Annotated in this window: 52 protein-coding genes, 1 tRNA gene and 1 other RNA gene (2 of these 54 running past the window's edge); 6 read left to right on the top strand and 48 right to left on the bottom strand. The window is 43.2% G+C overall.

What is annotated here, in order from left to right; translation table 11 throughout:
* The 11 genes from BMZ22_RS09495 to secG form a co-directional block, all read right to left on the bottom strand.
* Nucleotides 1-206, bottom strand: the beginning of a protein-coding gene (locus BMZ22_RS09495) for a PspA/IM30 family protein (RefSeq protein ID WP_090084836.1). Its footprint begins 424 nt before the window's first position; only the first 206 of its 630 coding nucleotides appear in the window; the start codon lies at nt 204-206; the stop codon falls past the left edge of the window.
* Between the two features lie 17 nt (nt 207-223).
* Complete coding sequence (locus BMZ22_RS09500; RefSeq protein ID WP_090084839.1) at nt 224-574, bottom strand: lmo0954 family membrane protein; 351 nt, start codon at nt 572-574, stop codon at nt 224-226.
* 218 nt (nt 575-792) lie between these two features.
* Entirely contained in the window at nt 793-1797 is a 1005-nt protein-coding gene (locus BMZ22_RS09505; RefSeq protein WP_090084841.1) for an LLM class flavin-dependent oxidoreductase, read from the bottom strand.
* Between the two features lie 167 nt (nt 1798-1964).
* Nucleotides 1965-3017: a M42 family metallopeptidase gene (locus tag BMZ22_RS09510; protein ID WP_090084843.1), complete on the bottom strand. Its 1053-nt coding sequence runs from the start codon at nt 3015-3017 to the stop codon at nt 1965-1967.
* Between the two features lie 504 nt (nt 3018-3521).
* Nucleotides 3522-3887, bottom strand: a transfer-messenger RNA (tmRNA) gene (gene ssrA, locus BMZ22_RS09515).
* A gap of 186 nt (nt 3888-4073) precedes the next feature.
* The gene (locus BMZ22_RS09520) at nt 4074-6122 is read right to left on the bottom strand and encodes a catalase (protein WP_090084845.1); all 2049 of its coding nucleotides are present in this window, start codon (nt 6120-6122) and stop codon (nt 4074-4076) included.
* Nucleotides 6123-6244: 122 nt separating this feature from the next.
* Nucleotides 6245-6712 carry an SsrA-binding protein SmpB gene (smpB, locus tag BMZ22_RS09525; protein WP_090084847.1) on the bottom strand — a complete coding sequence of 156 codons (468 nt, stop codon included), beginning with the start codon at nt 6710-6712 and terminating at the stop codon, nt 6245-6247.
* 130 nt (nt 6713-6842) lie between these two features.
* Nucleotides 6843-7652, bottom strand: a complete 810-nt coding sequence (zupT, locus tag BMZ22_RS09530) for a zinc transporter ZupT (protein ID WP_090084849.1) — start codon at nt 7650-7652, stop codon at nt 6843-6845.
* 243 nt (nt 7653-7895) lie between these two features.
* Nucleotides 7896-10091 (bottom strand): ribonuclease R, encoded by a 2196-nt coding sequence (rnr, locus tag BMZ22_RS09535; RefSeq protein ID WP_090084851.1) that lies wholly within the window; start codon nt 10089-10091, stop codon nt 7896-7898.
* A 50-nt stretch (nt 10092-10141) separates the two neighbouring features.
* Nucleotides 10142-10888, bottom strand: coding sequence for an alpha/beta hydrolase (locus tag BMZ22_RS09540; RefSeq protein ID WP_090085065.1), 747 nt, complete (start codon nt 10886-10888; stop codon nt 10142-10144).
* Nucleotides 10889-11541: 653 nt separating this feature from the next.
* Complete coding sequence (gene secG / locus BMZ22_RS09550) at nt 11542-11775, bottom strand: preprotein translocase subunit SecG (RefSeq protein ID WP_090084855.1); 234 nt, start codon at nt 11773-11775, stop codon at nt 11542-11544.
* 157 nt (nt 11776-11932) lie between these two features.
* On the opposite strand from secG, the gene BMZ22_RS09555 reads away from it, so the two are divergent.
* Together BMZ22_RS09555 and ptsP are read left to right on the top strand one after the other, a co-directional pair.
* Nucleotides 11933-12865 carry an alpha/beta hydrolase gene (locus BMZ22_RS09555; protein WP_090084857.1) on the top strand — a complete coding sequence of 311 codons (933 nt, stop codon included), beginning with the start codon at nt 11933-11935 and terminating at the stop codon, nt 12863-12865.
* A gap of 68 nt (nt 12866-12933) precedes the next feature.
* Complete coding sequence (ptsP, locus tag BMZ22_RS09560; RefSeq protein ID WP_090085066.1) at nt 12934-14640, top strand: phosphoenolpyruvate--protein phosphotransferase; 1707 nt, start codon at nt 12934-12936, stop codon at nt 14638-14640.
* A 332-nt stretch (nt 14641-14972) separates the two neighbouring features.
* Here ptsP and BMZ22_RS09565 read toward each other — a convergent pair whose 3' ends face one another.
* The 10 genes from BMZ22_RS09565 to rpoN all read right to left on the bottom strand — a co-directional run bounded on the left by BMZ22_RS09565 (nt 14973) and on the right by rpoN (nt 25670).
* Entirely contained in the window at nt 14973-15560 is a 588-nt protein-coding gene (locus BMZ22_RS09565) for a nitroreductase family protein (RefSeq protein ID WP_090084860.1), read from the bottom strand.
* Nucleotides 15561-15592: 32 nt separating this feature from the next.
* Nucleotides 15593-16561 (bottom strand): nucleoside hydrolase, encoded by a 969-nt coding sequence (locus tag BMZ22_RS09570; protein WP_090084862.1) that lies wholly within the window; start codon nt 16559-16561, stop codon nt 15593-15595.
* Between the two features lie 124 nt (nt 16562-16685).
* Nucleotides 16686-17972, bottom strand: coding sequence for a phosphopyruvate hydratase (eno, locus tag BMZ22_RS09575; protein WP_090084864.1), 1287 nt, complete (start codon nt 17970-17972; stop codon nt 16686-16688).
* Nucleotides 17973-18307: 335 nt separating this feature from the next.
* Nucleotides 18308-19846, bottom strand: coding sequence for a 2,3-bisphosphoglycerate-independent phosphoglycerate mutase (gene gpmI, locus BMZ22_RS09580; protein WP_090084866.1), 1539 nt, complete (start codon nt 19844-19846; stop codon nt 18308-18310).
* Nucleotides 19843-20601: a triose-phosphate isomerase gene (gene tpiA, locus BMZ22_RS09585; RefSeq protein ID WP_090084868.1), complete on the bottom strand. Its 759-nt coding sequence runs from the start codon at nt 20599-20601 to the stop codon at nt 19843-19845. Before tpiA ends, gpmI begins: the two co-directional genes overlap by 4 nt.
* 18 nt (nt 20602-20619) lie before the next feature.
* The gene (locus tag BMZ22_RS09590; RefSeq protein ID WP_090084870.1) at nt 20620-21801 is read right to left on the bottom strand and encodes a phosphoglycerate kinase; all 1182 of its coding nucleotides are present in this window, start codon (nt 21799-21801) and stop codon (nt 20620-20622) included.
* A 117-nt stretch (nt 21802-21918) separates the two neighbouring features.
* A complete protein-coding gene (gene gap / locus BMZ22_RS09595; protein WP_090084873.1) occupies nt 21919-22929 on the bottom strand; it encodes a type I glyceraldehyde-3-phosphate dehydrogenase in 1011 nt (336 codons plus the stop codon).
* 39 nt (nt 22930-22968) lie between these two features.
* Nucleotides 22969-24000: a sugar-binding transcriptional regulator gene (locus BMZ22_RS09600; protein WP_090084876.1), complete on the bottom strand. Its 1032-nt coding sequence runs from the start codon at nt 23998-24000 to the stop codon at nt 22969-22971.
* A gap of 135 nt (nt 24001-24135) precedes the next feature.
* On the bottom strand, nt 24136-24384 hold the full coding sequence (locus BMZ22_RS09605; RefSeq protein ID WP_245745312.1) for a glutaredoxin family protein: 249 nt from the start codon (nt 24382-24384) through the stop codon (nt 24136-24138).
* Between the two features lie 14 nt (nt 24385-24398).
* Nucleotides 24399-25670 carry an RNA polymerase factor sigma-54 gene (rpoN, locus tag BMZ22_RS09610; RefSeq protein WP_090084879.1) on the bottom strand — a complete coding sequence of 424 codons (1272 nt, stop codon included), beginning with the start codon at nt 25668-25670 and terminating at the stop codon, nt 24399-24401.
* A 146-nt stretch (nt 25671-25816) separates the two neighbouring features.
* Here rpoN and BMZ22_RS09615 point away from each other — a divergent pair, with 146 nt between their 5' ends.
* Both BMZ22_RS09615 and BMZ22_RS09620 read left to right on the top strand, forming a co-directional pair.
* The gene (locus BMZ22_RS09615) at nt 25817-26314 is read left to right on the top strand and encodes a V-type ATP synthase subunit I domain-containing protein (protein WP_090084882.1); all 498 of its coding nucleotides are present in this window, start codon (nt 25817-25819) and stop codon (nt 26312-26314) included.
* A 60-nt stretch (nt 26315-26374) separates the two neighbouring features.
* A complete protein-coding gene (locus BMZ22_RS09620) occupies nt 26375-27283 on the top strand; it encodes a prenyltransferase (RefSeq protein WP_090084885.1) in 909 nt (302 codons plus the stop codon).
* Nucleotides 27284-27292: 9 nt separating this feature from the next.
* Here BMZ22_RS09620 and BMZ22_RS09625 read toward each other — a convergent pair whose 3' ends face one another.
* On the bottom strand, nt 27293-28408 hold the full coding sequence (locus BMZ22_RS09625; RefSeq protein ID WP_090084887.1) for an NAD(P)/FAD-dependent oxidoreductase: 1116 nt from the start codon (nt 28406-28408) through the stop codon (nt 27293-27295).
* 229 nt (nt 28409-28637) lie between these two features.
* On the opposite strand from BMZ22_RS09625, the gene BMZ22_RS09630 reads away from it, so the two are divergent.
* Nucleotides 28638-29555, top strand: coding sequence for an RluA family pseudouridine synthase (locus BMZ22_RS09630; RefSeq protein ID WP_090085071.1), 918 nt, complete (start codon nt 28638-28640; stop codon nt 29553-29555).
* Nucleotides 29556-29755: 200 nt separating this feature from the next.
* Here BMZ22_RS09630 and BMZ22_RS09635 read toward each other — a convergent pair.
* The 6 genes from BMZ22_RS09635 to BMZ22_RS09660 form a co-directional block, all read right to left on the bottom strand.
* Nucleotides 29756-29829, bottom strand: a tRNA-Arg gene (locus BMZ22_RS09635).
* A 167-nt stretch (nt 29830-29996) separates the two neighbouring features.
* A complete protein-coding gene (locus BMZ22_RS09640; protein WP_090084889.1) occupies nt 29997-30929 on the bottom strand; it encodes an ABC transporter permease in 933 nt (310 codons plus the stop codon).
* 10 nt (nt 30930-30939) lie between these two features.
* Complete coding sequence (locus BMZ22_RS09645; protein WP_090084891.1) at nt 30940-31941, bottom strand: ABC transporter permease; 1002 nt, start codon at nt 31939-31941, stop codon at nt 30940-30942.
* A gap of 307 nt (nt 31942-32248) precedes the next feature.
* Complete coding sequence (locus BMZ22_RS09650) at nt 32249-33919, bottom strand: ABC transporter substrate-binding protein (protein ID WP_090084893.1); 1671 nt, start codon at nt 33917-33919, stop codon at nt 32249-32251.
* Nucleotides 33920-33953: 34 nt separating this feature from the next.
* Nucleotides 33954-34937 carry an ABC transporter ATP-binding protein gene (locus BMZ22_RS09655; protein ID WP_090084895.1) on the bottom strand — a complete coding sequence of 328 codons (984 nt, stop codon included), beginning with the start codon at nt 34935-34937 and terminating at the stop codon, nt 33954-33956.
* Nucleotides 34912-35931, bottom strand: coding sequence for an ABC transporter ATP-binding protein (locus BMZ22_RS09660; RefSeq protein WP_090084897.1), 1020 nt, complete (start codon nt 35929-35931; stop codon nt 34912-34914). The genes BMZ22_RS09655 and BMZ22_RS09660 overlap by 26 nt, the downstream gene beginning before the upstream one ends.
* 375 nt (nt 35932-36306) lie before the next feature.
* Here BMZ22_RS09660 and clpP point away from each other — a divergent pair, with 375 nt between their 5' ends.
* Nucleotides 36307-36900, top strand: coding sequence for an ATP-dependent Clp endopeptidase proteolytic subunit ClpP (gene clpP, locus BMZ22_RS09665; protein WP_090084899.1), 594 nt, complete (start codon nt 36307-36309; stop codon nt 36898-36900).
* Between the two features lie 80 nt (nt 36901-36980).
* Here the strand turns inward: clpP and BMZ22_RS09670 are convergent, their stop codons facing one another.
* The 20 genes from BMZ22_RS09670 to uvrA form a co-directional block, all read right to left on the bottom strand.
* Nucleotides 36981-37232: an HPr family phosphocarrier protein gene (locus tag BMZ22_RS09670; protein ID WP_090084902.1), complete on the bottom strand. Its 252-nt coding sequence runs from the start codon at nt 37230-37232 to the stop codon at nt 36981-36983.
* A 206-nt stretch (nt 37233-37438) separates the two neighbouring features.
* A complete protein-coding gene (gene whiA, locus BMZ22_RS09675; protein WP_090084903.1) occupies nt 37439-38392 on the bottom strand; it encodes a DNA-binding protein WhiA in 954 nt (317 codons plus the stop codon).
* 72 nt (nt 38393-38464) lie between these two features.
* Nucleotides 38465-39430, bottom strand: a complete 966-nt coding sequence (locus tag BMZ22_RS09680) for a gluconeogenesis factor YvcK family protein (protein WP_090084905.1) — start codon at nt 39428-39430, stop codon at nt 38465-38467.
* A 1-nt stretch (nt 39431) separates the two neighbouring features.
* Nucleotides 39432-40316 (bottom strand): RNase adapter RapZ, encoded by an 885-nt coding sequence (gene rapZ, locus BMZ22_RS09685; RefSeq protein WP_090084906.1) that lies wholly within the window; start codon nt 40314-40316, stop codon nt 39432-39434.
* Nucleotides 40317-40331: 15 nt separating this feature from the next.
* Nucleotides 40332-40796 (bottom strand): NUDIX hydrolase, encoded by a 465-nt coding sequence (locus BMZ22_RS09690; protein ID WP_090084908.1) that lies wholly within the window; start codon nt 40794-40796, stop codon nt 40332-40334.
* Between the two features lie 326 nt (nt 40797-41122).
* Complete coding sequence (trxB, locus tag BMZ22_RS09695; protein WP_090085073.1) at nt 41123-42076, bottom strand: thioredoxin-disulfide reductase; 954 nt, start codon at nt 42074-42076, stop codon at nt 41123-41125.
* A gap of 99 nt (nt 42077-42175) precedes the next feature.
* Nucleotides 42176-43186 carry a tetratricopeptide repeat protein gene (locus BMZ22_RS09700; RefSeq protein ID WP_090084910.1) on the bottom strand — a complete coding sequence of 337 codons (1011 nt, stop codon included), beginning with the start codon at nt 43184-43186 and terminating at the stop codon, nt 42176-42178.
* Between the two features lie 318 nt (nt 43187-43504).
* Nucleotides 43505-45166, bottom strand: a complete 1662-nt coding sequence (locus tag BMZ22_RS09705) for a glycerol-3-phosphate dehydrogenase/oxidase (RefSeq protein WP_090084913.1) — start codon at nt 45164-45166, stop codon at nt 43505-43507.
* 80 nt (nt 45167-45246) lie between these two features.
* Nucleotides 45247-46740 (bottom strand): glycerol kinase GlpK, encoded by a 1494-nt coding sequence (gene glpK, locus BMZ22_RS09710; protein WP_090084914.1) that lies wholly within the window; start codon nt 46738-46740, stop codon nt 45247-45249.
* Between the two features lie 200 nt (nt 46741-46940).
* Nucleotides 46941-48380, bottom strand: a complete 1440-nt coding sequence (locus BMZ22_RS09715) for a nicotinate phosphoribosyltransferase (RefSeq protein ID WP_090084916.1) — start codon at nt 48378-48380, stop codon at nt 46941-46943.
* A 121-nt stretch (nt 48381-48501) separates the two neighbouring features.
* Nucleotides 48502-49020: an acyltransferase gene (locus tag BMZ22_RS09720; protein ID WP_090084917.1), complete on the bottom strand. Its 519-nt coding sequence runs from the start codon at nt 49018-49020 to the stop codon at nt 48502-48504.
* A 3-nt stretch (nt 49021-49023) separates the two neighbouring features.
* Nucleotides 49024-49659, bottom strand: a complete 636-nt coding sequence (ppaX, locus tag BMZ22_RS09725) for a pyrophosphatase PpaX (RefSeq protein WP_090084928.1) — start codon at nt 49657-49659, stop codon at nt 49024-49026.
* On the bottom strand, nt 49634-50593 hold the full coding sequence (locus BMZ22_RS09730) for a nucleoside recognition domain-containing protein (RefSeq protein ID WP_090084931.1): 960 nt from the start codon (nt 50591-50593) through the stop codon (nt 49634-49636). The genes ppaX and BMZ22_RS09730 overlap by 26 nt, the downstream gene beginning before the upstream one ends.
* Nucleotides 50594-50616: 23 nt before the next feature.
* Nucleotides 50617-51468 (bottom strand): prolipoprotein diacylglyceryl transferase, encoded by an 852-nt coding sequence (gene lgt, locus BMZ22_RS09735; protein WP_090084934.1) that lies wholly within the window; start codon nt 51466-51468, stop codon nt 50617-50619.
* Between the two features lie 11 nt (nt 51469-51479).
* A complete protein-coding gene (gene hprK, locus BMZ22_RS09740; RefSeq protein ID WP_090084936.1) occupies nt 51480-52412 on the bottom strand; it encodes an HPr(Ser) kinase/phosphatase in 933 nt (310 codons plus the stop codon).
* Between the two features lie 354 nt (nt 52413-52766).
* On the bottom strand, nt 52767-53126 hold the full coding sequence (locus BMZ22_RS09745; protein ID WP_090084938.1) for a phage holin family protein: 360 nt from the start codon (nt 53124-53126) through the stop codon (nt 52767-52769).
* On the bottom strand, nt 53126-53320 hold the full coding sequence (locus BMZ22_RS09750; RefSeq protein WP_090084940.1) for a PspC domain-containing protein: 195 nt from the start codon (nt 53318-53320) through the stop codon (nt 53126-53128). The genes BMZ22_RS09745 and BMZ22_RS09750 overlap by 1 nt, the downstream gene beginning before the upstream one ends.
* Before the next feature lie 24 nt (nt 53321-53344).
* On the bottom strand, nt 53345-54013 hold the full coding sequence (gene bshB2, locus BMZ22_RS09755; protein WP_090084942.1) for a bacillithiol biosynthesis deacetylase BshB2: 669 nt from the start codon (nt 54011-54013) through the stop codon (nt 53345-53347).
* 262 nt (nt 54014-54275) lie between these two features.
* On the bottom strand, nt 54276-54626 hold the full coding sequence (locus tag BMZ22_RS09760) for a YojF family protein (protein ID WP_090084944.1): 351 nt from the start codon (nt 54624-54626) through the stop codon (nt 54276-54278).
* Between the two features lie 205 nt (nt 54627-54831).
* A protein-coding gene (gene uvrA, locus BMZ22_RS09765; protein WP_090084946.1) for an excinuclease ABC subunit UvrA crosses the window boundary here: on the bottom strand, nt 54832-57671 show its 3' portion. It continues 40 nt past the right edge of the window; the window shows 2840 of its 2880 coding nt (coding positions 41-2880); its start codon lies beyond the right edge, outside the window; the stop codon is at nt 54832-54834.

A 57671-nucleotide genomic window follows, 5' to 3' on the forward strand; every position in this document is an offset into this window, starting at 1 on the left:
TCCTGAGCCTTTTGATACTCCCTTGTAAACTCATCTTTCAATCTGTATTGACGTTCGACAAGCTTCCGTACTTTTTCTTTTTCCTGCTCACTCTGACGCAAATATTGATTGAGTGATGCAAGTGGGTTTTTTTGCTCTTTTTGATCCAGCATATTATGAAGATCCGCTGAAACAGTATCTTTCATTCGAGTCCAAATATTTGACATCTAAAACACTCCTTCTGTTATAATCGATTAATTTCTGCCCACTGACGCTCAAAGTTTTGAAATGGATCATTATCTTCCTTCAACGGCCCTACTGGATCGTCATTTCGCCAACTTTTATAAATGAGGTATAACGCGTATGCCGCTGCAACACCAAGCACTGCATAAAGGTTGGATAATCCAATTCCTATGACAATCAATCCGGCAATGACCCAGCCAATTTTGCCTAGAGTGGAATCGGTTTTGATAAACTGTTTAAAGATCACATACAGGAGCCAAATACTTAGTCCCAGCACTATCATCGGGCCAAGATTTGCCAGTAAAATGAAAAACGCCAGTAACCCTCCAATAAATAGCAAAAACTTCTTCATACATCTCACCTCCTTTCTTACATTTATCATATCGAGTTATTGGTTCCACGATAATGAACCAGCGCCATATTTTTAACTAAGCCTTCAGGCGTATGGCATAAAGTCGGACATTTATGAGCAGTTTGCTGCCGTTTTTTTATGAATCTTGACATTTAAAAAAGGTATCCCTGAAAGAATGGGATACCTTCGATAATTCGGTTATACATTATTAAACATGTCTAGTCCGTTTTCAGCATTTCTTTTGCCAGCAATTCATACGAATTTTTTCGTGCTTCATAACTATGTGTAATCGTGACGATCATCCATTCATCCACATCGTATGACAGTTGTAATTGTTCAAGCTGCTTTTTTACTTCATGCGGATTTCCCACGATCAGTTTATTTGTCATATGTCGAAGCTTTTCTTTTTCTTCATCCGAGTAATTATAATTTTTCGCTTCCGAAACGGTCGGAACCTTTCCGTCCCCTTCTCCTTTATCGCGTTGAATAGACCACAATTGATTACTTAAGGCCAAATCCCGTGCTTCTTCGGTCGTTTCAGCACATATAACCGAAACGGCAGCAATTTTTTCGGGCGTTTTATCGGGATATTGCGCAGCAAATTTCTCGGTATATGTTCTCATAATAGCCGGCCCTTTCTGATCACTCATGAAATAGCCAAATGTATACGGAAGCCCTTTCTCAGCAGCAGCAATCGCGCTCTTCTCACTTGTCCCAAGCATCCATGGCTGTGGTGAGAAATCAGGAACAGGCGTCGGACTGATTTTTGCATACATGTCATTTTCTTTAAAATCACGTTGCAAAAAACGTATTAATTCATCCAGTTTGTCCGGCATTTTGCGCACATTTTGCAGGTAATTGCCGGACAATGCAATCGAAGCTTCAGCCGAACCTCCAGGGGCCCGTCCAATCCCTAAATCAACCCGTCCTGGATACAATGTTGCCAGTAAATTATAGGTTTCAGCGACTCTATAAGGTTTGTAGTGCGGCAGCAAAACTGCGCCTGCCCCAATTCGGATCCGCTCAGTCGCGGCTCCGATAATTCCTAGCATGACATCCGGATTAGGACAGGCGAGACCGGTGAAATCATGGTGCTCGGCAATCCAATACCGTGTGTAGCCCAGTTCGTCACCCACTCTTGCGAGTTCAACCGAAGCATTTAACGCCTCCCTCGGTGTTTTTCCACTGGAGACAGGCGACTGATCTAATATACTAAGTCTCATTTAAAACATGCCCTCTTTCCAAAAAATGCTGTTGTTGTACCCCATTATAGTTGGTCGTGACGAAAAAAAGAATTTATCCGCTCGCATTCTGTTACCTGTAAATGACATTTATAAAATTAAAAAAGGAGCATACAATTCTGTTTCACAAAACTGCATGCTCCTTTTCACTAACTGACCATATCTGAAAGCACGTAATGATATAGCAGCTTTTCGGTGTTTTCCAATGATGTTTCGTGTGTCCGTTCATATGCATGCGACGAGTCAATGCCCGGACCAATCAATCCATGCACGATATCGTTCCCGGCTCTAATAGCAGCTGATGCATCAGAGCCGTAGTATGGGTATATGTCCAACTTATAGCCAATGCCGTTTGACTTTGCCAGTTCCACAAGGTTTTGGCGAAGTGCATAATGATATGGCCCGCTGGCATCTTTCACACAAATGGACACCGTATATTCGTCAGTCGTCTGGCCATCACCCATCGCACCCATGTCTACAGCTAAATATTCAACCGTCTCAGGTGTTATGTTGGAATTCCCCCCATAGCCGATTTCTTCATTATTGGAAATAAGAAAGTGCGTTGTATATGGAAGCTGTTTGTTTTCTTTCTTAAGTCTTTTTATAAGCTGTAATAAAATACCAACACTTGCCTTATCATCCAAATGGCGGGATTTAATAAACCCATTGCCTGTCATTTGAACACGCGGATCAAATGAAACAAAGTCACCCACTTCAATTCCGAGTTCATAAACATCTTCAGCATTATTAACTTTGGCGTCAATTCTTATTTCCATATTCTCCTGATTGCGCTTAGCATCGCCTGCATCTTTATAAACGTGTACGGATGTCTGGTGCATCAAAATCGTGCCGGTGAAAACGTGTCCGTCAGACGTATGTATGTCACAATATTCGCCTTCAATCGCGTTATACTTAAAGCCGCCGATCAAATCAAGACGGAGACGCCCATTGCTCTTGACTTCTTTAACCATTGCACCAAGCGTGTCAACATGCGCAGTCAGCATCCGGTGGGCATTGTCATTTTCACCGGGCAGCGTTGCAATCAGTCCGCCTTTATTGTTCCGTTTTGTATCAACCTGCAACGTTTTAAGCTGATCTTCAACAAATTTAATGGCTTTTTCGGTAAAGCCCGATGGACTCGGAATTGTGACAATGTTCTTTATCAGTTCTTTAGTTTCGGTGGTGTTTGGGTAGCCAGTCATGATTATTCGCCCCTTTATTATAGATTTTAATAATCTTAACATACCTCAGAATCCAAATCATAAAGTGTATCACACTCAATTAATGATATTGTTGGCAAATAAAAAGTAAAAATATGTTATAATGAATGGACAATAGATTGGCTTCGCATGAGGGGTTAGGCGCCTTCCTTTAGGGAGTTTTCCCAAAAAGGAGGTGATGCCTATGGCTGTGGAGACTGTATTGACGCTAATGATATCCTTTGGGATGTTAATAGCGTTTATTATGTCAGACAACCATAAAAAATAATCCCTCATTCGCTAATTAGCCAAGCACTGAGGGATTATGTTTCCTAATGTGCCAAACCCCTCTTGTCGGGGTTGGTCTATTGGAAACCGTCTCATGCGCATACATGAGGCGGTTTTTAAATATGCTATGTCTTTCTGACTTTATTATACCACAATTTGCTTATTTGTACACCGAATACGATGTCATAAAGTGCACAAAAAAACCACCAACATATGTATTGGTGGAGACGGTGGGAATCGAACCCACGTCCAGAGATATCGCCACTCAGACATCTACACGCATAGTTGACATATTGTCATTCGCATACCGTTCAGCCTGCCAACAGGCTTACCGGCAGCTAGTCTGATTAGGTTCTGCCGTCATCCTCAGACGGTGGATGGCGGAATAGCCCGCTTCATTTGAGACCCTTCAATCTGCCACACGGGCGATAGCAGGAAGGATCGCTTTAGTCAGTGCTTAGGCAGCTGCTAAAGCAGGAGTTTGTTCTTTTTCGCCGTTTATATTTAGCGAGTAACGTTTTACGAGCCGTAACCTCGACGCGCAGTCTGAGCTCGATCTATCCCTGTCGAATCCGTAACGTCCCCATAAAATGATGGAGAATACGCTCGGTCAGATCAAGCTCAATCAATTCAATTATCTGTCCTCACGACATATTTTATTATAACAAAAAAGCTGTAAAAGTCAAGGGCTGCATAAATGCACACCGTTACGAAAAGTGACCTATCCAATAGACGGAGAGCTGCATTCAACAGCTCTCCGGTTTCCTGCTATTAAACCTGACGATCCCAATGCCGGTGAGCTGCAACAGCATCAACAAAGGATGGTAGGAAGTTTTCCGGAATGTCATCCTGCACAACACCTGGTTCACCGCTGACATTTGCGCTTTCCAGCAGCTTTCTGCCAGTGCCGGTCGCACCAATTGGTTTATAATGGTTGAACATTTCGTGTACCATATAGCCTGCCTGGCGCTTAAAGGCATTATCCATTTCTGAGCCGCCGACGACATACAAGGCATCAAACAGAACCGGATCACCTGTGTCAAATGTTGCTGTTGCTTCAATTTCGGTGCCGTCTGCTCCTTTCAGTCGGCCGAGGGATTTGCTGACAATAACAGGATAAGTGTGGTTATCTTTTAAGCCCTCCAGCGTTTTTTTCACGGCATCACCATCAAACCCTTCATCAAGCACAACAGCAATTTTCAGTGTATCGGCTTTGTGGGTGGTGTTTTCCTGACTGAGAGCAGGCGAAATCTTTTTATAATCATTTCCGCCCTCTGCAGGCGCATCAACACCAATATTTTCGGCTACTGCTTGAGACAGGGACAAATCGATATTAGACACCATGTCCACAACCTGTTGTCTGATATCTTTGTCCTCAACCATTCCGAGTTCAAAACTGAACGCTTCTTCGATATGCTTCTTTTCCGGGTCGCTCATGCTGTTATAAAACATGGCTGCTTGCGAAAAATGATCCTTAAAGCTTTCACTTCTGGCCTGCACCTTACGCCCTTCAACTTTCTCCTGGTAATGCACATAGCCGCCTTCTTCTTCAGACGCCGGTCTTGGGTGATTTTTTGCAAGCGAGTTTTTATGATAGCTGGTTTTTCCGACATTGATCGTTTGTCTTCCATAGCCATCACGCTGATTATTATGGAACGGGCAAACCGGCCGGTTAATCGGAAGTTCATGAAAGTTAGGTCCGCCCAATCGTATCAGCTGAGTATCTGTATAAGAGAACAAACGCCCTTGCAGCAACGGATCGTTTGTGAAATCAATTCCCGGTACGACATGGCCTGGATGAAATGCCACTTGTTCAGTTTCTGCAAATACATTGTCCACATTTCGGTTCAACGTCATCTTTCCAATAATTTCTACCGGCACATCCTCTTCTGGCCAGATTTTGGTTGGATCAAGCACATCAAAATCAAATTTAAATTCATCTTCTTCGGGAACAATCTGGACACCGAGCTCCCATTCCGGGTAGTCGCCATTTTCAATTGATTCATGTATATCCCTGCGAGTGAAATCAGGGTCTTTGCCGTTTATTTTCTGTGCTTCATCCCAAACAGTTGAATGAACGCCAAGCGTTGGTTTCCAATGGAATTTCACAAAATGTGCCTTTCCTTCTTCATTCACGAAACGGAACGTGTGGACACCGAAACCTTCCATCATTCTTAGATTCCTCGGTATTGCCCGTGGCGACATAAGCCACATCATCATGTGTGCTGACTCCTGGTTGTTCGCAATAAAATCCCAGAATGTGTCATGGGCCGATGCTGCCTGGGGGTAGCCAGTATCCGGCTCAGGTTTCACGGCATGAATCAGATCAGGAAATTTAATGCCGTCCTGGATGAAAAAGACTGGCATATTATTACCGACCAGGTCAAAGTTCCCTTCATCCGTGTAAAATTTGGTTGCAAATCCGCGCACGTCCCGCGGGATATCCGGTGATCCTTTCGAGCCGGCAACCGTTGAAAACCTGACAAATACAGGAACTTTTGAGCCAGGCTCCTGTAAAAAGTTTGCTTTTGTGTAAGGTTTCATCGATTTGTAGAGCTCAAACTCCCCATGAGCACCATAGCCCCGAGCGTGGACGACTCTTTCGGGGATGCGTTCATGATCAAAATGAGTCATTTTCTCCCGGAAATGAAAATCCTCCATTAACGTGGGGCCGCGTTCACCTGCTTTTAATGAAAACTCATCCTCGGAAACTTTCAACCCCTGGTTCGTCGTCATATGTTTATCGCGTTCATCGCTGCGAAACTTCTCAAGCTGTTCATCCTTGCTTTTGCCGCCGTTGACTTTATGTTCATCAGACATAACAGAGAATCCTCCTTGAATGATAATGTTTAAAAGCTTCTCAAAGCTCTACCCGCCAGACAGGGGCGGCAAACATTATCCAAGGAGGATTCACCATGACTATTTCACTTATTACATTGCCATTACTGCAAACTTTCTTTGACAGCACGATCAGCATCACGCTTCATTTGTTTTCGTTTCAGATCTTCACGTTTGTCATATTTCTTTTTCCCTTTACCGACACCAATCAGTACTTTCGCAACGCCGTTTTTAATGTAAACTTTTAACGGCACTAACGAGTAGCCTTGTTGCTGAATCAGACCAATCAACTTATCAATCTCTTTTCGATGGAGCAACAGCTTTCGTGACCGCGTCGGATCATGATTGAACCGGTTCCCTTGCTCATACGGCGCAATATGCATATTAACAAGCTGCATTTCGCCTTTATGATCAATACGGGCGTGTGAATCCTTTAAATTGATACGACCAGCACGAATTGATTTAATTTCGGTGCCCTGGAGTACAATCCCAGCTTCATACGTTTCTTCTATAAAAAAATCATGTCTTGCTTTTTTATTTTGAGCAATTGTTTTTCCGTTACCTCTTGGCATACGAACTTCCTCCCACAGCTTGCGTGAAATTCATTTTAACAGAAAAAAAACATTATGCCAATTACGATGGGCTTTGTGACCAAAATTTAGATCGCGAATTTGCCGCATATCTTTTCGTTAACAAACAAAATTATATAAACAACAAAAGACTTAACGCCATGACAGCCATACCACCTATAAGCCCATAAATTGACAGATGAGCTTCATCGTATTTTTTGGCTGCCGGCAGCAATTCGTCAAGTGAAATAAATACCATAATTCCGGCAACAGCAGCAAAAACGATTCCGAACATCACATCGTTTAAAAATGGCATCAGTATCAAGAAGCCAACAACAGCGCCGACTGGTTCGGCAATGCCAGATAAAAAGGACAGCTTGAATGCTTTCTTGCGATCATTCGTTGCGTAATAAATCGGTACCGACACGGCAATGCCTTCAGGGATATTATGGATCGCTACAGCCAAGGCGATTGCCACACCAAGTGCCGGATCCTGCAGTGTCGACATAAAGGTCGCAATACCCTCGGGGAAATTATGAATACCGATTGCCAACGCTGTAAACGTACCCATTTTTAATAAATCGGGGTCTTGCATTTTTTCTCCGTTCTTCCGCATATCCTCAATTTTTTTCATCTCGTGCGGGTTCGACTGTTTTGGAATAAAACGGTCGATTATGGCAATCAGTAGTATTCCGCCAAAAAAGCCTGCAACAGTCATCCACTGTCCGCCTTCTGCCCCCAGCACACCAACTAAGGATTCCTGGGCTTTTGCAAAAATATCGATCATTGATACATAAATCATCACACCTGCTGAAAAGCCAAGTGCAAATGATAAAAACTTTGTATTGGTCGTTTTTGCAAAAAATGCCAGCAAACTGCCAATACCCGTTGCAAGCCCGGCAAACAGCGTAAATAAGAATGCCAGTATGACCTCTTGCGACATAGTTTTTTCACCTCTTTTGTTGTCCACATTAACAATTGTTTACCTAAGGAAACTTTTATAGACACAGTTACATTCTATTCCTAACATAATTAAAATGCAACTAATTTTTTTGAAAAACTCAGCACCTATCTCGTATTAGAGTATGTGCCTGGTCTTTTCTTATATTCAACAAATAAAGCAAAACTAAAAAGACTAACATAATACCTTAGGAGGCATTACATTAGTCTTTTTAAATTTTCAACCTTATTTTTTAGCCTTTTTCGCTTTTATTTTCTTCTTATTTTTATTTTTCTTGGGAGGCGGCTGCTTGGTTGAGACGAGTTCAAAATCAACAACCCGCTCTTCAATATTTACTTTTACTACGCGTACGTCCACTTCTTCACCAATCTTGTACATATTACCCGTGCGCTCGCCAATCATGGCGTGATTACGATCATCATAGTGGTAGTAATCATCCGTCAGATAGCTTACATGCACAAGCCCTTCAATAGTGTTTTCAAGCTCAACAAACAAACCGAAATTGGTAATTGAACTAATGACACCTGTATATTCTTCACCGATTTTATCTTGCATAAACTCGGCTTTTTTCAAGTCGTCTGTTTCGCGTTCAGCATCGACAGCGGTTCGTTCCATTTCCGATGAGTGACGGGCGATTTCCGGCATGCGCTCTTTCCAGTGTCCGGTTGTCTTTGAGTCCAATTTTTTGTCAACCAGATAAGTCCTGATCAACCGGTGCACGGTCAAATCCGGATAGCGGCGGATCGGAGACGTGAAATGGGTGTAGAAGTCGCTCGCCAGACCAAAGTGACCGACACTTTGCGGATCGTATTTCGCCTGCTGCATGGAGCGCAGCATCAGCTTGGATACAATCATCTCTTCCGGTTTGCCTTTCACTTCTTCTATCACTTTTTGCAGAGCTGATGGATGAATTTCATTGGCTGTTCCTTTTACAACATAACCAAGACCGGCGATAAATTCAAAAAAGTGCTGGAGCTTACTTTCATCCGGATCCTGATGTATGCGATGAATAAACGGAACATCCATCCAATGGAAATGCTCGGCTACTGTTTCATTTGCCGCCAGCATAAATTCCTCAATCAGCCGCTCACCAACCGACCGTTCTCTCAGTACAACATCTTCCGGTTTTCCTGTTTCATCGACGAGTACTTCAGCTTCCTTAAAGTCAAAGTCGATAGCGCCACGCCCCATCCGTTTCGAACGTAAAATCCGGGCCAGCTCTTCCATGTTCTCAAACATTGGCACAAGGGGCTTATATCGTTCGCGCAATTCGGCGTCTTTTTCATTCAGTATTTTATTCACATCATGATACGTCATCCGTTCATTCGTCTTAATCACACTCTGAAAAATTTCGTGGTTCACTACTTCGCCTTTTTCATTGATCTCCATTTCGCAACCAAGTGTCAGCCTGTCCACTTGCGGATTCAACGAGCATATACCATTTGACAACCGATGCGGAATCATCGGAATGACTCTGTCAACCAAGTATACACTTGTCGCCCGTTCAAATGCTTCCTGATCAATTGGCGAGTTTTCTTCCACATAATAACTGACATCGGCAATATAAACCCCAAGTTTATAATTGCCATTTTCCAATTGTTTGACCGACACGGCATCATCAAGATCCTTAGCGTCCGCCCCATCAATCGTGACAATGTCTTCATCGCGCAAATCACGGCGGTTTTCCAATTCTGATGGATCAATTTCATCAGGCGTATTAGCTGCCTGGTCTAACACCTCTTCCGGAAAATCCACTTTGATGCCGTGTTTATGAATGATTGAAATAATATCAATGCCCGGATCGTTTTTATGACCGAGTATATGAACTATTTCACCTTCTGCACTCATACGGCCTTCCGGATATTTCGTAATATGTGCGATAACTTTATGTCCGCTCACCGCACCACCGTTCATGCTTTTCGGAATGAAGATGTCATTCGGTATCCGCTTATCGTCCGCTACCACAAAACCAAATGACTTATTATCCTCAAACGTGCCAACAACCTGATGTGTTGCCCGTTCCAAAATACGGATAACCGTCCCTTCAGGTCTGTTTCCATCAGCATTTTGCTTTTCTATCCGAGCCATTACCTTATCGTTATTCATGGCGGATGCTAAATCTGAGTGATGGATATATATATCTGCGCGTGCTTCATCATCCGGAATTAAAAAAGCAAATCCCTTGGCATGCATCTGAATACGCCCGCGCACAAGGTTCATCTTTTCCGGCAGACCGAAGCGGTTTTTACGCGTGCGTACAAGTTCTCCTGATTCTTCAAGAGCGTTCAGAGCTTTTACCAGTTCTTTGAATTCCACCGCATCTTCGAGTTCAAGTTCTTCTTCCAATTCATCTACTGCGAGCGGCTTTTCACTGTGCTCGTTAAAATAATCGCGTAAACGCTCCTGCATCGTTTCATACATGGTCTCACCTGCTTTCTATGGATATTATTAACAATTTTGGCTTTTTATAATCATTCATTCCAGTTAAGCGACTCTAAAAATTTATAGATGTCATCGAAAAGCTGTTCCTTTTCTTTGCCCATTGTGATGACATGCCCGGATTCTTCATACCATTTAATGTCTTTTTTCTCGGCTTCAACATTTTCATAAATAAAGTTGGCGCTGTCCGTGTTGATCATTTCATCCTGACGCGCCTGAACAACAAATGTGGGCGTGTAGATTGTGTCAATATTTTCGTTGACTTCTTTTATTAATTCAGCTAAATCAGAAAACATGTCACGCGAATTATCGACAAGTTCCTGAACCTCTTCTTGAATCGTATTCTTATCTTTCCCTTCAAGCTGTTTAAATTCTCTCGCTTTAAATTTATAGCCTGAAGTCAGCTCCTCTTCGTTATCAAAAAACATCGGGGCGCACATTGGGATAACGCCTTTAACTTCCTCAGTGTACGCAAGTTTGAGGCTCAAGACGCCGCCAAGGGATAGACCGGCCACTGCAATTTCTTCATATCCAAGCTCTTTCAGATGCTTGAAAGCATTCGTTACGTCTTCCCACCATTCATCAGCGCTTGCCTTAACCAGTTCTTCCGGTTCCTTTCCATGCCCGCGGTAAATGGGGGCGTGACTTGTGTACCCTTTTTTCTCCAGAAAACGTCCAAGCATTCTGACATCTGCCGAGTGCCCGGTGAACCCGTGCAGTAAGAGTACCGCACGCGGACCTGCTTCAAATGTAAATGGTTCCGGCAATTTAACTTTCATGATTGTTCCATCTCCTTCTGTCATTTCAGCTCCATATAATATACCTTACCCGAATATTCAGGATCTGAAAATAAAATAGGCCGGCGAATAAATATATTTTTCAACTGTAATCTCAAAGCCGTTTTTGACGTGAAATTCATAAACTGCGACGTAAAGTTTGATTGGATCGTTTGGGAAACTTTCTTGAGACGCAGCTGGAATATACTCGCTTTCCGTGGGCTCTCCACGAGCCTCCTCGTGAGCAGAAACCGCTCACTGCGGGGTCTCTTAGGCTCGCTGTCCCACAGGAGTCTCGCATATTCCAGCTGCTTACGTGAGTGTTTAAATAACGTTGCATTACTCGTTAAACAGACAAAACTACAGTAAGCACTTTTTAGCGCAGGCAATATACGCAGACTCCTATGGGAACAGCACGTGTCCGAAGACATCTTGAAAAGCGGTATGGTTCAAAGGCTAAGAACGCCACGTCCTGTGGCAACGCCTTTGTGACCAACATCGTGTTGGCCCGAGGCCGTGCCCATGGAAAGCGGCGTGTATTTCCGCAGCGGTGGCATAGCACTTACTGAAGAATCAACTCCGAATTAACGAAAGATAAATAAAAAAGCCCAAAATATAAAAACCCTTATCACTTAATTTGCGATAAGGGTTTGCGATTATTGCAAAATATATGCACTGAGAAACGCTAAGGCAAAGAATAAAATACCTGTCACGACTGTTGCCCGGTGCAGAAACAAATCTGCCCCGCGTGCTTTTTGTTTCCCAAAAAGCTGCTCGGCGCCGCCCGAAATCGCGCCGGAAAGACCTGCGCTTTTTCCCGATTGCAATAAAATTAATACGACCATAATAATAGCATCAATTAGTAATAATATATGAACTAAGCTTCCCATTTCAAATTGCACCTCCACTTACAAACGCTATGTACCTATTCGTTACTCTAGCATATTTCCTTCACACGCCGCAAGTTATCAATAGCATAACTTTGGACGTTTCCATTAACACGCTTTATTATGAATATTATATCACATTTTGAATGGGTGATGACACATGGAAAATACTTTTTGGCTCAAACGGCCTGATAACGTTGCAATATATGTGAGAAAATGGCTCCCTGAAAACATCCAGGACTCGAAACCGAAAGCTGTCGTTCAAATTGCCCACGGTATGGTTGAGCACATCGGACGCTATAACGAATTTGCTCATTTTTTAACCGACAACAATATAATTGTTTACGGAAATGACCACAGAGGCCATGGGCGAACTGGTGCAAAACAGGGTCAGCTCGGTTATTTAGCGGATAAAAACGGTTTTGAAAAAGTTACTGACGATGTGCTTGCATTGACGAAGCAAATTAAACAAGAGCACCCCGATCTTCCTGTATATCTATTAGGGCATAGCATGGGGTCTTTCCTCGCCAGACATTATATACAGGACCATAGCTATCTGATTGACGGCGTTATCCTATCAGGGACAGGCTATTACTCACGGCTAAGTACAACAACTGCAATGAGTATTGCTTCAGTTTTGCCGTCAAAAGAAAAATCACCTTTCATGAATGCCCTAGTTTTTTCTTCCTCGAACAAACGGGTGCAAAATAAAAAATCCAGTTTTGACTGGCTGACTTCCGATGATCAAATTATTCAGGACTTTATCAATGATCCCTATTGCGGTTTTATACCATCGGCGGGATTCTTTAAAGATTTGATGACCGGTCTCTCGTTAATTCATGATGCCAAACGCAATCAGAAAGTCCGGTCTGACTTGCCCATGCTTATCCTAAGCGGTGCGCAGGATCCTGTCGGCAATTATACAAAAGGCGTCTGGAAAACCGCTGCACTATATGACAAGGCCGGTCTCAGCAATGTGATAACAATGCTATTCGAGAACGGCCGGCACGAATTATTGAACGAATTAAACAGGGACGAAATTTATCATATCCTGCTGAACTGGATAACGGGCCTGACAAGCAGGAATGCTTGATTTGACAAAGAACGACCGTGTAAAATGTAGAATGGAGTAAATTTATAGTGAAGGGTTGGTTTGAAACTATGATTCAAGGAATTGCCGCGTCCAATGGCATAGCGATTGCCAAGGCGTATCAGCTTGTAACACCGGAATTAACGTATGAAAAAAAATCCGCCGATAATCCCAATAAAGAAATCGAACGTTTAGAAAAAGCTCTGGAAACAGCAAAACAAGAGCTTGAAAAAATTCGGGCCCACGCAGAAAAAGAATTGGGCGATGAGCATGCTCAAATTTTTTCAGCACACTTACTCGTCCTGGACGATCCTGAACTGGTTAATCCGATTAAAGATAAAATCACAAAGGAAAACGTGATTGCTGAAACAGGTTTGGAAGACACGATGAACATGTTTATCGATATGTTTAAGAATATGGATAATGAATATATGCGTGAACGCGCTGCCGATATCCAGGACGTTTCCAAACGTGTGCTCGCTCATCTGCTTGGCGTGTCGGTGCCAAACCCCGCATTAATTGATGAAGAAGCAATTGTGATTGCAAACGACCTGACGCCATCTGATACCGCACAATTGAACAGACAGTTTGTCCGTGGTTTTGCAACAGACATCGGCGGCAGGACGTCACACTCTGCTATTATGGCAAGATCCATGGAAATACCCGCTGTGGTCGGGACCAAATCGATTACAGGTGAAGTCAAACAAGGCGATATCGTTATCGTTGATGGCATCGAAGGCCATGTCATCGTCAACCCCTCTGAAAATGAAATTGCCGAGTATAAAGAAAAACAAGCCACATTTGAAAAGCAAAAAGAAGAATGGGCCACACTGAAAAATGAACCGACACTAACGGCTGATAAAGAACAGGTCGAACTAGCAGCTAATATCGGTACCCCCGATGACGTTGACAGTGTGCTTGCGAATGGTGCTGAAGGCATTGGCTTATACCGAACTGAGTTCTTGTATATGGGTAAAAGCCAGTTGCCGACTGAAGATGAGCAGTATGATGCGTACAAAACGGTCCTCGAAAAAATGGAGGATAAGCCGGTTGTTGTCCGCACACTCGATGTGGGCGGCGATAAAGAAATAAGCTACCTTGATTTGCCTGAGGAATTAAATCCATTTCTTGGCTTCCGTGCGATCCGCTTCTGCCTCGAAAATGAAGATGTCTTCCGGACACAATTACGCGCCCTTCTCAGAGCAAGTGTGCATGGCAACTTGAAAATTATGTTTCCGATGATCGCAACGCTCGAGGAGTTTAGGCAAGCAAAAGGGATCCTGCTTGATGAAAAACAAAACTTAAAAAATGAAGGTAAAAGCGTTTCTGATAACATCGAAGTCGGCATTATGGTAGAGATTCCATCAACTGCCGTGATTGCTAAACAATTTGCCAAAGAAGTCGATTTCTTCAGTATTGGCACGAATGATCTGATTCAGTATACAATGGCAGCTGACAGAATGAATGAACGGGTGTCTTACTTGTACCAGCCGTACCACCCGGCGATCTTAAACTTGATCAGTACAGTGATTGATGCAGCCCACGCAGAAGGTAAATGGACCGGCATGTGCGGTGAAATGGCCGGAGACTCAATTGCTATCCCGGCTTTACTCGGACTGGGGCTTGACGAATTCAGTATGAGTGCCACTTCCGTTCTGCCGGCACGGACGCAAATTCTTAACCTTTCCAAAGAAAAAATGACTTCCTGTAAAGAACAACTGTTATCAATGGGAAGCACAGACGAAGTCGTCGGGTTCATAAAAGAAAAAACTGAATAACAAACGTATAAAGAAGCTGGGACAAAAGGTTTAAAAGTAAAAGAAAAGACGAAAGATGATATTAGGAAAGGGAGCGGAATACATCGCTCCGGAAATATGCTTCGCTTTCCGCGGGCGGCTGTTGAGCCAACTCGTGCCAGGGCACTTCGTTGTCTCACCTATGCCTCTGTTCCCGCAGGAGTCTACGCATATTTCCTCCGCTAACCTTGATTATCGTTCGTCTTTTATATCTGATAAATAAGTTATGTCCCAGCTTCTTTTTATAACGTTTGGCTTTTCTCGCGCTCATGTTTCTCTGTCTCTGTCTGCTTTTTTATCGATGTCAATTTATCTCACTCCGATAAGAATTCAAGCTTTTCACCGATCGGCGTTCTTCCTTTATCATGCGGAATTTTCTCCGGATAGCCGATTTGCAGGACAGCTGCAATTTTATCAATTGAAGGATCGAGCCCAATTGCCCTGGTAAATCCTTCATCATGCATATATGGCGTAATTGTCCAAAGCATCCCGACACCATATGACCAAGCCGTAAGCTGGGCGTTTTGAATGAATGCGCAGACGCTGGCATATTCTTCTTCATATCTGACTGGATCGTCTTCTTTTTTAAAATAAATCAAAGCATGATGCGGTATCCGCAATAAAAACTGCTTCATGGAGTGTATCATTTTTTCTGTCTTATCATCGTCGCGTGTTTTCAGCATACCGAGACGTTGATAACTTTCAATGATTGCATCAATAAAATGCTTTTTACCATTCTTCTCATAAAGCTTTATTTGCCATGATTCTTTCATATAATGAGTCGGCGCATAAGAAGCGTATGTGAATATCTCCTGTATTATTACCCGTTCAACTTCATCGTTTTTAAAGTTATGAATCGATCGGCGGTCTTTAATGGCAGATAAAATATCGATTGAGATCACCTCTTGAATATATTACGCCTCTATTATGGCACTCAATCTGATTTCTGCCCAGTCATTACCGACATAAATTTATTGTAAAATTGCACGTAATCCAAATCGAGTGCGATAAAATGCTTTTTCTCATTTTCCGCCATTGAATCCTGTACATCAACATACGGCCTGATATCAGCAATACTCTGCCCTCTTTCCTCACCACTTTCAGCTTGCACAATCGTAACAGGCAATTGGCTAAAAGCAAACATCCCCCCGTAAACGGGGCACATCAGTGTTACAACATCATGCAGCAGGCTTCCCTGGACACTTGGATCGCGTTTTTTATAAAAAGCATAATAATAGTCCAGCAGGGGCTTTATGATTTCTGCTTCTCCTGCCTGATGAATATAATCGACCATTTGGGGTGTGGCGATAGCCTGTCTGGTAACATTAAGTGGAATAATAACTACATTTGCGGCATTTTTTAAAACGAGCTGAGCTGCAATTGGATCGCCGTAAAAATTCGCTTCTGACAACGCCGTAATATTTCCCGGAACCCAAAAGGCTCCCCCCATGACATAAAAATTTTGTACGCGCTTCATAACAGACGGATAAAGAATAAACATCGTGGCCAATGATGTTAATCTGCCGATATTTACAATCACCAGGTCCTGATCATGGTATCGTTCAATTATTTCAACAACTTTAAAGAAGTTTTCAGCTACACTATCATCGTTGGACAGCGGTGGCTCAATCGGTCCCAGCCCATACGCGCCATGAATTTCGGGAACGAATGTGGGTTTTTCCCCGGTCATAGGTTTTTCCGCACCTAATATAACTTCTATCGAAGGATTAATATCAAACAAATCTCTTACATAATGAACATTTGCCACAGCTTTTTCCCTTGGTATGTTTCCGTAGTTAGCCACAACACCAACAATATCAATGGCATCGTCAAAATAGCCATAAATTAGGGCCACAGTATCGTCTATGCCAATATCACCAAAGACGAGCACTTTTTTTGTCAACGCATTCACCCCAAATTTGGTAGTCTTTACCAGTAAAGCATATTCGGCCTCTAGTCGTCCTATACCAAAAAACACCTTTCAGTACGATTCTTAAAATGCGTACCAAAAGGTGTTAGGGTGTAAGCTAGTTTTTCAAATTATAGAAAGCCTCAAGACCGGCATATTCGCCCATGCCTGCCAATTCATCTTCAATTCGCAGCAGCTGATTGTATTTAGCAACTCTGTCTGTGCGGGACGGAGCGCCCGTTTTAATTTGCCCGGCGTTCGCTGCCACAGCAATGTCCGCAATTGTTGCATCTTCAGTTTCCCCTGAACGGTGCGAAATAACTGCCGTGAATCCAGCCTGCTTAGCCATTTCGATTGCTTCAAATGTTTCAGTCAGCGTGCCAATCTGGTTCACCTTGACGAGAATTGAATTGCCGACGCCTTCCTCGATGCCGCGGGAAAGCTTTGTCGTATTGGTCACAAATAAATCATCGCCGACAAGCTGGACACGATCGCCAATACGCTCCGTCAGCAGTTTGTGACCCTCCCAATCGTTCTCATCAAGGCCGTCCTCTATTGAAATGATCGGGTATTTGTTAATTAGGTCTTCGTACCAGTCGACCATTTCTTCTGCTGTGCGGGTAACTCCTTCACCTTTAAGGTGGTACTTGCCGTCTTCATAAATCTCAGAAGACGCAACATCCATTGCCAATTTAATCTCTTCGCCTGGTTTATAACCAGCCGCTTCGATTGCTTCAACGATTGTACCAAGCGCTTCCTCGTTGGAATCAAGGTTTGGAGCAAATCCGCCCTCATCTCCAACACCAGTATTATAGCCTTTTGATTTCAATACTTTCTTCAAGGAATGGAAAATTTCAGCCCCTGTGCGCAATGCTTCTTTAAATGATGGTGCAGCTGCAGGCATAATCATGAATTCTTGGATATCAACATTATTATCTGCGTGCTCACCGCCATTAAGAATGTTCATCATTGGTGTTGGCAGTTTTTTGGCATTAAACCCGCCGAGATAGTTATATAAAGGCAGTTCGAGATAGCTGGATGCGGCGTGCGCAACTGCCATGGAAACGCCAAGAATAGCATTAGCTCCGAGCTTGCCTTTATTTTCTGTACCATCGAGTTCAAGCATAATCTGATCGATAATATTTTGTCGTGTTGCATCAACACCGATTAACTCCGGTCCGATGACATCGTTGACATTTTCAACCGCCTTTTCGACCCCTTTTCCAAGATAACGATTTTCATCGCCATCCCGCAGTTCAACCGCTTCATATTCACCTGTTGAAGCACCGCTTGGCACGAGTGCTGCTCCAAATCCGCCTGATTCTGTAAATACTTCAACTTCAACTGTCGGATTGCCGCGGGAATCAAGAACCTCCCGGGCATAAACGTCTGTAATGTATGGCATCCAACCACTCCTTTATTTTTAATTCTTTTCATAAATGTGCTATCTAACCTTTAACGTTTCCATAAACTGCGAACTAACTTATCGTGAGAATCTGGTGCATCGTCTACCGCTTCGGAAATACACTTGAGTGCTCGTCGTGTTGCAAGCAAATTCGGTGAAGACGCACTCCTCGCAACTCGCAGCGGATTCGGTGGATGTTTTGCTCGTCGCTTTCCGCGGGCGGCTGGTGAGCCCACGGAAAGCGAGTATATTCCAGCTGCACAGCTAGAAAGGTCAATGGAATTTTCACTGGTTCGCGCTTTACATTGAGCTCGAAACTGCTATGAACAGCAGTGTTATTTTTTAATTAATGATTCGCCTGTCATTTCGTCTGGTTTTTCAATGTCCAGTAAATCCAATAATGTTGGTGATAAATCAGCTAATATACCACCTTCACGCAGTTCTGCGTTTTCTTTCGTAACGATGACCGGCACCGGGTTTGTTGTATGAGCTGTCATCGGATCACCTTCGGGCGTCATCACTTCATCAGAGTTACCGTGATCTGCGGTAATGATGGCATTTCCGCCCAGTTCCATTATCTTATCGACAACTTTCCCAAGGCATTCATCCACCGCTTCGATTGCTTTAACTGTCGGTTCAAGTTTTCCGGAATGGCCAACCATATCCGGGTTGGCAAAGTTTAAAATAATCGCATTGTGTGCTTTGGAGTCTAGTTCTTCCAGTAACGAATCAGTCACCTCATACACACTCATTTCAGGTTTCAAATCATACGTTGCTACTTTTGGCGAATCAATTAACACACGCTTCTCACCGGGGAATTCATTCTCACGGCCGCCACTCATGAAAAAGGTAACATGTGGATATTTTTCTGTCTCCGCGATTCGAAGCTGCTTCATATCGTGCTGTGAAAGCACTTCGCCAACTGTATTATCCAAGTTAACAGGATTATAAGCGACGTAACCGTCAATTGATTCGCTGAATTCGGTCAGCATAACGAACTCAACATTTTTCGGCCGGCCTTCACCACGGTCAAAATCACGAAAGTCTTCGTTGGCAAATGTCCGGGAAATTTGGATTGCCCGGTCAGGGCGGAAATTATAAAAAATAATGGAATCTTCATCCTCAACTTTGCCAACCGGCTTTCCATTTTCATCGGTTATAACAGATGGAATCACAAACTCATCAAAAATTCCGTTTTCGTATGAATCGTCAATAACGTTATACGGATCGTCATAAGACGGGCCTTCGCCGTAAACCATCGCATCGTATGCTTTTTTCACTCGTTCCCAGCGTTTGTCACGGTCCATTGAATAATAACGGCCGGAAATAGTTGCAAACTTACCAACGCCGTATTCTTTCATTTTATCTTCTGTTTGTGCAATATACTCTTTTGCAGTTTGGGGGCCAACATCACGGCCATCCAGGAACGCATGCACATAGACTTTTTCTAAATCATTATCTTTGGCAAGCTTTAAAAGCGCGAATAAATGATTTATGTGACTGTGCACGCCACCGTCTGACAGCAAACCGAAAATGTGTAATGCTTTATCGTGTTCTTTCGCATGCTCAATCGACTTCAAGAAAGCGTCTTTTTCATAAAAGTCACCTTCCTTAATGGAAAGATTCACTCGGGTTAAGCTTTGGTAAACGATTCGGCCGGCACCTATGTTCAGGTGCCCGACCTCGGAATTACCCATTTGCCCTTCAGGCAGCCCGACCGCTTCGCCTGAGGCATTCAATTGATTATGAGCGAACTGATTCCAATACCGATCGAAATTAGGTGTATTTGCCTGTTTAATAGCATTGCCGAATGCTTCATTGCGCATCCCGTACCCATCGAGGATGATAAGTGCGGCTAAGTTGTTCCCGTTCATTTTGTACCTGCCTCCACAAGCTCCAAGAATGACCCAGGTTCAAGACTTGCACCGCCGACAAGCGCTCCATCAATATCCGGCTGATCCAAAAGTTCATCAATGTTTGCAGGCTTGACACTTCCGCCGTATTGTACCACTAGTTGTTCGGCAATATTTTCAGATGTCATCGCTTTAACGACATTTCGAACAAACGTGCAAACCTGGTTGGCATCCGCACTCGAGGCGGACTTCCCAGTGCCAATTGCCCAAATCGGCTCGTAAGCGATAATGACTCTGCCTATTTGCTCGTCGGTCAGCCCTTCCAAGCCTTTTCGCACCTGATTTTCAATATGACTCATCGTTTCATTGGCTTCACGCTGTTCAAGCGTTTCACCCACACACACAATGGGGACTAACCCATGGTTAAACGCAGCATGAACTTTTTTATTCACCGATTCATCCGTCTCAGCAAAATGCTCACGGCGCTCCGAGTGACCAATAACAACATGTGTCACCCCAAGATCCTTCAGCATTGCAGGGCTAACTTCGCCGGTATATGCGCCGCTGTCCTCAAAGTGCATATTTTGCGCGCCAACTTTTAAATTACTGCTTTTCGCTTTACTTACTAATGCTGGCAAAAAAGGGAATGGTGCGCATACAATGGCTTCCACATTGTCATCTTTTGGCAAGTTTCCTTTAACAGAATCAGCAAACTGCTCAGCTTCAGATAATCCTTTGTTCATTTTCCAGTTTCCGGCTATTACTTTGCTGCGCATTCTATCACCTCTCCAAAATTATTTATCATTGAGTGCTTTCACACCCGGCAGAACTTTTCCTTCCATAAACTCAAGTGAAGCTCCGCCTCCTGTGGACACGTGGTTCATATCTCCGGCCAAGCCGAATTTCTCGACTGCTGCAGCGGAGTCGCCTCCGCCAATAATGGTGTATCCTTCTGTTTGAGCCAAGCTTTCAGCAACTGCTTTTGTTCCGCCGGCAAAAGCCCCATATTCAAACACGCCCATCGGTCCATTCCAGATGATAAGCTGTGAGTCATTAACAATCCGGGCGTATTTCTTGCGGGTTTCAGGCCCGATGTCAAGCGCCTCCCAATCTGATGGAATCTCGCTAATGTTAACGATTTTCGTGTTGGCATCTTCCGAGAAGTCATCTGCGACAACGGCATCTTCAGGCATTACAAAGTTAACACCTTTCTCATTGGCTTTTTGCATAAATTCTTTTGCCATATCTAGTTTATCTTCTTCGAGCAGCGATTTTCCAATTTCATAGCCTTGTGCCTTAATAAATGTATAAGCGAGACCGCCGCCGATGATCAGATTATCAACTTTATCGAGTAAATGGTCGATGACGCTGATTTTGTCTTTGACTTTAGCACCACCAATAATCGCGGTAAATGGCCGCTCAGGATTTTCCAACGCTTGCGTCAATACTTCGATTTCTTTTTCCATCAGAAAACCGGCTGCTGCAGGCAGTTTTTCGGCCACTCCGGTTGTTGAAGCATGCGCTCTGTGGGCTGCTCCAAATGCGTCATTTACATACAAATCAGCCATATCCGCAAATGCCTGGGACAATTCCGGATCATTCTTTTCCTCGCCTGGCTCAAAACGGACATTTTCAATTAATAAAATATCACCATCACTGACTTGTGAGAGAGCTTCATTAACTTCTTTCCCGTAAACAGCATCGGTTTTAACGACTTCTTGTCCCAGTAATTCACTTAACCTTTCAGCCACCGGATCAAGTCTGAGCTCATCAACAGCTTCCCCTTTGGGCCGGCCGAGGTGGCTTGCCAATATAACAGTGGCCCCGTTTTCCTTCAAGTACTCAATTGTTGGAAGAGCAGCCCTGATACGAGTATCATCCGTAATTTCTCCATTTTTCATCGGAACGTTAAAATCAACACGGCAAAAAACTCTTTTATCTTTCAAGTCGAGATCGTGCAGTGTTTTTTTATTCATCACAAAACCTCCAATACCTGCGAAATATGTATACCCTTGGCCTTTCGGGTACCATTATACACTAATGTGGAAAAGGAGGAGGATCACATACCCTCCCCCTTTCATATCAATCTTAATTTAGAAACCTTTTTTGCCGATATAAGCAGCCAAGTCAACACAGCGTGCAGAATAGCCCATTTCGTTATCGTACCATGATACTACTTTGACCATGTTATCTTCCATAACCATTGTTGATTGGGCATCAAACAATGAGGAATACGTGGTTCCGACAATATCACTGGAAACAAGTGGCGCTTCACTGTAGCCAACAACGCCTTTCATGCCTTCTTCTTCAGCCGCAGCTTTAAACACTTCATTCACTTCTTCACGTGTTACATTTTTATCCAGTTCAGCAACCAGATCAATTAGCGAACCATCAGGAGTTGGTACTCGGACTGCATTCCCGTTCAGTTTGCCGTCCAATTCAGGAACGACTTTGCCGACGACTTTGGCAGCTCCGGTTGTTGTCGGAATAATATTTTGAGCAGCTGCCCGGGCACGACGGTAATCTTTATGCGGCAAGTCCAGGATTTGCTGATCATTCGTATAAGAGTGAACAGTTGTCATTAATCCGCGTTTAACGCCAAAATTATCATTCAGCACTTTTGCAAGTGGTGCAATTGAGTTTGTGGTGCATGATGCATTGGAAACGATATGATGCTTGCTTGGGTCATAATCGGTTTCATTAACGCCCATAACCATTGTCAGATCCTCTTCTTTAGCCGGTGCAGAGATAATCACTTTTTTGGCACCAGCATCAATGTGTTTCTTAGCATCATCGCGCTGTGTGAATCGTCCGGTGGATTCGATAACAACTTCGACACCAAGGTCTCCCCAGCTCAGATCTGCCGGATCGCGCTCGGATAACACTTGAATTTCTTTCCCGCCTACCACAATGTTTGAACCATTAACGGTCACTTCTTCTTCCAATGTACCATGAACTGAATCATACTGCAGCAAGTGTGCGAGCATGTCGGCATCGGTCAAGTCATTGACAGCCACAACTTCCACATCGTCGTTTTTTAAAGCCTGACGGAAAACATTGCGTCCGATTCGACCAAATCCGTTAATTCCTAATTTAATTGCCATTTATAATTCCTCCCTAATGTTGTCATAAATCACTTTATTTTAAAGGGAATGATGATCCCTTAAAATCGTTTTTGCAGCAGCTTCATCTGTTATTAACAAATCACTTCTGCCTTGTTTCAAATAAGACTTGATAGCACGTGCCTTTGACGTGCCGCCGGCAATGGTGATTACTGAATGATTACTGTCAGATAAATCATCAAGGTGAAGACCAATTGTCCTTACTTTATGAACAACATCGCCACTATCGTTGAAATAATAACCAAATGCTTCACTTACCGCTTCTTCTTTCTGCAATTTCCCGATTATTTCGTTGGACGTTTTACGCCGTTTTGCCATCGTGATTGCATCACCAATGCCATGCAGAACGATATCTGAACCTTGGATCATCTGTAAAATCTCAACGACAGCCGGTTCTTTCATCATCGTTTTATACGACGATTCACTTAATGGATCGGGAACATAAAGCAGACGGTAGTCACCATTTGCCTGTCTTGCCATCTTTGCCGCAATTGTATTGGCCTGATTTTCCTCTTTTTCTCCAATGCCCCCCCTGGCAGGGACAAATAAACACGTTGCTTTATCGAAGGGGGTCATCATGTCAGCCACTGCTGCTATGGTTGTTCCGCCTGTTACGGCGATCGTCCCGGAATGTGTTATATTCTCCCGCAAAAAACCGACACAGACTTTTCCCATTTCTTGTTTCACCTGTGTTTGCTTATCACTATCACCGGGCACAATTACAATATTGTCCAGTTTTAATGTTTCCTTCAATTGCTTTTCTAAAACACTTAAGCCCATTATTTGATGCATATAGTCTGCTAATTGATCAACTACTAAATTTCCCTCTTCTGTCAATTGCATACCTTTGGATGTCATATCAATTAACCCTTGTCTTGCCAAAAGGTCCACATCACTGCGAACATGCCGTTCAGTCAAATTCAGATTATCGGCCAGGGCACGTCTTCCAATTGGCTGCAGGCGTTCAACGTTCTGCATCAGCTTATAGCGCTGCTGCATAATTTTCAGCACGTCAGGGTACAATTTCTTTTGAATGTCTATCAATTCCTGCATAAAAAGAACTCCTCGGATGGACTCATTTTGTCCCGGTTAATCATAATGTGTCCCACGCGAGGCAAAAAAATATAAAAGTTTTTTTCCTCACAATTTATATTTTATCATAAATCTTAGCTTATACAAATAAAATGTTTAATTGTCTGTTTTACTCAAAGCTTGCTCAAGCGCCTCATAACTGATCTCTTCGCAATTCAAAGTTGTCTTGTCATTAACTTGCACTACGGGTACCTCCAATTGATATTTTTCCAGCCACACATCGTTTGTATAAATATCTCTTTCTTCAAGTTCAAATGAATATTGGTAACGGAGCAAATCAAGCAAGACAAGCGCCTCATCACATAACGGACAGTTTTTTTTCGTATAAAATTTTATATACAGCATGTGTTTTCCCTCCCTTACTTTCGTTTAGCAGATGACGCAAGCCCCAGAGTTTGCCTGTATTTCATGACGGTCCTGCGGGCAACCCTGATGCCAAACTCCTGTTTGAGTCGATTCGTGATCATTTGGTCTGATAACGGGTTTTCTTTATTTTCATTTTGGATTAATTCAGCAATTAATTGTTTAATGACAAATGAAGCTGTTTGTTCACCATCATTTTGCCGGACACCTGGCTGCAGGAAAAACTTCAAAGGAATAATTCCCGCTTTTGTCTGAACGTATTTATGCGTAATAGCACGACTGACAGTTGAAATATGCATGTCCAACTCGGCCGCAATTTCTTTTAATGTCAACGGCTGCAGCATAAAAGTACCGTGTTCAAAATACATCCGCTGTTTTTCCACAATCACCCTGATTACCCTCTCAAGTGTATTACCTCTAAACTTAATCGCCTGCTTCAGCCAGTTAACCTGATTGAATTTTTCTTTTAAATAATCTGCAGCCTCTTTTTCTTCAATTTGAAGATTTTTATAGGATTCATTAATCTCAATTGTCGGCGAATGCCATTTATAAAATGAAATCTGCCAGCTGCCATTTTGTTCATAAATATAGGCTTCAGGAATAATATATTCGGTTTTTTTTGAAGACAAAAGCTGTCCCGGCTTAGGATGACACGATTGAATCCGGTTCAGTAATTCTTCCGCTTTATCTTCTGTCAGATTAAAATGTTCACTGATTTCCTGAAGGTTCTCATCCGCCACCCACTCCAAATAATCGGTCAGCAACGCCTCTAAAACATCTTTTGAATCCGGCATCTGTAGCTGAATACATTCTTTTAGCGAACGGGCACCAATTCCGGCGGGCTCCAGCTGCTGAATAAGCTCAAGTGCTTCTTCTGCTTGTCTGTCGGTGATAAGACATTTTTCCACCCATAATGCGATATCGATATCCAGATAGCCGTCTTCGTTAAGCGAATCAATTCCGAACTCGACAGCTTGCTTTAATTCATGGGGAACCTCGATGGCGTATAGCTGACTTTTCAATTGATCGTACATTGTCAGTTCGGCCTGGTTAATTTCCCCGATTGCGGTATCGTTGGTATTTGTTTGCTTGAACTGACTGATTTCATAATCAAAATTGACATCTTCTATTAAGGGATTTTCTTTGGAAACTTCCTTGATGTATTCAATTATTTCCATACCCGAAAACTGCAATAAATGAATAGCCTGGATAAGTGACTGATTCATTTTCATTTGCAACGTCTGTTCCTGGACAATTGACGGCTTCATTATAATCCCCCTGACCTTTCTACTTTCATTTTGCCATAAAACGGACAAAAACTCATCTTAATCCATCTGTTTTCGTGACATATGTCACATCTTTCAATCACTGTCGGTTATACAATTAAATCAAACGACTAAAGCTGGTGATTAATATGCCATGGGAACTGCGTCAGGCACTTTTAATTGTGCACATTTTGCTGGCTATTACATGGGTCGGAGGAATCCTTTTTATCGGCTGGGGCGTTTATCCTGCTTTAAGAAAAATGACGTTTCTCCAGCAGCGGCAAATCTTGCTTGCGCTTATGCAGTGGTCGCACAAATTTCTGACTGGAGCAGGTGCGGGCGTCATTCTTACCGGAATATTACTCGGTACGGTGTTCGGACCTATTAGCCAATGGGGTGATATCGTGGATACACGTTACGGCAATATTTGGTTTACAGCTCTTGTGATTGGCAGCATAACACTTCTTTGGGGAATTTTTGTCGGGTTTAAACAATCAATTAAAGTGTTCGGGAATACCCGGCTGTGGCAGCAAGCAGATCATGGAAACAAACAGCCGCTGTTTAAAGCACTCATTAAAATTGCTTTGTTGGAATCCGTGGAAGTTGCCGGGTTCGCAGCCCTTATTATGCTTATGGTTTTATTGTAGATTATTTTTTTGCAAGGCAAACCCCGGTTTTAATCAAAATCAACAAGGAGGCTGAAAGCGATGTCACATTTCGCAGCAGATACTCATAAAGAAACGATTTACTACTATCGTGCTTCATGGATTCAATTATTTCGTCCAATGACGCTTACCGGTACAATCACACCTATTTTGACAGGAACAGGAATGGCCGCTTTTCAGGGGGGCGTTCGTTTTAATATATTTGCAGCTATGCTGATTGCAGCATTGTTCGTTCAATCTGCCACAAACTTATTTAACGATTACTATGATTTTAAGCACGGTCAGGATCAGGGCAAATGGACGAGCGACCCGCTTGACGCCCATGGCCCTGCACATCACATTGTTCCATATATCGCTGCATCATTGCTCAGTGTTGCCGTAATAATTGGTGCATGGCTCGCTGTCCAAAGCACATGGTGGATTGTCCCGGCAGGCGTCGCCGGCATTCTCTTCGGGTATCTGTACTCCGCCGGGCCAAGGCCTTTATGTTCGATCGGCCTCGGTGAAACAGTTGCATTTACGTTTCTGGGCCCTGTTGTTACGGTATTAAGTTATGTCGTTCAGGGAAACGCTTTAGACATGACAATACTTGCTGTTTCGGTTCCATTTGCACTAATTATTGCATCAATGATTTTGACAAATAACATACGGGATATAAAAAAAGATCACTTCTTTCGTCAGACACTCGCCACATTGCTCGGCCGTAAAAATGCTATTATTTTATTGAGCACGCTTTTGACATTGGCTTATTTAACAGTCGTCAGCCTTGTTTTTGGTGAAATTTTACCATTAGCTTCTTTAATCGTATTGCTTGCAGTTCCAGTGGCAGGAAGACTTCAATGGTCATTCAGAAAACCCGCATCACGAACTGAAGAGCTTGGCGGTATGAAATGGGCTGCCTGGCACCATTGGGCATTCGGTCTCCTTTTAGCACTGAGTGTGTGGCTGTAAACGCTTCAATCAATGGGGATTCTTGCCCCATTGATTGAATGGCTCCAGGTTGATGTCAGGTTTTTCATCCATTGCAAGCTTTGCGAGCTGAACACCAACATACGGGCCGCTTGTTAAGCCTGAGGCGCCTAATCCATTTGCCATTAATACATTTGAAAAGCCAGGCACCGACCCAATAGCAGGCAAAGACCCCGGTGTAAATGGACGAAAGCCTACCTTAGTCCTCAAATAAGAGGCTTCTGCCAAACCCGGCGCAACATGCAAGGCTTTAGCCATCAGTTCGTGCACAGCCCCAATCGTCGTTTGTGAATCAAACGTTTCCGTGTTTTCCTTTGTTGCCCCAACTACAACGTTTCCCGTACCAAACCCAAGGATATAATGATTAAATGGCGGTAACATGACAGGCCAGCTGCTCGTGTCTGAACCCGGCGTTTGCAGATGGATAATCTGAGCTTTCTCAAACGTCACGTTTGTATTTATTCCCACAGGCGCAAATAAAGCGTTCATCCAAGCGCCATTCGTTGCAATGATTTGGTCAGCATAGTAAGATTCATTATTGACTTTCACACCTTTTATCTCTTCGTCCTTCAATAAAAGTGACGCGTCCCCATTGATAAAGTCAGCCCCATTTTTCAATGCTGCTTTCCAAAGCGCATCATTCAAAGCCGCACCGTTCACCCGCGCAGCTCCTGAAATATGAAGCGCACGATACGCTTCTGAGACAGGAGGAAAGAGTCGTTGCGTTTGTTCAGGTGACAAACGTGTGATCTCGCCCATTTCCGGGTTTTCTTTCTGTCGCTCAAGAGCCACTCCCATCTTCCGGTCCAATTTTTCCTCAGTATCAAAAATATTTATCGCACCGACTTGATTGTAACCTGTTTCCGTTTCGGCATCCGTGGCAAGCTCTGCAATGAGCTCAGGGTAATATTTAGCGCCACTGGTCACAAGCTGATACCACGCCTTATTACGCCGCGTCGTCAGCCAAGGGCAAATAATCCCCGCCGCATTTCGTGTTGCCTGACCAGGTTCATAACGGTCAATTAATATGACTTTCTCACCTTTTTTAGCCAGGTAATAGGCAGTCGACGCACCTAATATCCCTGCTCCAATAATAATATGCTTCATTTTTCAAACACCTTTACTGATTTAGTCTTAACTTGCCGATATATCTGTACGCTGGAAAACCGTGAAATAATACATATTAAATAAGTTTTAATTATGGAATGAAAAGAGTTATACTTGACAGAACTGAAATTGCAAACATTAAACTATTAGCCTAAAAGGGTAAGGTAACTACCCTTATTCCAAAAGCTATTATAACGATTTTAGTAACTAATTCCAGGTGGTTATAGTGATAAATATTATAAAAAAAGGTGAATGGGCAGAGCTCCTCATTCCCCCAAAATGGAACACATATACAATTGAAAGTTTGCTGCAAAAGAATTGGCAAGTGCCAAAAAAACTTCGTCATGAGCTTCGGATGAGAAAAGGAATTAAATTAAATGGCGACATCGTGCCTTGGGATTCTAAGCTCATTTCCGGCCAAAAACTTCAGGTGCATATGTTCCCTAAGGAAGATTATGGCTTAAATCCTACTTTTTTAGATGTAGACATTCTTTATGAAGATAACCATATCTTAATTGCAAATAAAATAGCAGGTATGGATACGCACCCCAACACTCCTGATGAGGTAAACACATTAGCTAATGGGGTGGCTTTTCATTTACTTACTGAAGGAATTGAGACAAAACCTCGGCATATCCACCGTTTAGACCATAATACAACCGGGGCCGTTATCTTTGCCAAACATGCTCTAGCCAGTAGTATGATGTCCAGATTATTGGAGAAACGAAAAATTCAACGGACTTATTTAGCACTTGTGCATGGTAAGCTAAAATACAGCAAAGGAACAATTAATAAACCCATTGGTCGGGATCGTCATCATCAAACACGGCGACACATATCTAAATCAGGACAAAGTGCAAGAACAAATTATGAAACATTATTTTATAATCCGAAAGACAATACATCATTAGTCAAATTAGAGCTAGACACCGGGAGGACCCATCAAATTCGTGTACACATGAGTTATATGGGGAACCCGCTTCTTGGAGATACACTTTATGGAGGCGAAGAAAATAAACGTCAAGTGCTGCATGCGGCCAAAATTTCCATGGTTCATCCACTAACAGAAGAATACATTGAATGTATCGCGCCGTTTAACGATGACCCTCCCCTTTTTAACTATGATTTAACAAGGTTGTACTATTAATGAGAATAGCTTAATTTAACTATTTAAGGTTCGTTGAATAAACGCCAGTGAGACTGGTGAGACGTTTCTAAAAATTTCGATTAAATCAACCTAAGATAATAAATATCCCTTCATTTCTTTCATAAAACAAAAAAAGACACGAATGGTCATTCGCTTTAGTTAGCTAAAGGTGACCAATTCGTGATTTTGCTTGAAAGTAGCGCGCTCGGAGGGACTCGAACCCCCGACTCCTGGTACCGGAAACCAGTGCTCTATCCGGCTGAGCTACGAGCGCAATTAGTAATATTTAATTCAGCAACATTAAATATTATAATACCTGTGCCAGAAATAGACAAGTCTTTTAATAGAAATTATAAGGAGACATTATTTTCTGACTAAATCTGCCTAAAGTCATAAAAAAACAAAGCTGGGCATTCAGCTCTGTTTTTTATACCTTCATAGTTAATTTTTCATTTTCGGATCGAGGGCATCACGCAGGCCGTCTCCGATTAAGTTGAATCCCAAAACGACAAGCATTATACAAACGCCCGGAGCGATCAATGTCCATGGCGCCAGCTGTATGAAATCTCGCGAGGAGGCAAGCATTTCCCCCCACTCGGGGGTCGGCGGCTGTGCACCAAGTCCGAGAAAGCCTAACGCTGCTGCATCCAATATAGCTGTGCCAAATCCAAGTGTAGCTTGTACGATAATTGGCGCCAAGCTATTCGGTAAAATATGATGTAATATTATGCGTCCGTTTTTCATGCCTTGTGCTTTCGCAGCTAAAATGTATTCTTCTTCACGTAAACTGATAACTTTTGACCTGACAAGCCGCCCGAATATCGGGATATTGATAACCGCAATTGCAATTAACGCATTTTGCAGCGAAGCACCGAGAATGGCAACAATGGCAATAGCCAGTAGTATACTGGGAAAAGCAAGCAAAATGTCAAAAACGCGTGAAATGAGCATATCAACCCAACGTCCAAAATAACCTGCAATAATTCCAAGTATCGTGCCAAACACTAACGCGCCGATAACCGCGAAAAAGCCAACCTGAAGCGAAATCCTGGCGCCGTATGCCAGTCTCGTAAAAATATCACGTCCGACATCGTCAGTTCCGAGCCAGTGTTCTGCTGAAGGTGGCTGCAACCGGTCAACGAGTACCTGGTCATCATAACCATAGGATGTCAATAACGGTGCAAATATACCAACTACTATAAATATAATAATGATGATTAAACCCGCAAGTGCAAAACGATTCTTCCGTAATTGTCTGAAGGAATCCTTCCAAGGTGATGTTTCAGGTATAATTTCTCTATCTGCTTGTTGATTTGCCTTTGCGGGATCCGTTATATTTTCCTCTGATTGTTTGTCTTTATGATCTATCCTCATACGAATCCCCCTAATATTTGATTCTTGGATCGATGTATGAATACAACAAATCAACAACTAAGTTGATAATGACAAATAGAAACGCAACCACGAGTATACCTGATTGTATAACTGGATAATCCCTATAATTGATTGCTTCATAGACATACCTGCCCAGACCAGGCCAACTAAAAATCGTTTCGGTCAAGATAGCACCGCCAAGCAATACGCCGGTCTGAAGCCCAATAACTGTTAAAACGGGTATGATGGCATTTTTCAATGCATGTTTATAAATAACAAGGAACTGTCCCGATCCTTTCGCGCGAACGGTTCGGATATAGTCTGAGTTCATAACCTCAAGCATACTGGAGCGAGTCATACGGGCAATAATGGCCATCGGAATCGTTCCAAGCGCAATACTGGGCAAAACTAAATGTTTCAATACTTGAATCGTTCTGGAAAAGTCCATATGGAGCAACGTATCAAGAACATAAAAGTATGTAATCGGCTCTATCGGATCCCTGCTGTTTTCACGTCCGTAAGCCGGCAGCCAGCCAAGTTCCTGAGCAAACATCCACTGTTCCATTAAAGCCAGCCAGAAAATCGGCATCGATACGCCTACCAATGCAAAAAACATTGCGAGGTAATCAAACCATGAATTCTGTTTCCAGGCACTAATAATGCCTGCATTCACGCCGATAAAGATTGCAAAAAGCATCGCAAAAAACGTAAGTTCAAATGTTGCTGCCAGCCGTGGTAAGATTTCGGCTGAAATTTCGGCTTTGGATCTAAGTGATGTTCCCAAGTCTCCCTGAAGCAAGTCCATAACATAGACACCGTATTGTATTGGGTATGGTTCATTCAGCCCCATGCTTTGTTCAAGGTCCTGAATCGCCGTTTCAGTAGCCGTTTCACCTAATATCACCTGAGCAGGGTTGCCAGGGATTAAATGAACGATTGAAAATGTAATCAATGTCATGCCTACAAGCACAGGTATGAGCATTAATAATCGTCGCATGGTGTAGGCAAACAATGTATTTCACCTCATTTTTTCAAAGGATGTTGAATACTGTGCATTTAAATGGGATTGTTTATGAAATTGATGAAACAAAGGATGGGACGAAAAAGACGAACTTAATCGTAAGGATAGGAATGTACCCCTCAGGAAATAGACTTTGCCCTCCTTGGGACAGCTGGTGAACACCATTGCGCATAAGCATCCCGGTGTTTCACCAAGCCGTACTGTCCGCAGAAGTTTGTGTAATTCTTTCCTTCGCTATCACTTATCATTGTTCGTCTTTAACGTCGATAGGTCTGATTTGTCCCAGCCTTTTTTGCTTTTAATTTTGCAATTCAACTTCAGCAAGTGACTCACTTGTTGAAGGGTGTGGTACGTAATTTTCCACATAGCCTGCTGCAGCAAGAACAGGGGTGGAGTGAACAAGGTTTACCGTAGGTGCATCTTCATGAATCAGCGCCTGTGCTTCTTTATAGAACGCTGCACGCTCTTCCTGATCAATCGAAGTTTTAGCATTGTTAAGCAGTTCATCAACATCGTCATTTTCGTAAAATGTTCGGTTACTGCTCCCGACATTATCGCCATGCAAGAGACTGCTTAAGAAATAGTCTGGATCCCCGTTTGTCCCGGACCAGCCAAGCATGAACAATTCCTGCTCCCCTTCAAGCGTTTTTTCCAGATAAGGTGCCCATTCTTCACGAACAATTGAAACCTCGATACCGATTTCTGCCAGATTATTCTGGACGATCTCAGCGACTGTTTCCGGGTCCGGCATATATGGTCTCGCGACAGGCATTGTCCACAATTCGATTTCCAGACCATCTTCATAGCCTGCTTCAGCTAACAGTTCCTCTGCCTTTGCTGGATCATATGCATATGGTTCAATCTCATCGTTATAACCCATGTAACTCGGCGGCAGCATGTTCTTAGCCGGGTTGGCATAACCCGCATACATCGCTTCGGCAATCGCGTCACGGTCGATAGCATGATTAATCGCCTGACGAACTTCTACCTGGTCCAATGGCTCTTTTTGTGTATTCATACCTACATATCCAACATTATTTTCAGCTCGCGTGTACAAGTCCAACGCTTGCTCATTATCGATACTTGCAGCGTCATCAGGGTTTAAACCATCCATAATGTCAATCTCTCCTGACTGCAGTGCAATTAACCTGGCTGCGTTATCCGGGATAACTTCAAATACGACTTGCTCCATGTTTGGCAGGCCGTCTTTTCGATAATCTTCAAATTTATTAAGAACAATCGAGTCATCTTTTGACCAACTTTCAAACTCAAATGGTCCTGTGCCAACTGGGTTTTCATTTATCTCTGGTCCATATTCTTCAAGTGCTGCCGGTGATGTTATTGCAAAATAGGTCATTGCCATGTTTTGAAGGAAATAGCCTAAAGGCCGCTTTAAGCTAAACTCGATTTCATGATCATTCACCACTTTAATTTCCTCGATTACATGACTATCGTCACCTTTGTAACCGCCGAACATGGTGCCATACATCGAATAAACATAGCCCTCTTCCTCAAATGCATATTCATGGTCCGGGTCTGCCCAGCGTTCAAAATTCGTTTTTACGGCTTCAGCATTGAAGTCAGTCCCATCATGGAATGTCACACCCTCCTCCAGAAAGAATGTATAGCTCAGACCATCGTCAGAAACTTCCCAGTCACTTGCCAGTCCTGGGACCACTTCAAAAGATTCCTTATCGAAATCAAGCAAACTTTCCAAAACCTGTTTTGTTACTCTGGATGATTCACCATCCGTTGTACTTCCGGGGTCAAGACTTTCAGAATCACCACCACGTGCAAAAACGAGAACTTCCTCACCATCACTGTCACTGGCAGCATCCGTTTCGGCAGATTCACCACTGTCTCCCTCACTTTCACCCGTTGCATCAGTTTCTTCATCACCGCTGCACGCTGCAAATAGCAATGTCGTCATCAACAGCAACACCATTACTGACCAAAATCTAAATCGCATGGTTTAACCCCCTGTATATAATTTAATTTATCTATTATGAATGCACCGCATCTTGATATAGATGGCAGGCAACATAATGATCTGTTTCAACTTCCCGAAATTCAGGTCTCACTTCACGGCAAATATCCATGACATAAGGGCACCTTGTATGAAAAGCACATCCTGACGGTGGCTCTGAAGGACTAGGAACATCACCTTTTAATATAATTCTGTCGCGCTGATAATCCGGGTCGGGTTCCGGTACGGCTGACAGTAACGCCTGCGTGTAAGGATGCTTTGGATGATTATATAATTCGTTTTTACCGGCAAGCTCCGCCATTCGCCCCAAATACATAACACCCACTCTGTCACTGATATGTTTGACAACACTGAGATCATGGGCAATAAATACATAAGTTAAATTAAATTGATCGCGCAAATCACTCATCAAGTTAAGAATTTGGGCTTGTACCGATACATCCAAAGCAGAAACCGGTTCGTCACATATGATTAATTTAGGATTATTTGCCAATGCCCGGGCTATCCCGATACGCTGTCGTTGTCCTCCACTGAATTGATGCGGGTAACGAGAAGCGTGGTATGAACTTAATCCGACCACCTCGAGCAATTCTCTTACACGCTCTTTTCGGTCTTCAGTCGAATTCATTCCATGAACGAGCAACGGTTCCCCTACAATTTTTTCAACGGTGTGTCTTGGATTAAGCGATGCGTAGGGGTCCTGAAAAATAATCTGCATATGTCGGCGAAGTTTTCGCATTTCTTCGCCGCTGAGACTGGTGATTTCCTGATCCTCAAATTTTACTTCACCTGCAGTTGGTTCACTCAGGCGCAGAATCGATTTACCCGTAGTGGATTTCCCACAGCCGGATTCGCCGACAAGCCCAAGAATTTCACCCTCCTTTACTGAAAAAGAAATATCATCAACCGCTTTCACCTCACCGACTTTTCGCCCAAAGACACCTCCCTTAACCGGAAAATATTTTTTTAGACCTTTAACTTCCAAAAGTAGATTCTGCATTTTCTGCTGCATCCCCTTCCTTATTGTCGTATAAGAAACAGCGGCTGGTTCGTTTTTCCCCCACGTTATAGAGTTCAGGTTTCTCTTTGAAACAACGCGCAAAAGCGTATTCACAGCGCGGAGCGAATTGACACCCGACGTTTCCCATACCGGGTTTTGGGACCGTACCAGGGATCGAATAAAGCTTCTGATCTTCGCCATGCAACTTTGGAAGTGAACGAATTAGACCTTTTGTGTACGGATGCTGCGGGTCCTTCAAAATTTCACGTACACTTCCTTCCTCGACAACCTCACCGGCGTACATAACAATGACGCGGTCACAAAGCTCGGCAACAACCCCCAAGTCGTGTGTAATCAATAATATAGCTGTATCTCGCTCTTTATTAAGATCTCGCATAATATCCAGTATTTGAGCCTGAATTGTTACATCCAATGCCGTTGTTGGCTCGTCCGCAATTAGAATATCAGGGTCACATGACACAGACATTGCAATCATGACCCTCTGTCGCATGCCGCCCGATAACTGGTGAGGATATTCATCAATGATTGCTTCAGCACGCGGAATACCGACAAGTTTTAATAAATCGACGGACTCCTGCCTGGCTTCTTTTTTACTTAATTTCCGGTGAAACCGAATTGCCTCAATAAGCTGGTTGCCAATCGTAAACAGCGGATTAAGCGAAGTCATCGGTTCCTGGAAAATCATCCCGATTTCGTTGCCGCGAATCTGTTTCATACGTTTTGGAGAAGCATTCACAATATTTTCGCCCTTAAATTTTATGTAACCGCTAACAATTTTTCCGGGAGGATTCGGCACCAACTGCATAACAGACAGCGAGGTAACACTTTTACCACAACCGGATTCCCCTACAATTCCAACAATTTCGCCGTTGTCCAGGGTGAAGCTGACACCATTCACTGCGGGGATTTCACCGTTATCCGTAAAAAAGTGAGTATGTAAATCATGCAGTTCCAAGAGTGATTCTTTTGACAAATTTTTTCCTCCTACAAAATCAATGTAATATTGATAATATTATAATAATTCATTCAATATAACAGATATAAATTACAATTAACATATTATAACGAATTGTTTACGATTGCAAGGTAAATTACTATAATTCTGATTTTTAGTACATCAGGTATGTAGAATCTGTAGATTATAATTGGATTTATTCTAAAGGGTTTTATTCCCCTCTTTTTAAGGGTATGATGGTAGATGATTACTTAAGAATAACGCACGTCACTCATTTCGAACTGACCTAAGCAATGAATAGTTTTATTTGACCTTTTTTGACCAATCCGTTATGATAAAAATATCCAATCATATAATGGAGAATTTGAAACGAAATAAGGAGGATGTAAACACATGAACCTGATACCAACAGTCATAGAACAAACAAACCGTGGCGAACGCGCATACGATATTTACTCACGCTTGCTGAAAGACCGCATTATCATGCTCGGAAGCGGGGTTGATGACAACGTGGCAAACTCAATCGTAGCACAGCTTCTTTTCCTTGAAGCCGAAGATCCGGATAAGGACATTTCATTGTACATTAACTCCCCTGGTGGTTCGATAACAGCCGGGATGGCGATTTATGATACGATGCAGTTCATAAAACCGAATGTTTCAACTATCTGCACCGGCATGGCTGCATCAATGGGCGCATTCCTGCTCGCCGCCGGTGAAAAAGGCAAACGCTATGCACTTCCTAACAGTGAAGTCATGATTCACCAGCCATTAGGCGGAACGCAGGGACAAGCAACTGACATTGAAATCCATGCAAGACGTATTATCGAAATGCGTGAGAAAATCAACAAAATCTTGTCTGAGCGCACAGGCCAGCCACAAGAAGTAATCGATCGTGATACTGATCGTGATAACTTTATGTCTGCTGAAAAATCAGTCGAATATGGTCTGATCGATAAAATCCTTGAGCGCAACACTGACCGAAAATAAAATGTTAATAAAGAATGCTGCATCACGCGTGATGCAGCATTCTTATTTATATATGCAAAATATTAACTCTATATAATCCATTATCGCGTGACAAACGCTGATAATTCTTTCAGCGCTTCTTCTTCATCATTGCCGTCAGCGATTAACTTAATTGTCTCCCCCGGTGAGACAGCAATACTCATCAGCCCCATAATGCTTTTGGCGTTAACACGCTTCCCCTCTTTCTCAAGAAACACATGCGCCGTAAACGCATTGGCTTCCTGTACGAATTGAGCTGCCGGCCGTGATTGTAAACCTGATTCGAGCTCAACCTTTACCATTTTCTCCAACAACCATCTCATCCTCTCTTATTGAAACCGTTTTCAAATAATTCTTAAAAACTAAGGATTTCGTTAGTAAAACGTGAAACCCGTAAGACAGGGAAAAGTACCGCTCCCCTGTTTTTATAAAGGCAACATTAACCGTTAATCTGCTATGCTGCCACTATTCCATAGTTTAATACTACTAGTATATCATATAACTTACCAGAGAAGTAAATTTATTCACTTTTTGTAACAACCCTGTCCTCACGCAGTTTTTCAGCAAATTCATCTATTTTCTTCAATCGATGATTAACACCTGATTTAGAAATTTTCCCGCTGGTGACCAGTTCACCTAATTCTTTCAGTGAAATATCCTGATGCTGAACCCTGAGCGTGGCAATTTCTCTTAACTTTTCAGGGAGTGCTTCCAATCCAACCGTTTCGGATATAAAATTGATATTTTCAATTTGACGAAACGCTGCACCGATTGTTTTGTTTAAATTAGCTGTTTCACAGTTGACCAGCCGATTGACTGAATTGCGCATGTCCCGCACAATCCTGACATCTTCAAATTTGAACAAAGCATTGTGGGCGCCAATAATACTTAAAAAATCGGTAATTTTCTCCGCTTCCTTTAAATAAACAATAAATCCTTTTTTCCGCTCGAGCTCCCGTGCCCCCAGTTCATATTCATTCATCAATTCACACAAGGAGTCGTTATGTTCGTCATAAGAATTGAATATTTCCAAATGATAGGATGATGTTTCAGGATTATTTATCGAACCGCCTGCCAAAAAAGCCCCTCTGAGATATGACCGCTTACAACAGTCTTTTTCTTTATATTTTTGCGGGACCGTTTTAAAAAACGTATAATCACCCTGCAGAATGCCTAATTCGGTCAACAATTGCCGGACATATTCTTTCATGCGAACAATATATACATTATTTTTTTTCAGCTTCATTTTTTTTCGTACTAGAAGTTCTACCGGAATATCATATAATGACTTGATTAACGTATAGATTCGTCGGGCAATGGCAGCATTTTCTGTTTGCACATCCAACGTGTATTTATTGCCGGACATGGAAACAACGCCATTCATCCGTATTAATGCAGCCAATTCAGCATATTTACAGCAAGAATCCAGTTCGACGCCTGTTAATTCTTTTTTAATTTCAGCTGCAAACGACATCGCTGACACCTCCCTGTTTTACTATCATGTAAACCCCGTTTCTGTTCAACTGGCACTTAGCAATGTTCCTCGCTATGTGTTATCCAGCATGGAATAAAGCAATTTTGCTATTTTTTTCGTATTATGACGCAGTGTCGTACGCCTGGGGTCAATAATATCACTTTCAATAATTTCCAGTCCCATATCAAGCAGGCGTTCCGTATCGTAAATAACCGGCTCAGCGTTTTCCTCGGCGTACACTTCACGAACCTGTTTACGTATTGGTTCATTATGCACGATTATTGAATCGATGCAATCAGGTCCAATATGATCACGTATTGCCTTTACATGATCTGAAGCGGTAAACCCTGTCGTCTCACCTGCCTGCGTCATCACGTTACAGACGTATACGACGTTTGCCTTTGTGTTACTGAGTGCGACATCAATTTGTGGAATAATTAAGTTTGGTAAGATACTTGTATATAGACTGCCCGGCGACACAACCACTAAATCAGCTTTTTCAATGGCCTCCACTGCATTCGGAAGTGGCTGAATCGGCTGCGGGCTCAAAAACACACGTTCAATCTTTTTATTGGCAAGCGGGATACTCGATTCACCCGATACAATTGTTCCATCTTCCATTTTTGCCTTTAAGGACATATCATCATTTGATATAGGAAAAATCTCGCCTTTGACATTTAAAACACGTGATATTTCCTTGATTCCGGTAAAGAAGTTGCCTGTCACAGATGTCATGGCTGCAAGCAGCAAATTCCCCATTGAGTGACCCGATAAGCCATTGCCGACTTTAAACCTGTGCTGAAATAGTTCAAGAAGCATAGGTTCGGCATCTGATAAGGCGGCAATAACATTACGTATATCTCCGGGAGCCGGCATGGCCATTTCATTTCTTAGCCGTCCTGTGCTTCCTCCGTCATCAGCTACAGTTACGAGAGCAGTCAAGTCTATCGGTAAATCCTTCAGCCCGCGCAATAAGACCGGCATGCCCGTTCCGCCGCCGATCACGACAACATTCGGTTGCTTTTTACTGTTGTTCATATTAATGTCCCTTTCTTTTGTCAATATCACGGTGACTGACATGGGTAATATGATTTGCAGACAGTTGTTTGGCAAAGTATTCGGCAAGTGCCACTGAACGGTGTTGGCCGCCCGTACATCCAATGCCGATAACAAGCTGTGATTTGCCTTCTTTTTTATACTGGGGCAGCATAAACTGCAGCAAATCCAACACCTTTTCGTTGAACTTCTGTGTATCAGACCATTTGAAAACGTATGATGAAACCTCGGAATTCAAACCGGTCAGCGGCTGCATATGCGGGACATAGTGCGGATTAGGCAAAAACCTCACATCGAACAACAAGTCAGCGTCGATCGGGATACCGTATTTATAACCAAAGGAGACCATGTGAACTGAAAAAATATCCTGTTTATTTTCAGTATAAGCTTTAATAATTTTTTCTCTTAATTCCTTTGGCTTTAATACCGTTGTATCAATAATTCGTTGTGCCCTGCCTCTTAGTTCATCGAGAATTTTCCGTTCCTGCTGAATACCCTCAAGCGGTAATCCTTCCGGCGCTAGTGGGTGCGATCGGCGCGTTTCTTTGTACCTCGTTACAAGTGATTCATCTTGAGCATCCAAAAAAAGAATATGCTCATTCAGCCATTCTTCTTCCCCTAAGATATCAAGCGCTTCAAATAGGGAATCAAAAAACTCGCGTCCGCGCAGATCCATGACGAGTGCTACATTTTTAATATTGTTCGTTGAATCCTTCATCAACTCAAGGAATTTTGGCAGCAACGCAGGCGGCAGATTATCAACACAGTAATAACCAAGATCTTCAAAGCTCTGCACAGCTACTGTTTTCCCCGCTCCTGACATCCCTGTAATAACAACTAGTTTTGTTTCCTGTTCACTTTCGCCCATTTACAATTCTCCTCTTTAAGGACTGGAAGGGTCAAGCCTCCAGTCGATCAAATCAAAGTCTTCCGTATATTGGAAGGAGCCGTACAGCATTTTTTCGGAACCTAAGACATGCTCAAAAATTTTCCGGTCACCCTCAGCCATCGGCAATTCACCGATAATATACTGCGGCACCCATTCCAAATCGCCTTCCCGGCAGTAGTCTGTTAACTCACCCTTATATTTCTCACAGAAAAAGGTGAACATCATCCACTCTTGCACGAGTTTTGCTTCATGAAAAATCGAAAAAGTGAAGACACCGGCCAGTTCAGGCTGAATCAATTGCAGTTCGGTTTCTTCATGATATTCACGGAGTACTGATTCTTTTATCGATTCGCCATCTTCCATTTTGCCGCCAGGGCTTGCATACCATCCACGGCGCGGCTTTTTCAGCAATAAAACTTTATCGTTATGTAATAATATGCAATTTGTTACACGCTGCATTCCTAAGTCACTTCTTTCCTTTAATCCGAATCCAAAAGAAGATAAAGCTATTACTATTATACACCCAACCCAGCAGAAGCAACAACCATACAAACTTCAGCCTGTTCGACAGAATTGGACAAGATCCTTGAAGCAATTAAAACAAAAAAAAGAGCAGGTGAATAAATCACCTGCAAAAAACTAATTTATTATTAAAAGGGGGTCAATTAGTTATTTTCATTGTACCCGATAAATGTTTCGTGCGTGTTACAGCAACGTTAAAAAGTCGTTACTTTCTGATTAAAGTATCTTTTTAGAAAGTAATACCATTTTCAGAAAACATTTTGTTACTGTTTCGCTGTGTTTAATTCTTCCTTCAAATTCTCAATATACTTCTGTGAAGCCTCGGCGGCGATACTTCCGTCGCCTGTTGCTGTCACAATTTGTCGAAGCGACTTCTCACGAATATCCCCTGCTGCGAAAATACCGGAAATCGATGTTTCCATATTTTCATTAGTCGGTATATAGCCTTCATCATTGGTAATGCCTAATGATTTAAACGGTTCGCTCAGCGGTACCATTCCAATATAAATAAACACACCATCGACCGGATAGTCGTATTCCTCTCCTGTCTGGTTGTTATAAAGCGAAACAGCATTTACTTTTCCGTCCGGACCATTGATTGTTTTTGCTTCGGTGTCCCAGATGAAATCAATTTTATCATTTTTAAAAGCACGGTCCTGCAATATCTTCTGCGCACGCAAGTTATCCCGGCGGTGCACAATGGTAACTTTATCAGCAAAACGTGTTAAATACATGCCTTCTTCAACCGCAGAGTCTCCTCCGCCTATAACAGCGAGATTCTTTTCTTTGAAAAAGGCTCCATCACAAACAGCGCAATATGAAACACCGCGACCTCCAAGTTCGTCTTCACCGGGAACGCCCAGTTTTTTGTATTGCGCACCAGTTGTAATGATAAGAGCGCGTGTATTATATTGTTTTTTTCCGGCAATTACCGTTTTATACTCACCGTGATCTTCTACTTCTTTAATATCACCATACGCATACTCAGCGCCAAACTTTTTGGCATGCTCAAACATTTTATTTGATAAATCCGGTCCTAAAATGTGCTCGTAACCAGGATAGTTTTCAACATCTTCGGTATTAGCAACCTGCCCGCCGGGAATGCCGCGTTCAATCATTAACGTGTCCATATTAGCACGTGATGCATAAACTGCTGCAGTCATGCCGGCAGGTCCCGCACCTGCAATAATCACATCATACATACGTTCTTCGGCCATGTTATCAGCCCTTTCCTTCACAATTAATCCTCAATCCATATTTATCGTATTAAAGGTTCACTGTTTAGTCTACCTTTCTGCTCACCGAAAATACAGCCATTATTGTCTTTTCCACGGTCCCTCTTCTTCTGCGAGTTGTGGATGTCTTTTGCACCCTTCTTTCCATAACGCAAGCGCTTTTGAAGGCTCACCAAGTTGAAAAGCCGTTATACTGTACCATTTAAAATAAGTTTTATGGTTTTTCAACTTCCATTTTGCCAATTGTTTAAACCTCGCGTGCGCCCATTTGAAGGCACCTGTTCTTGCAAATGTTACAGCTATCCGTAATTTTTGCTGTTCATGCATCGGGTATACATTGCTCAATGCATTTATATGCCGTTCATAATCCTTTATCCTTCCTGACTCATAATAAAACATAGTGAGGTTTGTATGACTGTTTAAAGAATCGGGTTCTTCCGCCAAGGTTTCAAGCTCCATATTGATCGCATCCCTGGTATGTCCGGAAAAAAACAAAGCGTATGTATAATCATGCTTAATGGATTTATGCTCGGGAAATAGCACCAGCATTTCTTCAAGCAGCGGGATTGCTTTACGCCACTCGCTGTCTTCCATATGTCGAAAAATTGTTTCCTGATAAATGAGCAACTCATCTTCTTCATCAAATTGCCAATCATTACTTCCTTCTTCTTCATCAATATGCATTAAATCCATCAAATGTTCGGCATCCGAACGAAAATCCCCACCAGCTGAATGATCGAGGTAAATCTTTGCATATTTTTTCGCTTCATTCAATAATCCTAAATGCGCGTAATTATTTGCCAGCAAATAATAGCAATCTGTATACTGTTCGTTTGTTGCCTCCAGCACATCATTCAGAAGCTGATTTGCGGCATGGTAAGCACCGATCTCTGTATAAACGATTGACATTTGACATTGATACAGCGGATTTTTGGGTTCAGCTTCAATCGCTTTGCGCAGCCATTTTATTGCAGTTTCAAATTTATCTTTCTGAAAAGCTTCGGCACCTTTCGTAAAATAAAAATCGCCGTCCGGGATAAAGGGGATTATTTTCTCATCAAGCCGTTGGACCCCATTGTCTAATTGCTGCATACAGTCATCACCTTTATTGTCGAATTACATCGACCAAAGTATAACACAGATGCATTGCAATTAATATATGTATGCAATACGAAAAGGCGTTTTACTGTTTTTAACCTTTCAAAGGATTGGACTTCTGATTCTTCTGTTGATATTCTGATTCTTCTGTTGATATTCTGATTCTTCTGTTGATATTCTGATTCTTCTGTTGATATTCTGATTCTTCTGTTGATATTCTGATTCTTCTGTTGATAATGGGGCACAATAGTATTGTGCCTCCATCATCAACTAAAAACAGACGCAAGGGCCTCTTTCATCCCTTGCGTCTTATCAATTTATCGGGTTTACAGCTTCATAAAGCAATTGCTCCATTTCCTCACTGTACGCTTCTTTCTGTCTATGGCTCCATTGCAATTCGTCAGCCATATAGTCGATCACCCTATTTTTATACACCCTGACAAAATCAATGTCGAAAAACAACGCACCGGTCCGCCGCACAAAGAAATCGGCCGGTTTATAAGTCATTTCATGGTCTATTGCGTATCTCAGCTCGGCGAAAACAATTGGTTCAATACCAGCTTTATCTGCTGCGGTTCTCGTTTCCTGAAACAATGTAAAAATCCGGTTGACGTTGGCGCCGTATTTCTGAATCAGAAAATGTGCCGTTTCTTCCGTTATACCTAAAGCAGCAGCTTCCTTGACCTTCTCTTCCTTAAATGCCTGAAAACCTTCTGAACCGCCCACTTCACCGCCTGATATCGGCAAATGTGCTGTCTCGGAACTCGTATACAAAATGCCTTCTTCATCTTTGAGCTGCGCAACAATGGTATCAACCGTATCTTCTGCCATCTTGCGGTAGCCTGTCAATTTACCGCCGGCCATCGAAATCAAACCTGAATTCGAGATGAACATTTCATCTTTACGCGAAATTTCGTCCGGATCATCTTCATCCTCATCGGCAATTAACGGCCGCAAGCCTGCATAGCTTGAATCCACATCGTCTGTGGTTAAACGAAGGGAAGGGAATGTTCCGTTGACAGCATCCAGCAAATAATCCCGGTCGGCTTCAGACATGTGCGGATACGCAATATCGCCTTGATAATTTGTATCCGTTGTGCCGACATACGTCTTCTTATTTCGCGGAATGGCAAAAATCATCCGGCCGTCCGGCGCATCAAAATAAATTGCCTGCTGCAGGGGGAACCGGTCTTGATCAAATACCAGATGAACCCCTTTGGTCAGATGGAGTGATTTCCCTTGCCTGGACCCATCTATTTCGCGGAGATCGTCAACCCACGGCCCGCCAGCATTGACAATCTTTTTCGCATAGACATGATGCTGCTGACCGGTTATCTGATCTTCCACAACAGCGCCTGCCACTTTACCAGCATCATAAAGGAAATCAACCACCTTTGCATAATTAATCGCATGGGCGCCGTGCTCAACCGCTTTTTTCATGACTTCAATCGTCAAGCGGGCGTCATCCGTTTTGTATTCCACATAATAGCCGGCGCCTTTTAAATCGTCTGCCTTTAAGAGCGGCTCTTTCTTCACTGCTTCCTGAGCCCCTAACATTTTACGACGCTCATCCTTTTTGACACGGGCCAGAAAATCATACAGCCGCAGCCCGATACGGCTTGTGAACGGGCCGAATGTACCATCTTTGTAAAACGGCAGCATCATCCATTCAGGGGTGGTGACATGCGGCCCGTTCTCATAGACGATGGCACGTTCTCTGCCTACTTCGGCCACCATCTTTACTTCAAATTGTTTTAAATAGCGTAAACCGCCATGCACCAGTTTGGTTGAACGGCTGGACGTTCCCGCCGCAAAATCCTGCATCTCCACCACAGCTGTATTCATGCCCCGGCTGGCAGCATCGAGTGTGATACCGGCACCGGTGATCCCGCCGCCAATGACAAGGACATCAAGCTGCTCGGTCTCAATCTGCTGGAATATCTGGTCGCGCTGCTGACTTGAAAATACTGACATATCGATTCACTCTCCCGATCACTGTGAAAACCGGCTCGCTGGTGCAAACGCTCGAGCCGGTCTCAAAATTTTACGATTGCTTATTTAAACACACGTGCCGCTGCCACCGCTTTTTGCCAGCCGGCATATAACGCGTCGCGTTTAGTTTGGTCCATTCCGGGTTCAAATGTCCGGTCGTTTCGCCATTGTTCGGTAATCTCATGTTTATCGTTCCAATAACCGACCGCAAGCCCCGCCAAATAGGCAGCGCCCAGCGCGGTCGTCTCCTGTACAACAGGGCGTTCAACAGAGACCCCGATGATATCGCTTTGAAACTGCATGAGAAAATCATTTTTCACAGCGCCGCCATCGACACGCATCGTCTTCAAATCAATGCCTGAGTCTTCAATCATCGCATCCAAAACATCTTTGGACTGATACGCCAGCGACTCAAGGGTTGCGCGCACCATATGAGCACGTGTCGTACCGCGCGTAATCCCGAAAAACGCACCGCGCACATCACTGTCCCAGTACGGCGTTCCGAGGCCGACAAACGCCGGCACCATGTAAACGCCGTCCGTGGAATCGACACGTGAGGCGTAGCTTTCACTTTGCGGTGCATTGTCAACGAGTTTCAAACCGTCACGAAGCCACTGGATGGCCGACCCCGAGACAAAAATACTGCCTTCAAGGGCATATTCCACTTTGCCGTCGATGCCCCATGCCAACGTTGTCAAGAGGCCGTGCTCGGATTTAACGCCTTCGTCTCCCGTATTCATCAGCATGAAGTTGCCGGTGCCATACGTATTTTTGGCCATCCCTTTTTCAAAGCATGCCTGACCGAATAATGCTGCCTGTTGATCACCGGCAATCCCGGCAATCGGTATTTCATGGCCGTAGAAATGGTAATCAACGGTGTGTGCATAAACCTCAGAGGATTCTCTAACCTCCGGCAGCATACTTTTCGGCACATCCAAAATATCAAGCAGCTCATCATCCCATTGCAGCTCATAAATATTAAACATCAGCGTCCGGGAAGCATTCGAATAATCGGTCACATGCGTCTTGCCGCCCGAAAGTTTATACACAAGCCACGTATCCATTGTGCCAAACAGCAAGTCACCATTATCAGCTTTTTCACGGGCGCCGTCAACGTTATCTAGAATCCACTTCACTTTAGTCCCGGAAAAATAGGCATCGATCAGCAGCCCCGTTTTATCACGGATCACTTTTTCATAACCCTGGTCAGTCAGTTCCTTGCATATACCGTCCGTTTGACGTGACTGCCATACGATCGCTTTATAGACCGGTTTGCCGGTATGTTTGTCCCAAATCACGGTCGTTTCCCGCTGATTGGTAATCCCGATGCCGGCAATTTGTGACGGATCTGCATCTGCTTTGCGCAGCACGTCTGATATGCAGGACAGCACCGATGTCCAGATTTCATTCGCATCATGTTCCACCCAGCCCGGATGCTGAAAAAATTGTTCGAACTCACGTTGAGCCGTTTGCACAATTTCACCATTGTGGTTGAATAAGATCGCCCGTGAGCTTGTTGTGCCTTGGTCTAAGGAAAGAATATATGTTTCACTCATCATCTTCGCCTCCTTTTTATCCAATCATATGGGCTATAACATTCAATTCCCTGTACAATTTAATTTATTCATGAAACCAAAAAACGCGGCGTCCTGAAAAGTGACTGCTGCCGCGTTTTTAACTCAGCTGCATGTGATCATATACCAGTGCAGCCCAGTTTTTCGATTCGTGTTGTATAATCTGCACTTCCTGAGATTAATTAACCCATCGAATGCTCCTCGATTAAATCTTGCTTCATTTTCCATAAATCATAGCTCAAATCCACATAATAGGTTTGGGGATTAAGCAGTCTTAGCGTTTCTTCCCAGATAAAGGAAAGCTGCTGTTCATGATAGCGGTGAATTTCCTCCAGTTCCGGCAATTCGTATACTTGGCTGCCATTTACAAAGATTGGCTGCAACAACTCAACCGCTTCATAATTGTTCACATACTTAAATTTTTGCGGAAAAAACGGATCGAACATTTTCAAAGGCTTGTCATTCACCGTTTCATGTTCAAATGCAATATAGTCCCCTTCTGACTTATTCGTCTTTCGGTTAATTATCCGGTATACTTTTTTAAGGCCGGGGGTTGTCACTTTCTCTAAATCATCTGAAAGCTTGATGACGGGTATCAGTCCACTTTCATCTTCTCTGGCAACAAGCTTGTAGACCCCGCCAAGCGAGGGTTTTTTGCCGCCTGTAATCAATTTCGTTCCAACACCCCAGGAATCAATTTTAGCTCCTTGCAGTTTTAAATGTATGATGACTTCTTCATCGAGATCATTTGAAGCCATGATTTCAACATGTTCCATTCCTGCTTCGTCAAGCATCTTCCTGCCTTCGATGGACAACCTGGCCAAGTCACCGCTGTCAAGACGTATCCCTTTCAGTTTTTTCCCTTTGGCTTCGAGCATTTTTCCTGTTTTAATTGCATTGGGGATCCCTGATCTCAGCGTGTCATACGTATCGACAAGCAAAACGGCTTGATCAGGCAATGCTTCAGCGAACTTCATAAACGCTTCTTCTTCACTGTCATGATCCTGAATCCAGGCATGCGCATGCGTCCCCCTTGCAGGAATATTAAAGATTTTACCGGCTCGTGTGTTAGACGTTCCATGGAACCCGGCAATATATGCAGCGCGTGCCCCCCATACAGCAGCATCCGCTTCCTGTGCGCGGCGCGTACCAAACTCGAGCAGCGTGTCATTATTGACGACCTGCTTAATCCGGCTGGCTTTTGTTGCAATCAAACTCTGATAGTTCAAAACGTTCAAAATGGTGGTCTCGATCAGCTGGGCTTCGAAAATTCGAGCATCAACCCGAATAATCGGCTCGTTCGGAAAAACAATTTCACCTTCCCGCATCGCATAAATGTTGCCTGTAAAGGAAAATTGCCGCAACTCTTCCAGGAACGCCTCTTCATAATTCTCTTCCTGCTGTCTTAAGAAATCAATATCGTCTTCTGTGAACTTAAGATTATTAATATAGTCCACAATACGCTCAAGTCCTGCAAAAACGGTATAGCCATTCCGGAAAGGATTTTTTCGGATATAGGCATCGAAAACAGCCCGTCTGTTATGCGAGTTGTTTTTCCAATGCGCATACATCATGTTTATTTGATACTTATCTGTGTGCAATGTCAAATTTTCGTATTCCATCGTTCTCCTCCATTACGTCGATTAACCTTCAGCATTAAATCGAGGCTAGCTTTAGTTTCTATTATAAATGAAAAACGCTTACATTAAAACTAATGAACCTTGCCGGTATAACCTGTCCCCATTAGTCTTCTTTCGCTCTCGCGCGTTTCGCCATTTCTTCCTTTGTGTAAATCAACTGCATTGGATTTCCCCCTACGAACGCACCCGGCGGCACATCCTGATTAACAAGAGTGGCGGATGAAATGATAGCACCATCACCAATTGACACACCTGGAAGGATTGTTGTATTGGCCCCTATCATAACATCATTTCCAATCGTAACCTCGCCGATCCGATACTCTTTAATTAAGTACTCATGGGCCAAAATAGTGGTATTGTAGCCAATCACACTATTTGAGCCCACTGAAATTTTTTCGGGAAACATGATATCAGGCATTACCATCAACGCAAATGACGTTTTATCACCGACTTTCATACGCAAAAATGTGCGATAAAGCCAATTTTTCACATTCAAAAAGGGTGTATACCGTCCCATTTGTATAAAAATGAAATTCTTCATAACTTTCCAGAATGGGACTGTTTTATAGATCTTCCATAATGAATTAGCATCTTCAACGTGATACCGGTCAGTTTTCCGCATTGATTACACTCCCGCAATCCCCAACAAATCATGCATATCATCCAACATATAGGATGGTTTGTAGGTCAGTAACGTTTCCTTGCCTTTCAACGACCAGGCAACACCTGCCGTTTTAACGCCTGCATTGTGGCCCGCTTCAATATCATGGGAATTATCGCCAACCATCAGTGTTGTTTCCGGACTGGCGCCTAATGACGTCATCGCTTTTACAACCGGCTCAGGATGCGGCTTGGCATAAGTTACATCATCCAACGTCACAATCGTGTCAAAATAGTTATTAAGACCGGTCGTCTGCAGTCCCATTTCCACTGTTCCACGCATCTTCGTTGTAACGACACCGAGTTGAATGTTTCTGTTCAGCAATTCCTTGAGTGTGCTGCTGACGTTTGGAAATGCTGTTACATAATCATCATGGTTTGTGACATTGTGTTGACGGTACGTTTCAATCATATCATCCGCCATTTCCGGATCGGCTATTGATAAGCTTTCCTTTAGTGGCGGTCCGATAAATTCGATGGCTTGTTCGCGGGTAATATGCTTGCCATATTGGTTAAAAGTGTGTATAAATGATGCAATAATTAATTCATTCGTATCGATTAATGTGCCATCAAGATCAAATAGAATGGTATGAATGTTCATGTGCTGTTTCCTTCCTTTTATTTTTTTCCACTCGTCTCCAGACAAACGCCACAGCCATCGTCAATAGAATAGCTGTAATCAAACGTATCGCTAATAATGGCAAAACCGGAATTCCAAGCGGAACGAAAACAAGCGTATCTTCCACAACCGCATGGCATGATACTAAAAAGATCAGTGCAAGATACATATCCCTTTTTGATACCCCGTCCTCTTCAACCGCCTGAATCATAAGACCCGCTCCATAAGCGAGCCCAATCGTCAGCCCTGCTACAAGCGTCATTGACGTGTTTTTCTCCATTCCAAGCAATCGGGTAAATGGCCCCATCTTATCCGAAATAGATGAAAGCCAGCCATTCTCACGGAAAAATTGCATGACGATCATCAATGGTATGACAATAAGCGCCAGCTGGGCGCTCGCTACCAGCGCTGTCTGCAACCCATGCAGCAAGATTTCATTCCACCCGTGCAATACGGTTTCTGATGAGGAAAGGAAGCCATACTGCGCTGGCTCACTCCCCCCGTGCCACAACAAATTAATGACAACCGCTGATATAAGAGCCAGTGAGATTCGAATGCCTGAGATAAGCCACCAGCTTACGCCAACTTTTGATGCAACCGCTGATTCAATAAACAAGTTATGGGAAAAGGATAGCATAACAGCTAAGATAAAAACCTCTTTTACCGTAAAGTCGAATGACACGATTGCACCAATCGCCGCATATAAATTTAATGCATTGCCAAGAACTAGCGGGACGGCCGCCTCACCGGACAAGCCCAGCATTTTCATAAAAGGCGCAATCTGTTCTATTACCCAGGGCAAAATCGGTGTATACTGCAAAATGGTTACAATCAAGGTGATTGGAAAAATAACTTTCCCCAATGTCCACGTTACTTGGATCCCTTGTTGCAATCCACGGTATAAAATGCCTTTCAATTTAGCCATCCCTCCCTTTGGTGTTACGACTTCTTTTTCTTCCTTTTGACTTTTTTGCCATCGTAATATTTATTAGCCATGCCTGACTTTCTGCGATACCATATCAGCGCGAAAAGACCGAGGATAATAACCACTGAAATGAGCTGTGCAACTCGAATTTCAGTCCCGGGTAAATATAAGCTGTCTGTTCGCATGCCCTCGATAAATAGGCGTCCCACTGAATAGCTAATCAAGTAACTCAGGAAAACCTCACCGCGCAGCGGGTTTTTACGCCGTAATATCAAGAGGAATATGAATACTAAAATGTTCCAGAATGATTCATACAAAAATGTTGGATGATACATCACGCCGTCGATACACATTTGGTTCATAATAAAGTCAGGCAAGTATGTATGAAAATTGTTAAACGTTGATTCTGATATTGGCCCGCCATGGGCTTCCTGATTCATGAAATTACCCCAGCGGCCGATTGCCTGCCCCAGAATCAAACTGGGCGCAGCTATATCTGCCAGCTGCCAAAACGAGACCTTTCGCACACGAGCAAAAATAACAGCTGTCAAAACCGCTCCAATTAAGGCACCGTGAATCGCTATTCCGCCCTCCCAGATTGCAAAGACACCCCACCATGGGCCGCCGATATAACGGTCCCACTCAAATATAACGTAGTAAAGGCGGGCAAAGATAATCGATGCAGGAATCGCGAAAACAACCAGGTCAATCATAAGATCTTTTTGCATCCCGAGCCGATCAGCCTCTTTTGTCGCGATGTAAAGACCTAAAAAAGCCCCAAATGCAATAATCACACCATACCAATATATTGTAAGCGGACCTATATCCAAAAATACAGGATCTAATGCAGGTGCACTGCAACTCACTTAAATCACCTCTATTCACTATCATTTCCTTCTTCAATCATGTTAGTCAACCGTTCAGAAAACTCCTCCGCGGCATTCACCCCCATCCGTTTCAATCGGAAGTTCATGGCTGCCACTTCAATAATGACTGCAAGATTTCTTCCTGGACGAACAGGAATAGTGACTTTCGGGACACTCACATCCATGATTTTCATCTTATCTTCATCCAACCCAAGCCTGTCGTACTGTTTCTTTTCGTCCCATAATTCAAGATTGATAATCAGAGAGATTTTCTTATAACTTCTGACTGCACCTGCGCCAAAAAGGGTCATGACGTTAATGATCCCCAAGCCGCGAATTTCCAGCAAATGTTCAATCAACGGCGGCGAATTACCAATCAACCTGTCATAATCTTCCTGACGAATCTCAACGCTATCATCCGCTACCAGTCTGTGACCGCGTTTCACCAGTTCAAGCGCTGTTTCACTTTTCCCGACACCGCTTTGACCGGTCAACAGTACACCAACACCATTTATGTCGACTAACACACCGTGAATTGCAGTAAAAGGTGCAAATTTTGCTTCCAGATAGTTGGTCAGGCGACTGATAACACGGGTTGTCTGTCGTGGTGAATGCAAAATAGGGACGCCCGCCTTATCGGCCGTTTCAAGCATGACTTCGGGAATATCCATTCCGCGTGAAATGACGATTACAGGCGTGATATCTGTACAAAGCTGTTCCATTCGCTGTTTTCTTACATCATCAGGCAAATCAAGAAAGTATGTCATTTCTGTTTTGCCTATCAATTGCAGACGTTCTCGCGGATAATAATCAAAATACCCCGTCATTTCAATACCGGGACGATGTATATCACTTGTCGTTAATTCACGATGGACACCATCTTCCCCTGCAACAAGGGTGAGATTGAAATTTTCAAGCAAATCTTGCGTACGGACTTTTGGCATATAGGAGAGCCTCCAATTCCTGAGTTGTTTTAATTTATCAGAACGTACCCGCAAGTGTTTCCGTTATGTAAGGGGCATTATCACTTCAGGCAATATACTGATTTACATTGTAGCATATTTTCCCATCATCGAATAATATCATTGTTTACCGCCTGCAAAAAGGTGATTTATCTCAGTCACAACAATCATAAACTGCTAACTAGTTAGTGTCTCATCCACCGCTTCGGAAATACACTTGGTGCTGAAATCAGTAGGAAGAATTTTCACTGGTTCGCATTTTACATCAACTGACTGCACACACTTGCGTGCATTAAAAAATCGCAGGGGCTGCACCTGCGATTTTTTCTCTTAAATTCATGATGTTACTGTATCTTTTACCAATTTGTTCAGTATTAGATTTAACAGCGAAATAATAATAGCTGCGCCAAGCGCCATGCCAAAGCCATCAATAATAAACGACTCATCCATTATTGCCTGGGTAATCATTAGTGTAATGGCATTAATGACGAAAAGGAACAACCCCACTGTCAAAATCGTTATCGGTAATGTCAAAATCACTAATATCGGTTTAATAATGACATTTAAAATGCCAAGAATAATACTTGCCAGAAGCGCTGTTCCAAACCCTTCCAGCTGGAAAGAATCAAACAGCTGTGCGACGACAATGAGTGCAACAGCATTAAGAAAAACCGATATTAACCAGCGAAGCAGCATTAACGCACCTCCCGCTCATTCGGAATGACGAAAATACCGATAAGATAAGCGTAAATTGATGCACCCCCTGCAAATGCCAGTGCTACAAAGATTAAACGGACAATTGTTGGGTCAATATTAAAATATTCAGCCAAACCACCGCAAATACCTTTAACCATACGCTCAGAATTTGATCGATATAATCGCTTACTCATGATAATCCTCCTCTCATTACTGGATTATTCACGAAAATCCCAAATATAAAACTGTTCTTTGCCCAGCTGTTTTCGGGCAGCCTCATTCATATCTTCTATACCCCAATTTTTCTGGAATTGGCCAATAATGCCGCTAGCCTGTGAGTCGTGAGCTAAGATGGCTTCCATTTTTTGTTCAAAAACAGACGTTACGTCATTACTGATATCCGGCTTTCCAAGCTCCTTAATATAATCAGTGCTGATGGCTTGTGCCCAGACTTTTGGGCGGTTCGCAGGAGACATCAGCCGAACCGCTTCAATAGCTGCTGCCCCCATTGCATTATGATCAGGGTGGACAGCGTATCCGGGATAATGCGTAATCACGAGGCTCGGTTGTATCTCCTCAAGGATATCTTTTAAGTGTTCGGCGACTTGACGCCGGTCCTCAAATTCCATTGTTTTATCCCGATAGCCAAGCATACGTAGCTCAACATCCAATTTCGAACATGCATTAATCAGTTCTTCTTTTCTGATTTCCGGAAGTGTTTCCCGGTTGGCAAATGTAGGAGAGCCCATATTTCTTCCCATTTCACCTAAAGTTCCACAAAGATAAGTAACTGGTACCCCTTGTTTTCGATATTGCGCAATCGTGCCTGAAGCTCCGAATGATTCATCATCAGGGTGCGGATAAATAACCACGACATGTTTTTCCAACTCTTTCACCTGGCCTTTTAATGAGAATAATACAATTTTAAAATACGATTTCTACCCCGCATGTAACTGGCAGTATGGCCCCCGCCTCAAATGGTCGAATATACGATGAAGATTAGGCGGGGTCAACTGCCAGTAAATGTCCGATTCGTTCGGGCCCGCAGGACGCGGGTCACAAAGGTGTTGCAACGGACGTTGCGAACTTAGCCTTTGTTCCTCTTTATCAGTGGGAAAGAAACCCCCCACTGATTGAAGATTCACTTTATTACCCTAATGGCGTTTCACTGATGTGCAGTGCGACCATCAGCCGCCCTTCACGATCGTGTCCTGCTAACAATAGTTGCTTTTCTTTGTGCATCGTCCAGTCAGTTAATCCCTCTGCATATACCCAGCCCAATTCAGTCTTGAGACCTGCACGGTAACTTTTGCCGTCACCTACGAGTTTTGCCTGAGAGAATTTGACCTTTGCATTACGTATATAGGCACCGACATTGTATGCTTTATCGCTGAAATGACTCGCATATGCACCATTGGTTGTTTCCAAATGAATATAAACATCCTTATCAATGTATGATTCCAATAACTGTTGTACGTTACCATGTTCAATTGGTTTCATCTTCACGTTCCTCCCACTAGAAAACCTCTCACTTAAGGGTACCGAAACCATATAACCCCGTCAAAAGTTTTGTCTGAGTAAATTTTTTTGGCAAGTGCACAATCTTGAACACATAAAGATAATTTCACTTATGAAAAATTAACGTTCCATTTCCTAAAAATAAGAGGACAGCAGAAAGCTCATAAGCCATCTGCTGTCGGTTCTATTATTTGGATCCTATTTTTTCACGTTTTTCCATATCAAGTTCCATTCGCTTGCGTTCTCGCTCCAAAATGGGCTTCAAATAATAGCCTGTGTGGGATTCCTCCTGTTCTGCAACCTCTTCCGGCGTTCCTGTGGCAACAACTTCGCCACCGCCGTCCCCGCCTTCAGGCCCGATATCGATAATATGATCGGCCGTTTTTATAACATCCAAATTGTGTTCAATAATCAGGACTGTATCACCATTTTCCACAAGCCGCTGAAGGACATTCATAAGGCGGTGAATGTCATCCGTATGCAGCCCGGTTGTGGGCTCGTCGAGAATATAAAACGATTTGCCGTTTGAGCGGCGGTGAAGTTCGCTGGCCAGTTTAACACGCTGTGCTTCACCACCGGATAATGTTGTGGCGGGCTGACCCAGTTTTATATAACCCAGCCCGACATCATAAACAGTCTGCAGTTTCCGTTTGATTTTCGGAATATTTTCGAAAAAATCCAATGCTTCTTCGATCGTCATACCCAGCACATCTGCTATACTTTTTCCTTTATACTTCACTTCCAGTGTATCGCGGTTATAACGTTTCCCATTACATACTTCACACGGAACATACACATCTGGCAAAAAGTGCATTTCAATTTTGATGATGCCATCCCCGTGGCATGCTTCACAGCGGCCGCCTTTTACATTAAAACTGAACCGCCCTTTTTTGTAACCGCGAATTTTAGCTTCATTGGTCTGAGCAAAAACATCACGAATATTATCAAAGACCCCGGTATATGTTGCCGGGTTTGAGCGCGGTGTCCGGCCGATAGGGGATTGATCGATATCGATCACTTTCTCAATATTGTTAAGTCCGTTAATCCGTGTATGCTGGCCCGGTTTAACTTTAGCCCGGTTTAATTCTTTGGCCATTGATTTGTATAAAATCTCGTTCACCAATGAACTTTTACCGGAGCCTGAAACGCCGGTGACTACTGTAAGAAGTCCAAGCGGAAAGGAAACGTCTATATTTTTCAAGTTGTTTTCCTTGGCTCCAACAACTTTAATTTGTTTACGCTTATTTTGTTTTCGCCGTTTCAGCGGCAGTGGTATATACTTTTCACCAGCCAAATATTGGCCTGTCAATGATGCGCTGTTTTTCTTGACGTTTTCCGGTGTATCGTTGGCCACTATGTTACCGCCATGTTCACCGGCGCCTGGTCCGATATCAATCAAATGATCGGCTGCCAGCATGGTATCTTCGTCATGCTCCACAACGATTAATGTGTTATCCAGGTCCCGCATCTGCTTCAGTGTGTTAATCAGCCGATTGTTGTCCCTTTGATGCAATCCAATCGACGGTTCATCCAGCACATACAAAACACCGGTTAAAGCTGAGCCAATCTGTGTGGCAAGGCGAATACGCTGTGCTTCACCACCGGATAACGTTCCCGCTGAACGTGAGAGTGTCAGGTAATTAAGTCCTACGTTCGCAAGGAAATTCAACCGGTCGTTAATTTCCTTTAAAATCATTTGCGCGATCGTTTCTTCCTTCTCCGACAGCTCAAGACGGTCAAAGAACTCTTTTGCACCATTAATCGCAAAGTCGGTCACTTCACTGATATGTTTACCGTTTACCAATACTGAAAGGGCTTCTTCTTTAAGCCGGTGGCCATTACACGTCGGGCAAGGTTTATTAGCCATATATTTAGACAATGTCTCCCGTATAAAATCCGAAGACGTTTCACGATATCTGCGGCCAATGTTATTCAGGACACCCTCAAAATAAATAGCGTTATCCCGCAGTTTTCCAAAATCATTTTTGTAACGGAATCGTATTTTCTCTTTCCCGCTGCCATATAGAATAATATCCATTTCTTTTTTCGGAAGATCTTTTACAGGAGTGTTCATATCAATATCAAAATGATCACACGCACTTTTTAAAAGCTGTGGATAATATTGGGAACTAATAGGCTCCCAGGCTGCAATCGCGTGCTGTTTCAAAGTCTTATCCCAGTCCGGAATGACAAGGTCCAAATCCACCTCGAGATTCGTACCAAGCCCATCACAAGTCGGACATGCCCCAAACGGACTGTTAAAAGAAAACAAACGCGGTTCCAGATCGCCGACTGAAAAGCCGCAGATTGGGCAAGCATGGTTTTCACTGAACATCAGCTCTTCTTCACCGATCACATCAACGATAACCTTTCCGTCTCCAAGGCCTAAAGCCGTCTCAATAGAATCACTCAGTCGTCCGGATATGCCTTCTTTTACAATAATCCGGTCAATCACAACTTCAATTGAGTGTTTTTTATTTTTATCCAGCTGAATGTCATCGGTGACCTCACGCATTTCCTGATCGACGCGAACGCGAACATAACCTTCTTTTTTCAGTTTCTCAATTGTTTCAACGTGCTGTCCTTTGCGACCGGAGACAACCGGGGCAAGTATTTGCATTTTTGTCCGCTCCGGATATTCCAATATGCGATCGACCATCTGCTGAACCGTCTGTGAGCTTATCTCAATGCCATGTTTAGGACAGGTAGGATGGCCTACCCGGGCAAACAGCAGACGCAAATAATCATATATCTCCGTCACGGTGCCTACCGTCGAACGTGGGTTGTTGCTGGTTGTTTTTTGGTCGATCGATATAGCAGGTGATAAACCATCAATTGCATCGACGTCAGGCTTATCCATTTGTCCTAAAAATTGCCGCGCGTAGGCAGACAGGGATTCCACATACCGGCGCTGTCCTTCTGCATAAACCGTGTCAAAAGCGAGAGACGATTTGCCTGAACCGGAGAGTCCTGTCAACACGACAAATTTATTTTTAGGGATGGAGACATCTATATCTTGCAGATTAT

This window comes from Lentibacillus persicus (assembly GCF_900112705.1).
GTDB classification, from domain to species: Bacteria; Bacillota; Bacilli; order Bacillales; family Amphibacillaceae; genus Lentibacillus; species Lentibacillus persicus.

What these genes read in the sequence shown, in the direction of transcription:
- zupT (WP_090084849.1), bottom strand. Translation starts at nt 7,652, where the DNA reads ATGTCGCAAGAGGTCATACTGGCATTCTTATTTACGCTGTTTGCCGGG.
- BMZ22_RS09520 (WP_090084845.1), bottom strand. Translation starts at nt 6,122, where the DNA reads ATGTCTGATGAACATAAAGTCAACGGCGGCAAAAGCAAGGATGAACAG.
- BMZ22_RS09650 (WP_090084893.1), bottom strand. Translation starts at nt 33,919, where the DNA reads ATGCGATTTAGATTTTGGTCAGTAATGGTGTTGCTGTTGATGACGACA.
- BMZ22_RS09715 (WP_090084916.1), bottom strand. Translation starts at nt 48,380, where the DNA reads ATGGAATACGAAAATTTGACATTGCACACAGATAAGTATCAAATAAAC.
- ppaX (WP_090084928.1), bottom strand. Translation starts at nt 49,659, where the DNA reads ATGAACATTCATACCATTCTATTTGATCTTGATGGCACATTAATCGAT.
- BMZ22_RS09605 (WP_245745312.1), bottom strand. Translation starts at nt 24,384, where the DNA reads ATGCTGTATATAAAATTTTATACGAAAAAAAACTGTCCGTTATGTGAT.
- BMZ22_RS09760 (WP_090084944.1), bottom strand. Translation starts at nt 54,626, where the DNA reads ATGAAACCAATTGAACATGGTAACGTACAACAGTTATTGGAATCATAC.
- whiA (WP_090084903.1), bottom strand. Translation starts at nt 38,392, where the DNA reads ATGTCGTTTGCAGCTGAAATTAAAAAAGAATTAACAGGCGTCGAACTG.
- BMZ22_RS09510 (WP_090084843.1), bottom strand. Translation starts at nt 3,017, where the DNA reads ATGACTGGCTACCCAAACACCACCGAAACTAAAGAACTGATAAAGAAC.
- BMZ22_RS09720 (WP_090084917.1), bottom strand. Translation starts at nt 49,020, where the DNA reads ATGCGGAAAACTGACCGGTATCACGTTGAAGATGCTAATTCATTATGG.
- BMZ22_RS09590 (WP_090084870.1), bottom strand. Translation starts at nt 21,801, where the DNA reads ATGAATAAAAAAACACTGCACGATCTCGACTTGAAAGATAAAAGAGTT.
- BMZ22_RS09615 (WP_090084882.1), top strand. Translation starts at nt 25,817, where the DNA reads ATGCCATGGGAACTGCGTCAGGCACTTTTAATTGTGCACATTTTGCTG.
- glpK (WP_090084914.1), bottom strand. Translation starts at nt 46,740, where the DNA reads ATGAGTGAAACATATATTCTTTCCTTAGACCAAGGCACAACAAGCTCA.
- BMZ22_RS09640 (WP_090084889.1), bottom strand. Translation starts at nt 30,929, where the DNA reads ATGAGGATAGATCATAAAGACAAACAATCAGAGGAAAATATAACGGAT.
- trxB (WP_090085073.1), bottom strand. Translation starts at nt 42,076, where the DNA reads ATGGCCGAAGAACGTATGTATGATGTGATTATTGCAGGTGCGGGACCT.
- secG (WP_090084855.1), bottom strand. Translation starts at nt 11,775, where the DNA reads ATGGGAAGCTTAGTTCATATATTATTACTAATTGATGCTATTATTATG.
- rpoN (WP_090084879.1), bottom strand. Translation starts at nt 25,670, where the DNA reads ATGAAGCCGTCAATTGTCCAGGAACAGACGTTGCAAATGAAAATGAAT.
- BMZ22_RS09505 (WP_090084841.1), bottom strand. Translation starts at nt 1,797, where the DNA reads ATGAGACTTAGTATATTAGATCAGTCGCCTGTCTCCAGTGGAAAAACA.
- gap (WP_090084873.1), bottom strand. Translation starts at nt 22,929, where the DNA reads ATGGCAATTAAATTAGGAATTAACGGATTTGGTCGAATCGGACGCAAT.
- BMZ22_RS09500 (WP_090084839.1), bottom strand. Translation starts at nt 574, where the DNA reads ATGAAGAAGTTTTTGCTATTTATTGGAGGGTTACTGGCGTTTTTCATT.
- BMZ22_RS09705 (WP_090084913.1), bottom strand. Translation starts at nt 45,166, where the DNA reads ATGTCAGTATTTTCAAGTCAGCAGCGCGACCAGATATTCCAGCAGATT.
- BMZ22_RS09625 (WP_090084887.1), bottom strand. Translation starts at nt 28,408, where the DNA reads ATGAAGCATATTATTATTGGAGCAGGGATATTAGGTGCGTCGACTGCC.
- BMZ22_RS09750 (WP_090084940.1), bottom strand. Translation starts at nt 53,320, where the DNA reads ATGAGTAAGCGATTATATCGATCAAATTCTGAGCGTATGGTTAAAGGT.
- smpB (WP_090084847.1), bottom strand. Translation starts at nt 6,712, where the DNA reads ATGCCAAGAGGTAACGGAAAAACAATTGCTCAAAATAAAAAAGCAAGA.
- ptsP (WP_090085066.1), top strand. Translation starts at nt 12,934, where the DNA reads ATGATTCAAGGAATTGCCGCGTCCAATGGCATAGCGATTGCCAAGGCG.
- hprK (WP_090084936.1), bottom strand. Translation starts at nt 52,412, where the DNA reads ATGCCAAAAGTCCGTACGCAAGATTTGCTTGAAAATTTCAATCTCACC.
- BMZ22_RS09620 (WP_090084885.1), top strand. Translation starts at nt 26,375, where the DNA reads ATGTCACATTTCGCAGCAGATACTCATAAAGAAACGATTTACTACTAT.
- gpmI (WP_090084866.1), bottom strand. Translation starts at nt 19,846, where the DNA reads ATGAACGGGAACAACTTAGCCGCACTTATCATCCTCGATGGGTACGGG.
- BMZ22_RS09540 (WP_090085065.1), bottom strand. Translation starts at nt 10,888, where the DNA reads ATGAAAGTTAAATTGCCGGAACCATTTACATTTGAAGCAGGTCCGCGT.
- BMZ22_RS09655 (WP_090084895.1), bottom strand. Translation starts at nt 34,937, where the DNA reads ATGCAGAATCTACTTTTGGAAGTTAAAGGTCTAAAAAAATATTTTCCG.
- rnr (WP_090084851.1), bottom strand. Translation starts at nt 10,091, where the DNA reads ATGTATGAAACGATGCAGGAGCGTTTACGCGATTATTTTAACGAGCAC.
- BMZ22_RS09700 (WP_090084910.1), bottom strand. Translation starts at nt 43,186, where the DNA reads ATGCAGCAATTAGACAATGGGGTCCAACGGCTTGATGAGAAAATAATC.
- eno (WP_090084864.1), bottom strand. Translation starts at nt 17,972, where the DNA reads ATGCCATACATTACAGACGTTTATGCCCGGGAGGTTCTTGATTCCCGC.
- BMZ22_RS09680 (WP_090084905.1), bottom strand. Translation starts at nt 39,430, where the DNA reads ATGAACAACAGTAAAAAGCAACCGAATGTTGTCGTGATCGGCGGCGGA.
- rapZ (WP_090084906.1), bottom strand. Translation starts at nt 40,316, where the DNA reads ATGGGCGAAAGTGAACAGGAAACAAAACTAGTTGTTATTACAGGGATG.
- BMZ22_RS09555 (WP_090084857.1), top strand. Translation starts at nt 11,933, where the DNA reads ATGGAAAATACTTTTTGGCTCAAACGGCCTGATAACGTTGCAATATAT.
- tpiA (WP_090084868.1), bottom strand. Translation starts at nt 20,601, where the DNA reads ATGCGCAGCAAAGTAATAGCCGGAAACTGGAAAATGAACAAAGGATTA.
- clpP (WP_090084899.1), top strand. Translation starts at nt 36,307, where the DNA reads ATGAACCTGATACCAACAGTCATAGAACAAACAAACCGTGGCGAACGC.
- BMZ22_RS09745 (WP_090084938.1), bottom strand. Translation starts at nt 53,126, where the DNA reads ATGCTGCTTCGCTGGTTAATATCGGTTTTTCTTAATGCTGTTGCACTC.
- BMZ22_RS09600 (WP_090084876.1), bottom strand. Translation starts at nt 24,000, where the DNA reads ATGCAGGAATTGATAGACATTCAAAAGAAATTGTACCCTGACGTGCTG.
- BMZ22_RS09690 (WP_090084908.1), bottom strand. Translation starts at nt 40,796, where the DNA reads ATGCAGCGTGTAACAAATTGCATATTATTACATAACGATAAAGTTTTA.